At 55.6% G+C, this 57,123-nt stretch carries 50 protein-coding genes, 5 tRNA genes, 1 pseudogene and 1 riboswitch (2 of these 57 only partly in view); of the genes and pseudogenes, 33 read left to right on the forward strand and 23 right to left on the reverse strand.

What is annotated here, in order from left to right; genetic code table 11:
* Positions 1–585: the 3' portion of a GlxA family transcriptional regulator gene (locus ACMGGH_RS06325; RefSeq protein ID WP_232949094.1), read on the forward strand. It extends 336 nt beyond the left edge of the window; only the last 585 of its 921 coding nucleotides appear in the window; its start codon lies off the left edge, out of view; it ends in the stop codon at positions 583–585.
* Here the strand turns inward: ACMGGH_RS06325 and ACMGGH_RS06330 are convergent.
* Positions 578–1,573 carry an acyltransferase gene (locus ACMGGH_RS06330; RefSeq protein WP_232949093.1) on the reverse strand — a complete coding sequence of 332 codons (996 nt, stop codon included), beginning with the start codon at positions 1,571–1,573 and terminating at the stop codon, positions 578–580. The two genes, ACMGGH_RS06325 and ACMGGH_RS06330, sit on opposite strands and share 8 nt — an antisense overlap.
* Before the next feature lie 182 nt (positions 1,574–1,755).
* On the opposite strand from ACMGGH_RS06330, the gene ACMGGH_RS06335 reads away from it, so the two are divergent.
* From ACMGGH_RS06335 to glyS, 3 genes are all read left to right on the forward strand, one after another.
* Positions 1,756–2,061, forward strand: coding sequence for a YsaB family lipoprotein (locus ACMGGH_RS06335; protein ID WP_028015074.1), 306 nt, complete (start codon positions 1,756–1,758; stop codon positions 2,059–2,061).
* Between the two features lie 160 nt (positions 2,062–2,221).
* The gene (glyQ, locus tag ACMGGH_RS06340; protein WP_003860141.1) at positions 2,222–3,133 is read left to right on the forward strand and encodes a glycine--tRNA ligase subunit alpha; all 912 of its coding nucleotides are present in this window, start codon (positions 2,222–2,224) and stop codon (positions 3,131–3,133) included.
* 9 nt (positions 3,134–3,142) lie between these two features.
* Entirely contained in the window at positions 3,143–5,212 is a 2,070-nt protein-coding gene (gene glyS / locus ACMGGH_RS06345) for a glycine--tRNA ligase subunit beta (RefSeq protein WP_232949092.1), read from the forward strand.
* Positions 5,213–5,305: 93 nt separating this feature from the next.
* On the opposite strand, the gene ACMGGH_RS06350 is transcribed toward glyS, so the two are convergent.
* Both ACMGGH_RS06350 and ACMGGH_RS06355 read right to left on the reverse strand, forming a co-directional pair.
* A complete protein-coding gene (locus tag ACMGGH_RS06350) occupies positions 5,306–5,716 on the reverse strand; it encodes a hypothetical protein (protein WP_305043626.1) in 411 nt (136 codons plus the stop codon).
* Positions 5,644–5,820: pseudogene (locus tag ACMGGH_RS06355) on the reverse strand (hypothetical protein); the annotation flags it as partial. The gene ACMGGH_RS06350 and the pseudogene ACMGGH_RS06355, both read right to left, overlap by 73 nt.
* A gap of 686 nt (positions 5,821–6,506) precedes the next feature.
* Between ACMGGH_RS06355 and ACMGGH_RS06360 the strand changes: the two are divergent.
* Together ACMGGH_RS06360 and ACMGGH_RS06365 are read left to right on the forward strand one after the other, a co-directional pair.
* A complete protein-coding gene (locus ACMGGH_RS06360; RefSeq protein WP_420299056.1) occupies positions 6,507–7,649 on the forward strand; it encodes an IS481 family transposase in 1,143 nt (380 codons plus the stop codon).
* Positions 7,650–7,953: 304 nt separating this feature from the next.
* On the forward strand, positions 7,954–9,573 hold the full coding sequence (locus ACMGGH_RS06365; protein WP_232949174.1) for an ABC-F family ATP-binding cassette domain-containing protein: 1,620 nt from the start codon (positions 7,954–7,956) through the stop codon (positions 9,571–9,573).
* A gap of 38 nt (positions 9,574–9,611) precedes the next feature.
* On the opposite strand, the gene ACMGGH_RS06370 is transcribed toward ACMGGH_RS06365, so the two are convergent.
* Positions 9,612–9,899 carry an HTH-type transcriptional regulator gene (locus tag ACMGGH_RS06370; protein ID WP_028015078.1) on the reverse strand — a complete coding sequence of 96 codons (288 nt, stop codon included), beginning with the start codon at positions 9,897–9,899 and terminating at the stop codon, positions 9,612–9,614.
* 331 nt (positions 9,900–10,230) lie between these two features.
* Between ACMGGH_RS06370 and ACMGGH_RS06375 the strand changes: the two genes are divergently transcribed.
* Positions 10,231–10,941, forward strand: a complete 711-nt coding sequence (locus ACMGGH_RS06375; protein ID WP_045260020.1) for a DUF3053 domain-containing protein — start codon at positions 10,231–10,233, stop codon at positions 10,939–10,941.
* 247 nt (positions 10,942–11,188) lie between these two features.
* Positions 11,189–11,401 carry an RNA chaperone/antiterminator CspA gene (gene cspE, locus ACMGGH_RS06380; RefSeq protein ID WP_003860775.1) on the forward strand — a complete coding sequence of 71 codons (213 nt, stop codon included), beginning with the start codon at positions 11,189–11,191 and terminating at the stop codon, positions 11,399–11,401.
* 58 nt (positions 11,402–11,459) lie between these two features.
* Here the strand turns inward: cspE and ghrB are convergent, their stop codons facing one another.
* The 6 genes from ghrB to ACMGGH_RS06410 form a co-directional block, all read right to left on the reverse strand.
* Entirely contained in the window at positions 11,460–12,434 is a 975-nt protein-coding gene (gene ghrB, locus ACMGGH_RS06385) for a glyoxylate/hydroxypyruvate reductase GhrB (protein ID WP_047366950.1), read from the reverse strand.
* Between the two features lie 26 nt (positions 12,435–12,460).
* A complete protein-coding gene (locus ACMGGH_RS06390) occupies positions 12,461–13,741 on the reverse strand; it encodes an MFS transporter (protein ID WP_028015081.1) in 1,281 nt (426 codons plus the stop codon).
* Positions 13,742–13,858: 117 nt separating this feature from the next.
* Positions 13,859–14,797 carry a sugar kinase gene (locus ACMGGH_RS06395; protein ID WP_232949175.1) on the reverse strand — a complete coding sequence of 313 codons (939 nt, stop codon included), beginning with the start codon at positions 14,795–14,797 and terminating at the stop codon, positions 13,859–13,861.
* 3 nt (positions 14,798–14,800) lie between these two features.
* Positions 14,801–15,550 carry a sugar phosphate isomerase/epimerase family protein gene (locus ACMGGH_RS06400; RefSeq protein ID WP_045260017.1) on the reverse strand — a complete coding sequence of 250 codons (750 nt, stop codon included), beginning with the start codon at positions 15,548–15,550 and terminating at the stop codon, positions 14,801–14,803.
* A 103-nt stretch (positions 15,551–15,653) separates the two neighbouring features.
* Positions 15,654–16,670: a LacI family DNA-binding transcriptional regulator gene (locus ACMGGH_RS06405; RefSeq protein ID WP_028015084.1), complete on the reverse strand. Its 1,017-nt coding sequence runs from the start codon at positions 16,668–16,670 to the stop codon at positions 15,654–15,656.
* 114 nt (positions 16,671–16,784) lie between these two features.
* A complete protein-coding gene (locus tag ACMGGH_RS06410; protein ID WP_008502762.1) occupies positions 16,785–17,447 on the reverse strand; it encodes an OmpA family lipoprotein in 663 nt (220 codons plus the stop codon).
* A gap of 211 nt (positions 17,448–17,658) precedes the next feature.
* Here ACMGGH_RS06410 and ACMGGH_RS06415 point away from each other — a divergent pair, with 211 nt between their 5' ends.
* Positions 17,659–19,938 (forward strand): molybdopterin guanine dinucleotide-containing S/N-oxide reductase, encoded by a 2,280-nt coding sequence (locus ACMGGH_RS06415; protein ID WP_232949178.1) that lies wholly within the window; start codon positions 17,659–17,661, stop codon positions 19,936–19,938.
* On the opposite strand, the gene ACMGGH_RS06420 is transcribed toward ACMGGH_RS06415, so the two are convergent.
* Positions 19,901–20,347 carry an N-acetyltransferase gene (locus ACMGGH_RS06420; RefSeq protein ID WP_028015086.1) on the reverse strand — a complete coding sequence of 149 codons (447 nt, stop codon included), beginning with the start codon at positions 20,345–20,347 and terminating at the stop codon, positions 19,901–19,903. The two genes, ACMGGH_RS06415 and ACMGGH_RS06420, sit on opposite strands and share 38 nt — an antisense overlap.
* Positions 20,325–20,906, reverse strand: coding sequence for a DNA-3-methyladenine glycosylase I (tag, locus tag ACMGGH_RS06425; RefSeq protein WP_232949176.1), 582 nt, complete (start codon positions 20,904–20,906; stop codon positions 20,325–20,327). Before tag ends, ACMGGH_RS06420 begins: the two co-directional genes overlap by 23 nt.
* A gap of 160 nt (positions 20,907–21,066) precedes the next feature.
* Here tag and ACMGGH_RS06430 point away from each other — a divergent pair, with 160 nt between their 5' ends.
* From ACMGGH_RS06430 to dppF, 9 genes are all read left to right on the forward strand, one after another.
* Positions 21,067–21,609: a lipase gene (locus ACMGGH_RS06430; protein ID WP_420299083.1), complete on the forward strand. Its 543-nt coding sequence runs from the start codon at positions 21,067–21,069 to the stop codon at positions 21,607–21,609.
* A gap of 236 nt (positions 21,610–21,845) precedes the next feature.
* Positions 21,846–23,048, forward strand: coding sequence for an MFS transporter (locus ACMGGH_RS06435; protein ID WP_028015089.1), 1,203 nt, complete (start codon positions 21,846–21,848; stop codon positions 23,046–23,048).
* A gap of 238 nt (positions 23,049–23,286) precedes the next feature.
* Positions 23,287–24,981 carry a kdo(2)-lipid A phosphoethanolamine 7''-transferase gene (gene eptB / locus ACMGGH_RS06440; RefSeq protein WP_028015090.1) on the forward strand — a complete coding sequence of 565 codons (1,695 nt, stop codon included), beginning with the start codon at positions 23,287–23,289 and terminating at the stop codon, positions 24,979–24,981.
* Between the two features lie 91 nt (positions 24,982–25,072).
* A tRNA-Pro gene (locus ACMGGH_RS06445) sits at positions 25,073–25,149 on the forward strand.
* A 620-nt stretch (positions 25,150–25,769) separates the two neighbouring features.
* Positions 25,770–27,377, forward strand: coding sequence for a dipeptide ABC transporter periplasmic-binding protein DppA (gene dppA, locus ACMGGH_RS06450; RefSeq protein ID WP_028015091.1), 1,608 nt, complete (start codon positions 25,770–25,772; stop codon positions 27,375–27,377).
* A 161-nt stretch (positions 27,378–27,538) separates the two neighbouring features.
* The gene (gene dppB, locus ACMGGH_RS06455) at positions 27,539–28,558 is read left to right on the forward strand and encodes a dipeptide ABC transporter permease DppB (protein ID WP_028015092.1); all 1,020 of its coding nucleotides are present in this window, start codon (positions 27,539–27,541) and stop codon (positions 28,556–28,558) included.
* Between the two features lie 9 nt (positions 28,559–28,567).
* The gene (dppC, locus tag ACMGGH_RS06460; RefSeq protein WP_028015093.1) at positions 28,568–29,470 is read left to right on the forward strand and encodes a dipeptide ABC transporter permease DppC; all 903 of its coding nucleotides are present in this window, start codon (positions 28,568–28,570) and stop codon (positions 29,468–29,470) included.
* Between the two features lie 10 nt (positions 29,471–29,480).
* Complete coding sequence (gene dppD / locus ACMGGH_RS06465; RefSeq protein WP_047366955.1) at positions 29,481–30,464, forward strand: dipeptide ABC transporter ATP-binding protein; 984 nt, start codon at positions 29,481–29,483, stop codon at positions 30,462–30,464.
* Positions 30,461–31,474 carry a dipeptide ABC transporter ATP-binding subunit DppF gene (gene dppF, locus ACMGGH_RS06470; RefSeq protein ID WP_232949177.1) on the forward strand — a complete coding sequence of 338 codons (1,014 nt, stop codon included), beginning with the start codon at positions 30,461–30,463 and terminating at the stop codon, positions 31,472–31,474. Before dppD ends, dppF begins: the two co-directional genes overlap by 4 nt.
* A 44-nt stretch (positions 31,475–31,518) precedes the next feature.
* On the opposite strand, the gene coaA is transcribed toward dppF, so the two are convergent.
* Positions 31,519–32,469: a type I pantothenate kinase gene (coaA, locus tag ACMGGH_RS06475; protein WP_032644951.1), complete on the reverse strand. Its 951-nt coding sequence runs from the start codon at positions 32,467–32,469 to the stop codon at positions 31,519–31,521.
* Positions 32,470–32,786: 317 nt separating this feature from the next.
* Between coaA and ACMGGH_RS06480 the strand changes: the two genes are divergently transcribed.
* From ACMGGH_RS06480 to rpoC, 13 genes are all read left to right on the forward strand, one after another.
* Positions 32,787–32,862, forward strand: a tRNA-Thr gene (locus ACMGGH_RS06480).
* A gap of 8 nt (positions 32,863–32,870) precedes the next feature.
* Positions 32,871–32,955, forward strand: a tRNA-Tyr gene (locus tag ACMGGH_RS06485).
* 117 nt (positions 32,956–33,072) lie between these two features.
* Positions 33,073–33,147, forward strand: a tRNA-Gly gene (locus tag ACMGGH_RS06490).
* A gap of 6 nt (positions 33,148–33,153) precedes the next feature.
* A tRNA-Thr gene (locus tag ACMGGH_RS06495) sits at positions 33,154–33,229 on the forward strand.
* A gap of 118 nt (positions 33,230–33,347) precedes the next feature.
* Positions 33,348–34,532, forward strand: a complete 1,185-nt coding sequence (gene tuf, locus ACMGGH_RS06500) for an elongation factor Tu (protein WP_023309456.1) — start codon at positions 33,348–33,350, stop codon at positions 34,530–34,532.
* 227 nt (positions 34,533–34,759) lie between these two features.
* Positions 34,760–35,143, forward strand: a complete 384-nt coding sequence (gene secE, locus ACMGGH_RS06505) for a preprotein translocase subunit SecE (RefSeq protein ID WP_003862342.1) — start codon at positions 34,760–34,762, stop codon at positions 35,141–35,143.
* A gap of 1 nt (position 35,144) precedes the next feature.
* Complete coding sequence (gene nusG / locus ACMGGH_RS06510; protein ID WP_003862341.1) at positions 35,145–35,690, forward strand: transcription termination/antitermination protein NusG; 546 nt, start codon at positions 35,145–35,147, stop codon at positions 35,688–35,690.
* A gap of 156 nt (positions 35,691–35,846) precedes the next feature.
* Positions 35,847–36,275: a 50S ribosomal protein L11 gene (gene rplK, locus ACMGGH_RS06515; protein ID WP_008503452.1), complete on the forward strand. Its 429-nt coding sequence runs from the start codon at positions 35,847–35,849 to the stop codon at positions 36,273–36,275.
* Positions 36,276–36,278: 3 nt separating this feature from the next.
* On the forward strand, positions 36,279–36,983 hold the full coding sequence (gene rplA / locus ACMGGH_RS06520; RefSeq protein ID WP_006810530.1) for a 50S ribosomal protein L1: 705 nt from the start codon (positions 36,279–36,281) through the stop codon (positions 36,981–36,983).
* A gap of 289 nt (positions 36,984–37,272) precedes the next feature.
* Entirely contained in the window at positions 37,273–37,770 is a 498-nt protein-coding gene (gene rplJ, locus ACMGGH_RS06525) for a 50S ribosomal protein L10 (protein WP_003862338.1), read from the forward strand.
* A gap of 66 nt (positions 37,771–37,836) precedes the next feature.
* On the forward strand, positions 37,837–38,202 hold the full coding sequence (rplL, locus tag ACMGGH_RS06530; RefSeq protein WP_002445276.1) for a 50S ribosomal protein L7/L12: 366 nt from the start codon (positions 37,837–37,839) through the stop codon (positions 38,200–38,202).
* Between the two features lie 319 nt (positions 38,203–38,521).
* Positions 38,522–42,550, forward strand: coding sequence for a DNA-directed RNA polymerase subunit beta (gene rpoB / locus ACMGGH_RS06535; protein ID WP_015569976.1), 4,029 nt, complete (start codon positions 38,522–38,524; stop codon positions 42,548–42,550).
* Between the two features lie 76 nt (positions 42,551–42,626).
* On the forward strand, positions 42,627–46,850 hold the full coding sequence (rpoC, locus tag ACMGGH_RS06540; RefSeq protein WP_028015097.1) for a DNA-directed RNA polymerase subunit beta': 4,224 nt from the start codon (positions 42,627–42,629) through the stop codon (positions 46,848–46,850).
* 58 nt (positions 46,851–46,908) lie between these two features.
* Here rpoC and ACMGGH_RS06545 read toward each other — a convergent pair whose 3' ends face one another.
* The 10 genes from ACMGGH_RS06545 to ACMGGH_RS06590 form a co-directional block, all read right to left on the reverse strand.
* Entirely contained in the window at positions 46,909–47,226 is a 318-nt protein-coding gene (locus ACMGGH_RS06545) for a PTS lactose/cellobiose transporter subunit IIA (protein ID WP_008503455.1), read from the reverse strand.
* Positions 47,226–47,534, reverse strand: coding sequence for a PTS sugar transporter subunit IIB (locus tag ACMGGH_RS06550; RefSeq protein ID WP_010425948.1), 309 nt, complete (start codon positions 47,532–47,534; stop codon positions 47,226–47,228). Before ACMGGH_RS06550 ends, ACMGGH_RS06545 begins: the two co-directional genes overlap by 1 nt.
* Before the next feature lie 146 nt (positions 47,535–47,680).
* Entirely contained in the window at positions 47,681–49,222 is a 1,542-nt protein-coding gene (locus ACMGGH_RS06555; RefSeq protein WP_232949165.1) for a sensor domain-containing diguanylate cyclase, read from the reverse strand.
* A gap of 337 nt (positions 49,223–49,559) precedes the next feature.
* Positions 49,560–50,687, reverse strand: coding sequence for a 2-iminoacetate synthase ThiH (thiH, locus tag ACMGGH_RS06560; protein ID WP_232949166.1), 1,128 nt, complete (start codon positions 50,685–50,687; stop codon positions 49,560–49,562).
* Complete coding sequence (gene thiG, locus ACMGGH_RS06565) at positions 50,684–51,454, reverse strand: thiazole synthase (protein WP_232949167.1); 771 nt, start codon at positions 51,452–51,454, stop codon at positions 50,684–50,686. Before thiG ends, thiH begins: the two co-directional genes overlap by 4 nt.
* 1 nt (position 51,455) lies before the next feature.
* Positions 51,456–51,656, reverse strand: coding sequence for a sulfur carrier protein ThiS (thiS, locus tag ACMGGH_RS06570; RefSeq protein ID WP_232949168.1), 201 nt, complete (start codon positions 51,654–51,656; stop codon positions 51,456–51,458).
* Positions 51,640–52,395 (reverse strand): HesA/MoeB/ThiF family protein, encoded by a 756-nt coding sequence (locus tag ACMGGH_RS06575; protein WP_028015102.1) that lies wholly within the window; start codon positions 52,393–52,395, stop codon positions 51,640–51,642. Before ACMGGH_RS06575 ends, thiS begins: the two co-directional genes overlap by 17 nt.
* Positions 52,388–53,023 (reverse strand): thiamine phosphate synthase, encoded by a 636-nt coding sequence (thiE, locus tag ACMGGH_RS06580; RefSeq protein WP_059357737.1) that lies wholly within the window; start codon positions 53,021–53,023, stop codon positions 52,388–52,390. The genes ACMGGH_RS06575 and thiE overlap by 8 nt, the downstream gene beginning before the upstream one ends.
* Positions 53,023–54,918 (reverse strand): phosphomethylpyrimidine synthase ThiC, encoded by a 1,896-nt coding sequence (gene thiC, locus ACMGGH_RS06585; protein WP_232949169.1) that lies wholly within the window; start codon positions 54,916–54,918, stop codon positions 53,023–53,025. Before thiC ends, thiE begins: the two co-directional genes overlap by 1 nt.
* 79 nt (positions 54,919–54,997) lie before the next feature.
* Positions 54,998–55,107, reverse strand: a riboswitch (TPP riboswitch).
* A 54-nt stretch (positions 55,108–55,161) separates the two neighbouring features.
* Entirely contained in the window at positions 55,162–55,659 is a 498-nt protein-coding gene (locus ACMGGH_RS06590; protein ID WP_028015105.1) for an Rsd/AlgQ family anti-sigma factor, read from the reverse strand.
* 95 nt (positions 55,660–55,754) lie between these two features.
* On the opposite strand from ACMGGH_RS06590, the gene nudC reads away from it, so the two are divergent.
* Together nudC and hemE are read left to right on the forward strand one after the other, a co-directional pair.
* The gene (nudC, locus tag ACMGGH_RS06595; protein ID WP_045630297.1) at positions 55,755–56,528 is read left to right on the forward strand and encodes an NAD(+) diphosphatase; all 774 of its coding nucleotides are present in this window, start codon (positions 55,755–55,757) and stop codon (positions 56,526–56,528) included.
* A gap of 38 nt (positions 56,529–56,566) precedes the next feature.
* Positions 56,567–57,123, forward strand: partial view of a uroporphyrinogen decarboxylase gene (gene hemE / locus ACMGGH_RS06600; RefSeq protein ID WP_010425930.1) — the 5' portion only. Its footprint extends 508 nt past the window's final position; the window shows 557 of its 1,065 coding nt (coding positions 1–557); its start codon is at positions 56,567–56,569; its stop codon lies beyond the right edge, outside the window.

The raw sequence follows: 57,123 nt of genomic DNA on the forward strand, positions 1-57,123 counted from the left end.
CTGCTGGCGGCGAAATCGGGCCTGCTGAATAACAAACAGTGCACAACCCACCATGACGTTATCAGCCGTTTACGCACTGTGGCTCCCACGGCGACGATTAAAGAAAACCGCATCTTTGTACAGGACGAGAATATCTGGACCAGCGCGGGGATCACGTCGGGCATCGATCTGGCGCTGCATATGATTAACCGCCTGTGCGGTCCCGAAAAGGCGCTGGCCGTGGCGCGCGAGATGGTGGTCTGGTTCCGCCGTTCCGGTGACGATCCCCAGCTTTCACCGTGGCTGCGCTACCGCAATCATCTTCATCCGGCGATCCATCGGGCGCAGGATGCGCTCACCGCCGAGCCGCAAAAAACGTGGAGCTTGCCTGATATCGCCGCACTGGCGCACGTCAGCCCGCGCCATCTCACCCGGCTTTTCCAGACGCATTTAGGGATTAGCGTCCGCGATTATCTGGAGCAGCTGCGTCTGGCGGTGGCGGAGCAGTGGCTGATTCAGGGGCGCGGCGTGGAACAGGCCTCGCTGGCGGCAGGGTTTTCCTCCCCGCGCCAGTACCACCGCGCCCGGCAGCGCAGCGTTAGCTGACGAAGCGGCGCGTGTCGATTTTTTGCAGCAGTATCGACAGCAGCAGGCTGATAACCAGCGTAGCGGCAAAAATCCAGACGATATCCAGCACCGGCCAGCTTTTGAGCTCAACGCCCCTCGTTCGCAGGGCGTGGATCACCAGCGCGTGAAAACCGTAAATTCCCAGCGAGTGCCGCGAGATAAAGCCCAGCACGGGAAGGGGACGCGCGTTCAAGGTGTTTTTAACGAGCGTGAGCAGCGATACGGCACAGATAAAGACCATCGGCCCGCAATACAGATACCAGGTATCGGCAAAATTGCCGCGCCACTGAAGCTCATGTAGCGTCCCGCGTGAAATCACCGCCACGCCGGCGATAAACAGCGCTCCGCAGAGCCAGTTCAGACCGCGCTTTTGCGTGTCCATCATCCCGATGGCGCGCCCCAGCATGCCGTAAAGCACGTAGTAGAAGGTGTCGCCGTTGATATAGAGGTTTACCGGCAACCATTCGAAACCGTCGATTTTCTGCGAGATCGTGTTCGGGTTGGCGACGATGCCAATCACCACCATCAGGGCCAGAAGCATTTTCCCGCTGACGTTTTTCACCTGAATGAGCGGAGAGACCAGATAGATAACGATGATGGCGAAGAAGAACCACAGGTGGTAGAAAACCGGTTTTTGCAGCAAATATTTGAGGGATAACCCGGCGTTAATGGAGGTAAACAGGGTGATATAGAGCAGGGCAACGGCGCTGTAGAACCCCAGACAGGCCGCGATGCGGATGAAGTGCCTCGGCTGCGCGCTACGCTCGCCAAAAAAGAGAAAGCCGGAAATCATAAAAAACAGCGGCACGCTGACGCGCGACGCGGAGTTGAGGATATTGGCAATATCCCAGTTAACGGGGCTGATGCTGTGGGCATTCGTGACATACCAGGTCGTCGTGTGGATCATGACCACCATCAGACACGCTATTCCTCGCAGGTTATCAATCCAGTTAATTTTTGACGGCATCAGTTCCTCGTATTCCCTGTAAAGTGAGTGGGACTCCCATTGTCCAAAAGTCTTCGTTTGGAAAATTCTGAGTTTTATGCGCAGGCTTGCCGGGAGACCGCGAGATTCGCAGAATGGCAGACCTTAATCTATAAAAGTGTTGATACTAAAAATAACAGCCGCTGACCAGGACGGTAATAAAAATGATGATGAAGCGTGTGGCATCACTCTTTCTGCTGTTGATGCTGGCAGGATGCAGTGCGCCACAGGAAGTCCCCGTGCAAAAAGCGCAGCAGGGAAAAATAAGCCCGGAGCGTTCGCTGAATATGGAAGCGCTCTGTAAAGAGCGGGCTGCTCGGCGCTATAACTCGGACGTTCAGAAAATTAACGTCATCGGATTCGAGCGCTTTCAGGGCAGCTATGAGCTCAGAGGGTATACGGCGCGTAAAGAGGGCTTTGTCTGCTCGTTTGATGCGGACGGTCAGTTTTTACATCTCTCCATGCGCTAGCCTGCTCGCATAATCAACAACCAGACGCCGCCAGCGTTCTGGCCGGAAGGCTTATTTCCCAATTTTCCCTAAACAACCCCGTTTCGTACTGTATATCTTGCAGCCAGCGGGTATACTGGTCCCTTCCATTTAAAACCACACGTATCCAGCACGAAATACTATGCAAAAGTTTGATACCAAGACCTTCCAGGGCCTGATCCTGACCTTACAGGATTACTGGGCTCGTCAGGGCTGTACCATTGTTCAACCTTTGGACATGGAAGTCGGCGCCGGCACTTCACACCCGATGACCAGCCTGCGCGCGTTGGGGCCAGAGCCAATGGCGACCGCGTATGTGCAGCCTTCCCGTCGTCCGACCGATGGTCGTTACGGTGAAAACCCGAACCGTCTGCAGCATTACTATCAGTTCCAGGTGGTGATTAAGCCATCACCCGACAACATTCAGGAACTGTATCTCGGGTCGCTGAAAGAGCTGGGTATGGATCCAACCATTCACGACATCCGTTTCGTGGAAGACAACTGGGAAAACCCAACGCTGGGTGCCTGGGGTCTCGGTTGGGAAGTGTGGCTGAACGGCATGGAAGTGACCCAGTTCACCTACTTCCAGCAGGTCGGCGGTCTGGAATGTAAGCCGATCACCGGAGAGATCACCTACGGTCTGGAACGTCTGGCCATGTACATTCAGGGCGTAGACAGCGTTTACGACCTGGTCTGGAGCGACGGCCCGCTGGGTAAAACCACCTACGGCGACGTGTTCCATCAGAACGAAGTGGAGCAATCCACCTATAACTTCGAATACGCGGACGTGGACTTCCTGTTCACCTGCTTCGAGCAGTACGAGAAAGAGGCACAGCAGCTGCTGGCGCTGGAAACTCCGCTGCCGCTGCCTGCTTACGAGCGTATTCTGAAGGCCGCCCACAGCTTCAACCTGCTGGACGCCCGCAAAGCGATCTCCGTGACTGAACGTCAGCGCTACATTCTGCGTATTCGTACCCTGACCAAAGCCGTTGCAGAAGCTTACTACGCGTCCCGTGAAGCCCTTGGCTTCCCGATGTGCAACCGAAACAAATAAGAGGCGGCCATGTCTGAGAAAACTTTCCTGGTGGAAATCGGCACCGAAGAGCTGCCACCAAAAGCCCTGCGCAGCCTGGCTGAATCTTTTGCTGCGAACGTGACCGCCGAGCTGGATAACGCTGGCCTGGCGCACGGTAAAATTGAGTGGTTTGCTGCACCGCGTCGTCTGGCGCTGAAAGTGGCAAATCTGGCGGCGTCTCAGCCGGATCGTGAAGTTGAAAAACGTGGCCCGGCGATTGCCCAGGCGTTTGACGCGGAAGGCAAGCCAAGCAAGGCTGCCGAAGGCTGGGCGCGCGGCTGCGGCATCACCGTCGATCAGGCTGAACGTCTGACCACCGATAAAGGCGAATGGCTGCTGTATCGTGCCCACGTGAAAGGCGAAAGCGCGGAAGCGCTGCTGCCAAACATGATCGCCACTTCTCTGGCGAAGCTGCCGATTCCTAAGCTGATGCGCTGGGGCGCGTCTGACGTACACTTCGTGCGTCCGGTACACACCGTGACCCTGCTGCTGGGCGACACCGTTATCCCGGCGACCATTCTGGGCGTGGCGTCCGATCGCGTGATCCGCGGCCACCGCTTTATGGGCGAGCCAGAGTTCACCATCGACAATGCCGACCAGTACCCGCAGATCCTGCTGGAGCGCGGTAAAGTGATTGCCGACTACGAACAGCGTAAAGCCAAAATTAAAGCGGACGCGGAAGAAGCGGCGCGTAAGATTGGCGGTAATGCCGACCTGAGCGACAGCCTGCTGGAAGAGGTCACTTCTCTGGTGGAATGGCCGGTTGTGCTGACCGCGAAATTCGAAGAGAAATTCCTGGCCGTTCCGGCAGAAGCGCTGGTTTACACCATGAAGGGTGACCAGAAGTACTTCCCGGTTTACGCCAACGACGGCAAGCTGCTGCCAAACTTCATCTTCGTGGCGAACATCGAATCGAAAGATCCAAGCCAGATTATCTCCGGTAACGAGAAAGTGGTGCGCCCGCGTCTGGCGGATGCCGAGTTCTTCTTCAATACCGACCGTAAAAAGCGTCTGGAAGATAACCTGCCGCGCCTGCAGACCGTGCTGTTCCAGCAGCAGTTGGGTACGCTGCGCGACAAAACCGACCGTATCGCGGAGCTGTCCGGCTGGATCGCCCGTGAAATCGGTGCCGACGTTAACCACGCGACCCGCGCGGGCCTGCTCTCCAAATGCGACCTGATGACCAACATGGTGTTCGAATTCACCGACACCCAGGGCGTAATGGGCATGCACTACGCGCGTCACGATGGCGAAGCGGAAGACGTGGCCGTAGCTCTGAACGAGCAGTATCAGCCGCGCTTTGCGGGCGACGATCTGCCGTCCAACCCGGTTGCCTGCGCTGTAGCGATTGCCGATAAGATGGACACCCTGGCGGGTATCTTCGGCATCGGCCAGCATCCGAAAGGCGATAAAGACCCGTTTGCGCTGCGTCGTGCCGCGCTGGGCGTGCTGCGCATCATCGTTGAGAAGAACCTGAACCTTGATCTGCAGATCCTGACCGAAGAAGCGGTGCGTCTGTACGGCGACAAGCTGACCAACGCGAACGTTGTGGATGACGTGATCGACTTTATGCTCGGCCGTTTCCGCGCGTGGTATCAAGACGAAGGTTACACTGTCGACACCATTCAGGCGGTGCTGGCGCGTCGTCCAACCCGTCCGGCTGATTTCGATGCGCGTATGAAGGCGGTTTCCCACTTCCGTACGCTGGAAGCGGCATCTGCCCTGGCGGCGGCCAACAAGCGTGTATCCAACATCCTCGCGAAATCCGACGAGACGCTGAACGAGCGCGTAAACGCCGCGACGCTGAAAGAGCCGGAAGAGATCGCCCTGGCGATGCAGGTTGTGGTGCTGCGCGACAAGCTCGAGCCGTACTTCGCGGAAGGTCGCTACCAGGAAGCGCTGGTGGAGCTGGCGGAGCTGCGTGACGTGATCGACGCCTTCTTCGAGAAAGTGATGGTGAACGTAGAAGATAAAGAACTGCGTATTAACCGTCTCTCCATGCTCGAAAAACTGCGCGAGCTGTTCCTGCGCGTGGCGGATATTTCGCTGTTGCAGTAATGTGCCCGTTGTAACAAATGCTAAAAACCCGCTTCGGCGGGTTTTTTTATGGGTCTTTTGTAGACCGGATAAGCGCAGCGCCATCCGGCAGGTTTAGCCGATCGCGATTGTGCCTTCGTCTGTCTGCAGCCAGCGCGGTGCCTTCAGCGTATCAGCAAAGTAGCTGACCAGCTCGCACAGCAAATCTTCCATCACGATTTCAGATTGTCGCGACAGTGAGCCGTTCATCAGCATCTGCGTAAGCTCCTGACAGTAGCGCCCCAGCTGATCGCATTCGGGTTCGAAAGCCGGAACGCGTGACGGGAGTTCCTTCACGGTCAGGCTGGCTTTTAAAGCGTCCGGAACAGGTTCCAGAAGCGTGGGTTGCAGAAGATTCAGACAGGCATAAAGTCTGCCGTAAAGCGCCATTTTTGGGGCGGGTTCTTCGCAATCTACCAGTGCGTCGGTAAAACGTTCGCAGTTATCCGCCTGTTCGGTGAAGTCGGTGGCGTGGTTGAAGGGCAGGGTGAATAAAGAATGAGCTTGGGTTGGGGTAGTAGCCATATTGGCAGCCTCCGATAAGTGATAAAGCTTCCACCACCGGAAATGCTAACTTCGCTGGTGGTGGACTGAACAGAGTTAGCATTACCGGCCTTATCGGATACCGGCGCATCTTTCGATGCCCCTGCTCAGCCCACCATTGAGATGTAGCAAAGCATGCTGCACATAATGTGCCGCCGATAAGATAAGCCAGGATGCTAAACCCGGCACCTGATTTTGCAGGTGCAAAGAGAACTTACTGCTCATCAAAACAGGCGGCAATAGATTTGAGCTATGCCACTGAGGATATTACCATTTCTGGAAAGAGACTCGCAAAATTACCGCAATGAAAAGCATACTGCGGGCAGAGGTCTTACAGCGACGCTATGGTCCGGCTGTAAATCGCTGAGGCGTTTCCTGCAGGCCGGGGCGAGGCGCATGGATGCGCCGAGAGGGCGGGCTTTACAGGGATGTTACCTCCGCCCGTCCCCGATAAGCCGGAAGGAATAAGCCGAAGGTACCGCGTAGCGGCGATTTACCGCCGGGAGCCCGGGTAGCCAGGGTGGTGGCGACTGAGCCACCCTGGCACGTTCACGGGTATTGTCGTTACAGAGTAGCAAGGAACATAAAGTGAACGGAATGACCACCAGAGTCGTATGCTTCCCCTCACCCCAGCCCTCTCCCTCTGTACGGTCCGGGGACATAGTGAACACTTGTTCGGGGACATGGTAGACACTTACAACTGAGGCATAAGAACCCGTTTATGGAGTCACTTATGCCCTGGGATGCGAGAGATACCATGTCATTACGTACCGAGTTTGTACTGTTCGCCTCGCAGGACGGGGCGAACATCCGTTTCCTCTGCCGTCAGTTCGGCATTTCTCCTGCCACCGGCTACAAGTGGCTTCAGCGCTGGGCTGAGGAAGGTGCCTCCGGTCTTCAGGACCGCTCCCGCGCACCTCATCATTCCCCGAACCGCTCATCTGACGACATCACGGCCCTGCTGCGCATGGCGCATGACCGTCATCAACGCTGGGGCGCCCGCAAGATTAAGCGCTGGCTTGAAGACCAGGGGCACCGTATGCCCGCCTTCAGCACCGTCCATAATCTGATGGCCCGTCACGGTCTGCTGCCGGGCGCATCACCGGGCGTTCCGGCTACGGGACGCTTCGAACATGACGCGCCGAACCGGCTCTGGCAGATGGATTTTAAGGGCCACTTTCCCTTTGGCGGTGGCCGCTGCCATCCGCTCACCCTGCTGGACGACCACTCCCGTTTTTCCCTGTGCCTGGCGCACTGTACCGATGAACGGCGCGAGACCGTGCAGCAGCAGCTGGTCAGCGCGTTTGAACGCTACGGCCTGCCGGACAGGATGACGATGGACAACGGCTCACCGTGGGGCGACACCACCGGCACCTGGACGGCGCTGGAGCTGTGGCTGATGCGCCACGGTATCCGGGTGGGGCACTCCCGGCCTTATCATCCGCAGACGCAGGGCAAGCTGGAGCGTTTTCACCGCAGCCTGAAGGCGGAAGTGCTGCAGGGAAAATGGTTCGCGGACAGCGGAGAGCTGCAGCGCGCTTTCGATCACTGGCGCACGGTGTACAACCTTGAACGCCCGCACGAGGCGCTGGATATGGCGGTACCGGCCTCGCGTTATCAGCCGTCTGCCCGGAAGTACAGCGGCAGCGTAACGCCACCTGAATACGATGAAGGGGTGAAGGTCAGGAAAGTGGATGTCAGCGGAAAGCTGAGCATACAGGGTGTCAGTCTGAGCGCAGGCAAGGCGTTCAGGGGAGAACGGGTCGGGCTGAGGGAGACGCAGGATGACGGCTGCTATGAAGTGTGGTGGTACAGCACGAAAGTGGGGGTGATCGACCTGAAGAAAAAGTCGATCACCATGGGTAAAGGATGTTAAAAAGTGTTCACCATGTCCCCGAACACCTGTCTACCATGTCCCCGGACTGTACACCCTCAAGGGAGAGGGGGCCGTCTGTGCAAGCAATATTTGGTGGGGATCCCTCAGCCCAAAGGGAGAGGGAGTACAAATCGTCCAAAATTTAACCTTGAAATGGTCAACCCATTACCGCTATCCTTATCTCCGTTAAATTTCTCGCTCTGGAGCGCCCCCCAAAAATGAACAAACACGACTGATGAATTTCGATCCTTGCTAAACGCCACAGCGTGGGCAGGGGATGTTTTGATTTCATTCAGGAGTGCTTATGGCTCATTTTGCGCAGTCCCCTTCTTTTATTTTGCATCAGGTCACCTGTCAGTTTGCGACGGGCGATATCCTTTTTGGTCCACTGAGTTTTTCTCTGGAGCCGTCTCTGTGCGCTCTGGTTGGCCGTAACGGCAGCGGGAAAACGCGTCTGCTGCGTCTGCTGGCGGGGCTTGATGAGCCTGCAAGCGGGCATATTGAACGTACCGGAACACATGTCTATGTGGCTCAGCAGCAGGACATTTTGCCGCACACGACGCTGGCTGAGCTGCTCGGGTACGAGGCCATCTTCGCGGCGCGAGCGCGTATCGACAGCGGCGATTACCAGCCTGACGATCTGGAAATGCTTGATGGATTCTGGGATTTAGCTGAACGTCTTGGCGAGGCGTTTGTCCGGGCGAAACTTCCGCCGTTTGATCCAGATAAGCCAGCCGGTGAGCTCAGCGGCGGCGAGCGTATTCGCGCGCTGCTGTGCGGGGCGTTTACGGCTGAAGCGGATTTCCTGCTGCTGGACGAACCGACTAACCATCTGGATCGACAAGGACGGGCGTGGTTCTACGACCAGCTTGCCCGTTATCAGGGCGGCGTGCTCGTCGCCTCCCATGACCGTGAGCTGCTGGCGCAGGTGCCGCGTATTCTTGAGCTGAGCAGCGGTGGCCTGCGCAGCTACGGCGGGAATTATGCGGATTATCAAACCCAGCGCGATGCCGAACAGCAGGCGGCCCGCGCGGCGCTGGAACATGCGGCCACGGAGCGCAAACGCACCCGCGCTCGTATGCAAAAAGAGCATGACGACAGCCAGCGGCGCTCGGCAAAAACATTACGCACCGTCGATACCCTGAATATCGCGTCGTTTGAACGCGTCAAATACAAAGGCGCGGCAAAGGAACGTATCGGCGCCTGGAAAAAACAGCACAGCGAGCAAAATGAAGCCCTGAATGCCGCGGTAAACAAGGCGCGTGAGCGGGTTGAAGAAAATAACCCGGTGATGTTTACCCTGCCGGGGAGTCAGATCCCGGAAGGTAAACAGGTGCTGGTGCTGGAAGATCTGGTGCTGCCGCATGTGCCTGTTCCTCCGCTTAGCTGGCGGATGGATGGGCCAATGCGGGTGGCGCTAAAAGGTCCGAACGGCTGCGGGAAATCGACGCTGTTGAAAGCCATCCTCGGCGACATTAGTCCACGCTCAGGAACCTGTAAGGTGTCGGTCAGCTGTGCTTATCTCGATCAGCATCTTTCCCGGCTCGATCTGTCGCAGTCGGTCATGACGCACCTCAACCTGGGCAATACGCCCCTGGAAGAGGGTATGTTACGCACCCGTTTAGCCCAGCTTCAGCTGGGGGCCGACAAAGTCTCGCTCCCGCTGGCGGAACTGAGCGGTGGTGAGCGTTTGAAGGCTGCGCTGGCCTGCGTGCTTTGGCGCGGGGAGGCCACGCAGCTCCTGTTGCTGGATGAACCGACCAACCATCTGGATCTGGCCTCAGTGCAGGCTATTGAAGCGGCGCTGGCTGGTTTCCCCGGCGCGCTGCTGGTGGTGTCACACGATGATGCGTTTTTAAAAGGGTTAACGTTGACGCACGAGATGGTGTGGGAAGAGACGGGCTGGCGTTTCGAGAGCCTTTAAACACAAGCCCCCGCAGAGGCGGGGGCGTTCAAACTTTACTACGCTATCTGTTTGCTGAGTGCAGGGTTGGCCTGAATCAGGCGCATCAGCTTTAACTCGGTTGGGGTGGGTTTCTCTCGTTTTGACTCCCACTCCAGCACCATAGCCACGCTGACACCCATCGCTCTGGCGAATTCTTCAGTTTTCAGTCCTGTCCCTTTGCGCAATTGCTCATATTCTGTAAAGGGATTGGATTTTTGTTGCAGGGTAATGGCCTGCGGTACATCTTTAAAAACGATCTGTTCCAGACTGCTCAGCAGCTCAAACTCAGGATCTTTATATTCCATTGAGAACTCCTCTTAAATCTCACATCGTGATCAAGAACATCAGAGAGCCAATTAAGAATAGTCCCTAATACAAACCAAGGATCGTCACGGCTGTGATTAATCGTGCGGTAACGATCGCTTTACGCGATTCAGCTATCCGGATAGTTATGCTAATTCCCTGATTAACCATATGTCGGCTTCGCCAGGTATTTTTTTGTAAATAGTAAGAAATAAATCGGCAATAGTCGTTTTACATGAAAAGAGTATCTTGCAAGGCTGACCTGGACTATCCTTGTCAGCGTCGGGCACGCGTGTGCCGGTGTGCGCTTTTTTGGGTGAAAGGAGTAATAAAATGGCGACAGGAAAGTCCTGCTCTCGCTGGTTTGCGCCTATTGCGGCGTTGTTGATGGTTGTTAGCCTGAGTGGGTGTTTTGATAAAGAAGGCGATCAGCGCAAAGCGTTTATCGATTTTCTGCAGAATACAGTGATGCGCAGCGGCGAGCGGTTGCCGACGCTGACTGCGGATCAGAAAAAACAGTTTGGCCCCTTTGTGTCCGATTACGCCATTCTTTATGGGTATTCACAGCAGGTGAGCCAGGCGATGGACTCCGGTATCCGCCCGGTAGTGGATAGCGTGAACGCCATCCGTGTTCCCCAGGATTATATGACTCAGCGCGAGCCGCTGCGCCAGTCCAATGGTGCGCTCGGCGTGCTGAGCCAGCAGCTGCAAAATGCGAAAATGCAGGCTGACGCGTCACGTTCTGCGCTGAAGCAGGGCGAGGATCTCAAACCGGTCTTCGATAAAGTGTATGAGAAAGTAGTGACGAAACCGTCTGAAGCGATACAACCGCTGATTCCGGCCGCGCAGGTCTTCACTCAGCAGCTGGTTCAGGTCGGGGATTTCATCTCGCAGCAGGGGACACAGGTGAGCTTTGTTGCCAACGGCATTCAGTTCCCAACCTCGCAGCAGGCAAGTCAGTACAATACGCTGATTGGGCCGCTGGCCGCCCAGCACCAGGCCTTTAGCCAGGCGTGGGGCGCAGCAGTCGCTGCCACAGAATAAACCGAAAAACCCCGCCTCAGGCGGGGTTTTTTTTCGGCATTCAGAAAATAACGCTTGTCATTCCTCTACCACATCGGTATAACTGTTCGCGTCGGTTTGTTACACAGACCTAAAGCAGTTTAGTAAAGCAGTCCAGATTGTTATCCATAGATACCCTTCGTAGTGACCCTTCCTTCATCGCTTAAAAATCTGTAACGCAATCCATCAAGCCGGAAGGCACAATATATTTGTTAATAAGGTAATTTCTATGTCTGCTAAAATGACTGGTCTGGTTAAATGGTTCAACGCTGATAAAGGTTTCGGCTTCATCACTCCTGACGATGGCTCTAAAGACGTGTTCGTACACTTCTCTGCTATCCAGAACGATGGCTACAAATCTCTGGACGAAGGTCAGAAAGTTTCCTTCACCATCGAAAGCGGCGCTAAAGGCCCAGCAGCTGGTAACGTTGTAAGCCTGTAAGCTTCCAACCCAGTAGCACAAAATTCAAAAACCCGCCTTCTGGCGGGTTTTTTCGTTTCTACTGTTGGATCTGCGGGTTAACGCAGTTCCTGTCTACTTTTCCAGCAAGCGCGGCTATCAGGTTATCTACTGCCGTCGCCGCCATATTGTAGCGCGTCTCGTGGGTAGCAGAGCCGATGTGTGGCAGGGCGACGACGTTTGGCATGCTCAGCAGTGGGGAATCCACCGGAAGCGGCTCCTGCTCAAACACGTCCAGACCCGCGGCGTGGATCTCGCCGTTTTGCAGCGCTTCAATCAGCGCCTGCTCATCCACCACCGGGCCGCGACCCGCGTTGATGAAGATGGCGGACTTCTTCATTTTTTCAAACGCGGATTTGCCAATCAGATGGCGCGTTTCATCCGTCAGCGGCAGGATCAGGCAAACAAAATCGGCTTCCTGCAGCAGCGTATCCAGCTCGCAGTAACGCGCGTTGAAGCGTTCTTCTGCTTCACTGTGATGACGGCGCGCGTTATACAGAATCGGCATGTTGAAGCCGAAATGCGCGCGCTGCGCCAGCGCCAGCCCGATACGCCCCATACCCACGATGCCCAGCGTTTTGCCATGCACATCCACGCCGAACCAGTCCGGCCCAATGCTTTTCGTCCATTCGCCGGCTTTCACACGCTCGGCCACTTCCACCACGCGACGGGCCGTGCTGAGCACCAGCGCCATCAGCGTATCTGCCACGGTTTCCGTCAGGGCATGTGGCGTGTGCATCAGCAGGATTTTACGGGCGTTCAGAGCATCCACGTCGAAATTGTCATAACCCACGGAAACGGTTGAGGTAGCACGAAGCTTCGGCATTTTCTCCAGCAGGGCGACATCCACTTTTTCGCTTGAACCCAGCAGGCCTTCGGCGCTGGCGAACGCATCGGCATGCTGCGCCACGGTCTCCGGGCTCAGGTTCTTCACCTGCGTAACGGTGAAGTGTTCTTCCAGGCGTTTCTGCAGATCTTCCGGCAGAGCTTTATACAAAATGACGGACGGCTTCATGCTAATCTCCGTTGATTTTTAAGGATTCAGGCGTGGCGTGCGCCGACGAGGTGCTGTTGATTATTAGCAGGCTTAACAATCAAAGTAAGCCACACGGAGGCGAAAAGCGCTACCCCCATAAAGATGTACGACGCGGATGGGCTGCCGGTCACACCGTTCAGATAGCCGACGAACCAGGATCCGCAGAACGACCCCAGCGCGCCCATACTGTTAATCAATGCCATTGCACCGCCCGCGACGTTACGCGGCAGCATTTCCGGGATGATGGCAAAAAACGGACCGTACGGGGCGTACATGGCGGCACCGGCAATCACCAGCAGGGTATAAGAGGCCCAGAAGTGATTCGCGCCCACCGCCCACGAGCCGATGAAGGCGAAAGCGGCAATCAGCAGCAGCGGCCAGACGAACAGCTTGCGGTTTTGCAGCTTGTCCGACGCCCAGGAGACAACGATCATCGCGATGGTCGCTGCGAGATACGGTACGGAAGAGAGCCAGCCCACTTCCACCATGCCGAGGTTCTCGCCGCCGCTGCGGATAATCGACGGCAGCCACAGCACAAACCCGTACACGCCGATACTCCAGGTAAAGTACTGCGCGCAGAGCAGGATAACGTTGCGGGAGCGGAACGCTTCGCCGTAGTTGCGTACCGCCTTCAGCCCCTGCTGCTCTTTATCCAGTTGCGCCTGCAGCGCGGCTTTTTCATCTTCGGAAAGCCACTTCGCCTGGGCAGGCTTATCTTTTACCAGCACCCACCAGCAGAATGCCCAGATAATTGCGGGTACCCCTTCGATGATAAACATCTCGCGCCAGCCGAAGGACTGGATCAGGTAGCCGGAGACTACCGACATCCATAGTACGGTGACCGGGTTACCGAGGATCAGGAAGGTATTCGCGCGTGAACGTTCAGATTTGGTAAACCAGTTGCTTATGTAAATCAGCATCGCCGGCATGACCGCTGCCTCAACGACGCCGAGGATAAAGCGAATGGCCGCCAGAGCAGGAATATTGTTCACCACGCCGGTCAGTGACGCGCAGGCGCCCCACAGGATCAGACAGATGAAGATCAGCTTACGCACGCTGCGGCGTTCCGCGTAAATCGCGCCGGGGATCTGGAAGAAGAAGTAGCCCAGGAAGAAAAGGGCACCCAGCAGGGATGAAATACCTTTGGTGATGCCGAGGTCTTCGGTGATCCCCGCCGCGGACGCGAAGCTGAAGTTGGCACGATCGAGGTACGCCAGGCTGTACGTGATAAACACGATTGGCATGATGTACCACCAGCGTTTTACTGCATTGGTCGAACTGTTCATAGGCTTGCCTCTGTTGTTGAGGTTGTTACCGCCGTTGACTGTAGGGTACACGGTGGCTTAATTATTTGGTGTGGCATGCTGCCCTCACCCTGGCCCTCTCCCACAGGGAGAGGGAATTTAAACGCCGAGCTCTGCTCGCGTTGGCAATCCTTCGCTGTCGCCCTGCACCTGAATCGCCAGCGAGCCAATCTTATTGCCCCGCGCGACGGCCTGCTGCAGCGGTTTGCCTTCCAGCAGGGCGCTAATGACGCCTACGGCAAAGCCATCGCCCGCGCCGACGGTGTCGACAACGTTCTCAACCTTCACCGCCGCGACCGCGCCCTGTTCGCCGTCTGCCGTTTTGAACCATGCACCATCGGCACCGGTCTTCAGCACCACCGCTTTTACCCCTTGACTCAGATAGAAATCAGCAATGCCTTCCGGCGTATTTTCACCCGTCAGAATCATCCCCTCCTTCAGGCCCGGCAGAACCCAGTCCGCCTGGAACGCAAGGCGGTTCAGCTTCTCGACCATTTCCGCTTCGCTTTTCCACAGCACCGGGCGCAAATTCGGATCGAAAGAGATCGTTTTGCCCAGCGACTTCATGGTCGTTGCCGCATGGTCCAGCAGTTCATAGGAACTGTCAGAGAGCGCCGCCGCCACGCCGCTCAGGTGCAGATGGCGCGCGGAGGCAAAATAGCCGGCGTGGTAATCTTCCGTTGAGAGATGGCTTGCCGCCGAACCTTTGCGGAAATACTCCACGATGGGATCGGTTCCATTCTCGACTTTAGATTTAAGCTGAAAGCCGGTAGGAAAGCGTCCGTCCAGGGTGACGCCTGCGGCGTCAATATTCTCTTTTTTCAGCGAGTCGAGAACGAAATGGCCAAAGCTGTCATCCCCCACGCGGCTGACCCAGCCGACGTTCAGACCGAGACGCACCAGGCCGGTCGCGACATTCAGCTCTGCGCCCGCTACGCGTTTGATAAAGTGCTCAACCGTGCTCAGTTCGCCCGTTTCGGTCGCGACAAACATCGCCATAGCCTCGCCGATCGTGATGGCATCCAGCGTTTTGTGCATGATTTACTCCTCGCGCAGCAGGTTGACGTAATGACGGGTAACGGCGGTTAAATCCGCCCCTTCCAGCGGGAACTCAATACCGCGCGGAGCATCTGCAGGCAGCTGGCCGAGCAGATCCAGCCAGCGCGCGTCTGCGCGGTCCGGCGCCACGGCGCGGAAGTTATCTTTATGCGGAACGGCGGCTTTAACGTGGATATAGCTCACCGCAGGGGCCAGGTGACGCGCGGCCTCTTCGGGGGAGTCGCCGACCCACAGCCAGTTGCCCATGTCGAAGGTCAGCGTGACGGGCAACGCCATTTCCCGACAGGCGGCCTGGAAGCGCCGCATGGGCGCGAGCTGCCCGCAGTCGGTCTGATCGTTCTCCACAACAAGCGCCATACCGCTGGCATTCAGCAGGGCGCGCAGGGCGTCGAGAGGCTGTGTGTCGCTGAAATGGCCGAGAGAAACCTTCAGCCACAGGGCGTTAAGGGTGTTGGCCTCAGAGAGATAGCGGGGCAGGTCCGGGTTAAGGGTGCCGTCGGGCATAAACAGGGCGGCGGGCGCGGAGTAGCACGCCAGCAGACCCATTAGCTCGATGGATTCGCTCAGTGCAGGCAGCGCCAGCAGCTCTTCGCTGTTAAACAGTTCGCGGCGGATCTCCACGCCGTCTGCCCCTGCGCCTGCAATAACGGGGAGCATCGCCCGCTGACCGCCTGCCTGTCGCACCTGTTCCGCGCCATACGCGGCGGTGACCACCATGATTTTCCTGCCCATCTTCGGACTCCATCGCAACATATCAATACTATTACGCTAGATGGAACCGGTTCCAAAGAAAAGATCAGGATGTCGAATTTATGATCGCTATCACAAGGGGGAATTAACGGGCGGTGGAGCCGCGAACGATCAGCTCGCCGGAGAAGACCTGCTCGCGTACGGCATCGCGGGTGCCTTCAATACGACGAATCACTTGTTCTACAGCGGCATAGCCAATCTGCCAGGTGGGTTGTTTAAGGGTCGTAATACCCACGCCAGCGAGCTCCGCCCACTCCAGCTCATCAAAGCCCAGCAGACCGATATCGCTGCCCCAGTGCAGGCCAATGCGCTTGAGCGAGCGGGCGACCTGAAGCGTCAGCGCCCCGTTGGCGGAAATAACGGCTTTGCGCATCCCGCGATGGCGGGTATGGAACTGGCGCAGGGTGTTGTCGATCTGGTCGGCTTCGTGAAGCGGTGTTTCGGCATTTTCGGCGATCGCTCCGGGATAACGCGCAAGCGTGGCGCGAAATGCCGCCAGGCGGTCGCGTCGGGTATTTACCATGCCCAGGGGTTCGCTCAGGAAAAGAATCGCTTCGAAGCCCTGTTCGATCAGGTGCTCGGTCGCGGTTGTGGCTGCCTGGGTGTTATCCAGCCCGACGACATCGCAGGCGAATTCCGGGATTTTACGGTCGATGAGGACCATGGGCAGGGAGGACTGCTGCAGGCGGTTCAGGCCCTCTTCACGCATGCCTACTGCGTTAACCACAATCCCTTCCACCTGGTAGCTGCGCAGCAGATCGAGGTAGTGCAGCTCCTGGTCGACTTCGTTGTTGGTATTACAGACCAGCGGCGTGAAGCCCTTCTCGCGGCAGGCGGCCTCGATACCGCTGAGGACGTTGACGGAGTAGGGGTTGGTGATATCGGCGATAATAAGGCCGATCAAACGGGTGCGACCGCGTTTGAGCCCGCGCGCCATCAGGCTGGGACGATAGTCGAGATCGGCAATGGCCTGTTCAATACGCGCCAGCAATGCGTCGGACAGCAGATGTTTCTCGCCGTTAAGGTAGCGCGAAATGCTGGTTTTACCGGTTTTGGCGGCTTTCGCCACGTCGCTGATGGTGGCCCGGGCTGGTTTGCTCATCGCTGATTTCCCTGAATTTAGTGAGAATACCTTAGCGGGAAAATCAACGATGGCAAGTGGTTCATGCCGGGGTGTGCGGTCTGTTGCCCTCACCCAGGCCCTCTCCCTCGGGGATTACTGAATCGGGCTCAACGTAATCTCTACGCGACGGTTTTGCGCTTTACCTTCCGCCGTGCTGTTGCTGGCGATAGGATTGGCAGGGCCCATGCCGCTGGTGCGGATGCGGTTTGCTTCAACGCCCTGGGTTATCAGGGAGCTGGCCACGGAATCGGCACGCTGCTGAGACAGACGCATGTTCAGATCCTGGCTGCCGGTGCTGTCGGTGTAGCCAATCACGTTCACGGCGGTCTTGTTGTACTCTTTCAGCACCATCGCCACGCCGGTCAGGGTGTTCGCGCCCGCAGGTTTCAGCGTGGCGCTGCTGCTGTCAAAGGTCACGTTGTTCGGCATGTTCAGGATGATGTTATCGCCGCTGCGGGTGACACTCACGCCGGTTCCCTTCATTTTGTCGCGCAGTTTCGCTTCCTGCACGTCCATGTAATAACCGACGCCGCCGCCCAGCGCCGCACCTGCCGCTGCGCCAATCAGCGCACCTTTGCCGCGGTCTTTCTTGGAGGAGGAGAGTGCCCCAACGCCTGCGCCGACCAGCGAGCCGATACCTGCGCCAATGCCGGATTTACCCGCTTCGCGCTCACCGGTGTAAGGGTTGGTTGTGCAGCCTGAAACAGCCAGTGCACCGCTCACCAGAGCGGCAATAACGAGTACGCGTTTTTTCATCTTCTTTCCTTAATCCTTTTTATTCTTTGCCACGGCGAGCGTGGCAGTTGATTATGACGTCCAGATACGGAGAAAATTCCGGGTATAACTCTGAAATTTGTGACAAACCATAAACGGCCTCAACGAGAAGGCCGTAAACCTGCACGCAACCAGGAGCGCACGCTTGAGCACCTCAACAAAAACCATTCTGACCGCCGCCCACTGGGGGCCGATGCTGGTCGAAACCGATGGCGAAAATGTTCTGTCGTCCCGTGGGGCACTGCCAACACAACATCCCAATTCGTTACAGACCGTCGTACGCGATCAGGTGCACAGCAAAACGCGCGTGCGCTGGCCGATGGTGCGCAAAGGTTTTCTGGCCTCGCCGGATAAGCCGCAGGGGATCCGTGGTCAGGATGAGTTTGTTCGCGTGAGCTGGGACGATGCGCTGGCGCTGATCCATACGCAGCATAAGCGCATTCGCGACAGCTATGGCCCATCGTCCATTTTTGCCGGCTCCTATGGCTGGCGCTCGAACGGCGTGCTGCACAAGGCCTCGACCCTGCTGCAGCGCTACATGAGCCTGGCCGGGGGCTATACCGGTCATCTGGGAGACTATTCGACCGGCGCGGCGCAGGCGATCATGCCGTACGTCGTGGGAGGAAACGAAGTGTACCAGCAGCAGACCAGCTGGCCGCTGGTGCTGCAGCACACCGACGTGGTGGTGCTGTGGAGCGCCAACCCGCTGAACACGCTGAAAATTGCCTGGAATGCCAGCGACGAGCAGGGGATTGGGTATTTCGACGCGCTGCGCAAAAGCGGCAAACGCATCATCTGCATTGATCCGATGCGTTCTGAAACCATGGATTTCTTCGGCGACAGCGCCGAGTGGATTGCTCCTCATATGGGCACCGACGTGGCGATGATGCTGGGTATCGCCCATACGCTGGTGGAGAACGGCTGGCACGACCGCGATTTCCTCGCCCGGTGTACATCCGGCTTCAACAAATTCACCGACTACCTGACGGGCGAATCTGATGGGGTAGTGAAAACGGCAGAGTGGGCCGCGGAAATTTGTGGCGTTCCAGCCGCTAAAATCCGCGAACTGGCGGCACTGTTCCATAAAAATACCACGATGTTAATGTCCGGCTGGGGGATGCAGCGCCAGCAGTTCGGCGAGCAGAAACACTGGATGCTGGTGACGCTTGCCGCGATGCTAGGACAGATTGGTACGCCGGGCGGCGGTTTTGGTCTTTCCTACCACTTTGCGAACGGCGGTAACCCAACGCGTAAAGCGGCGGTGCTGGCGTCCCTGCAAGGCTCGGTGCAGGGCGGCGTGGATGCCGTGGATAAAATCCCGGTGGCACGAATCGTTGAAGCTCTGGAAAACCCGGGCGGTTTTTATCAGCATAACGGTCTGGACCGCCACTTCCCGGACATTAAGTTTGTCTGGTGGGCGGGCGGGGCAAACTTCACGCACCATCAGGATACCAATCGCCTGATCCGCGCCTGGCAAAAGCCGGAGCTAGTGGTGATTTCCGAGTGCTTCTGGACCGCCTCGGCCAAACATGCCGATATCGTACTGCCCGCGACCACGTCGTTTGAGCGTAACGATCTCACCATGACCGGCGATTACAGCAACCAGCATATGGTGCCGATGAAGCGCGTGGTGGCCCCGCGTGATGAAGCGCGTGATGATTTTGACGTGTTTGCTGAACTGAGCGAGCTCTGGGAAGCGGGTGGTCGCGAACGCTTTACCGAAGGGAAAAATGACCTGCAGTGGCTGGAGAGTTTCTACCAGATCGCCGGACAGCGTGGTGCGGCGCAGGGCGTGACGCTTCCGCCATTTGCTGAATTCTGGGAGGCGAACCAGATTCTCGAAATGCCGGAAAGCGAACAGAACGCCCGATTTGTCCGTTTCGCCGATTTCCGTCGCGACCCGGAAAACCATCCGCTGAAAACCGAGAGCGGCAAGATTGTGATCTACAGCGAGCGCATCGCCAGCTTTGGATATGCCGATTGTCCGCCACACCCTTCGTGGCTGGAGCCGGACGAGTGGCACGGCAACGCTCAGCCGGAGCAGCTGCAGGTGCTGTCTGCCCATCCGGCGCATCGTCTGCACAGTCAGCTTAATTACACCTCTCTGCGCGAGCAGTATGCGGTCGCCGGGCGGGAGCCAATTACGCTCAATACTTTAGACGCCAAAGCGCGTGGGATTGCGGACGGTGACGTGGTGCGCGTCTGGAACCAGCGTGGACAGGTGCTGGCAGGGGCGGTGGTCAGCGACGGGATTAAGCCAGGCGTGATCTGTATTCATCAGGGAGCCTGGCCCGACCTTGAGCCCACCGAAGGTGGGATCTGTAAAAACGGGGCGGTTAACGTGCTGACCAAAGATCTCCCCAGCTCGAAGCTGGGGAATGGTTGCGCAGGGAACACGGCGCTGGCCTGGGTCGAGAAATATCAGGGCCCGGCGCTTACCTTAACGGCGTTTGATCCGCCTGCCAGCTCATGATCCACGTCGGGTGCTGGGTATCATCCTGCCAGGCGCTGTCTTCAATGCGAAAGCCCTGAGCATGGTAGAAATTCACCGCCCGGACGTTTTTCTGATACACCTCCAGGGTTAAGTGCGGGAAGCGCTGTTGAACATGGTTCAGCAGCGCGCGCCCGATGCCTTTTCCGATATACGCTGGCGTAACGAACAGCGCCCCTACAAACTGCGACTGTATGACGCTGATAAAACCGCGCGGCGTGCCGTTCTCCTCCCAGACCCAGGTTTCGGCGGCGGGAAGGTATTCATCCCGCACCAGCGCTTCGTTCGCTTTCCAGTAGTCGGCGTCGATAAACGGATGCGCCTCGGTGGTGCTCTCAAGCCACAGTCTCAGGAGCTGAGCGGTATTCTCACTGTGCCATTTGCGGATCATGGTTGCCCTCCGGGTGGCAGATGCAGCCCGTAATATGATCATTGACCAGCCCGCAGGCTTGCATAAAGGAGTAACAGATGGTGGTGCCCACAAACTTGAAGCCGCGTTTTTTCAGCGCTTTCGACAGGGCATCCGAGGCAGGGGTCGAGGTTGGGATCTCTGCAAGCGTGGCGGCCCGCGTCACCTTCGGCTCGTTATCCACAAACGACCAGACAAATGCTGAGAAGGGTTCGCCGTTTTGCTCCATCGCCAGATAAGCCCGCGCGTTACCGATAATGGCCTGAATTTTACCGCGATGGCGGATGATACCGGGATTCAGAACCAGCCTTTCCACGTCGTCGTCGGTCATGGCGGCTACCGCAGTCGGATTGAACTGGTGGAAGGCATTGCGGTAGTTCTCACGCTTTTTCAGAACGGTGATCCACGACAGACCGGCCTGCTGGCCTTCAAGGCAAATCATTTCAAACAGTTTTTCACCGTCGGTCTCCGGTACGCCCCATTCCTTGTCGTGATAATCGATATAAAGCTGATCCTGGCTTACCCAACCGCAACGTTGCATAGGTCATCTCCCTTCCTGATACGATAAACGCAAAAATTTCAATCTGCCCGGCTTGACGTGTCTGCTAAAGAGACAATAGTTAATACAGGGCTATATGCCCCAATACCTCTTCGAACAATGACATATATCGCCGAACTCGGCTCTTTCTGGAGTCGCTTTGATGATGATAAAAAAAATCAGTGGTCGCCATGCTGCTTCTGGCCTGGTGGGCGTTTCAGCCTGCCTGCTTATATGTAACACCGCTTTTGCGTGGAAACAGGAATATATCGTTTCAGATGCACAAAGTAATACGACAGAACGCTATACATGGGACGCCGATCACCAACCTCGTTATGAAGATATTCTCGCGGAGCGTATTAACCATTCGCAGAATGCTGCGGGCTTTGCGCTGAACGACCCATCCGGTTCGGATGCGGAAACCGTTCTGAGCGTTGGCTGGAATTTTCCCGTGGCGGGGCATATCACAACCGGGCCGGTCATGGCGTGGCGCACAGATGGCACTCCACCCTCAACGGTAAATACGTTTAGTGATACAACCACCGCGCAGTCGCTTACCGAACCCCTCTGGCATGCCAGCGTGAACTCGCTGGGGTGGCGTGTTGATACCCAGTACGGCGATTTACACCCCTGGGCGAAGATCAGCTACAACCAGCAGTCGGAAGAAGAATATTTGTATACCCTGGGCTTAAGCGCCAAATTTTAGGGTTGTTACTTTTTTAAACGCTGCGGTAACATATTTAATACAATAACGGCGAGGGTTGTGGTGATAGTGGTCACTCACCTTTAAACGTTTTCTTCTCCGGCAAGGTCGTTCATTCCCGCTTCCAGGCATTTCATTCCGTTTCTCCTGCATTTCATGCCGTTTTACCCCTGGCGTTTTGGGGTTTTGTTTATCGTGTCCTCAGCGAATTTCCTTAATTTCTCTTGCAGGATACTGCCATGAACACCTCAACCTATAACCGCACGCGCTGGCTGACGCTATTCGGCACCATCATCACCCAGTTCGCACTGGGTTCGGTCTATACCTGGAGTCTGTTTAACAGCGCCTTGTCTGATAAGCTCGGCGCGCCGATAAGCCAGGTGGCATTCTCCTTCGGCTTACTGAGTCTTGGATTAGCGATTTCCTCTTCCGTGGCGGGCAAACTTCAGGAACGCTTCGGCGTGAAGCGCGTGACCATGGCCTCCGGCATTCTGCTGGGCCTGGGCTTTTTCCTGACGGCGCATTCCAGCAACCTGATGATGCTGTGGCTGAGCGCCGGCGTGCTGGTGGGGCTGGCGGACGGCGCAGGTTACCTGCTGACGCTGTCGAACTGCGTGAAGTGGTTCCCGGAGCGTAAAGGCTTAATCTCCGCGTTTGCTATCGGCTCCTATGGCCTGGGCAGCCTTGGCTTTAAATTTATCGACTCTCAACTGCTGGCGTCCGTTGGCCTCGAAAAAACGTTCATGATCTGGGGGGCTATTGTCCTGGTGATGATTCTGTTTGGCGCCACGCTGATGAAAGATGCCCCGCAGCAGGAAGTGAAATCCGTTAACGGCGTGGTGGAGAACGATTTCACCCTCGCGCAGTCCATGCGTAAACCGCAGTACTGGATGCTGGCGGTGATGTTCCTGACGGCCTGCATGAGCGGTCTGTATGTTATTGGCGTGGCGAAAGATATCGCGCAGGGGATGGTAAAACTGGATGCGGCGACGGCGGCGAATGCGGTGACGGTCATCTCCATTGCTAACCTCTCGGGTCGTCTGGTGCTCGGTATCCTGTCTGACAAAATCGCCCGCATCCGCGTGATTACGCTGGGGCAGGTCATCTCTCTGGTGGGCATGGCGGCGCTGCTGTTTGCACCGCTGAACGAGGCGACCTTCTTTGCGGCGATTGCCTGCGTCGCCTTTAACTTCGGCGGCACCATTACCGTTTTCCCGTCGCTGGTAAGCGAGTTCTTCGGCCTCAACAATCTGGCGAAAAACTACGGCGTCATTTATCTCGGCTTCGGTATCGGCAGTATCTGCGGGTCGCTGATTGCCTCGCTGTTCGGTGGCTTCTACGTAACCTTCTGCGTGATATTTGCCTTGCTGATTATCTCGCTGGCGCTGTCCACAACGATTCGTCAGCCGCAGCGCGAGGTGTATAAAGAAGCGCATGCATGATTCGATGAAAAGGGGCCTCAGGGCCTCTTTTTTTTATCTCAACATCACTTCCGGACTTGTTATTTTGTAAAAAATTTCCTCGATCACATTCTCTGCTGCCACTTTTCTTTCCCGCTGTGGTCTACTTATCGCGCTTGTAGACGTTTCTGATAACGGTTTCGCTCGCATCTACTTACTCTGTCAGCTTTCTCACTGAGATTCGGCGGGTCTTTATACCCCTTCCCCCAGGGTTGTTTGCATGAAATATATTAGGTCTCTTACCCAGCAAAGATTGTGTCTGATGCTGGCTGTCTATATCGGTTTGTTTCTGAATGGCGCGGTACTGTTCAGACGTGTGGAAGGTTATTTCGAACACCTCAGCGTAAGAAATGGAATTTTTGCCGTCATTGAAGTGTTTGGCTCTATCCTGGCAACCTTCTTCCTGTTACGCCTGCTCTCACTTTTTGGCCGACGTACATGGCAAATTCTGGCCTCGCTGGTGGTGATTATCTCTGCCGCCGCAAGCTATTACATGACATTCATGAACGTGGTCATTGGCTACGGTATTGTCGCCTCGGTGATGACCACGGACATCGACCTCTCGAAAGAGGTGGTGGGTCAAGGGTTCATCATATGGACGATTTTGACCTGCCTGATCCCGCTCTTCTTTATCTGGAGTAATACCTGCCGTTATACCCTGTTACGCCAGCTGCGTACCCGGGGACAGCGTATCCGCAACGTCGCCGTCGTTCTGCTGGCGGGCCTGCTGGTGTGGGCGCCGATTCGCCTGATGGAAAAACAGCAAAAACGGATCGAAAAAGCGACGGGCGTGGATATGCCGAGCTATGGCGGCGTGGTGGCTAACTCGTATCTGCCGTCCAACTGGCTGTCCGCGTTAGGTCTTTACGCCTGGGCACAGGCGGACGAATCCAGCGATGTGAAATCGCTGATTAACCCGACCAAAAAGTTCACCTACCAGGCGCCGGCTGACGGGCTGGATGATACTTACGTAGTCTTTGTCATCGGTGAAACGACGCGCTGGGATCATATGGGTATCCTCGGTTATGACCGCGATACCACGCCGAAACTGGCGCAGGAGAAGAATCTGGTGGCTTACCGCGGCTATTCCTGCGATACCGCCACGAAGCTCTCGTTGCGCTGTATGTTTGTGCGTGAAGGCGGGGCGAGCGATAACCCGCAACGTACGCTGAAAGAACAAAACGTCTTTGCCGTGCTGAAGCAGCTTGGATTTAGCTCCGATCTGTTCGCCATGCAAAGTGAGATGTGGTTCTACACCAACACGCTGGCAGATAACATCGCGTATCGTGAGCAGATAGGTGCCGAGCCTCGCAACCGCGGGAAAAACGTGGACGACATGCTGCTGCTTGAGGAGATGTCCCAGTCTCTGAAGAATCACCCGCAGGGCAAACATCTCGTCATTCTGCATACCAAAGGGTCGCATTACAGTTATTACCAGCGTTACACGCGCGATTTCGCGAAATGGCAGCCTGAGTGCGTAGGCATTAATAAAGACTGCAGCAAGCAGGAGCTGATCAACGCCTACGATAACTCCGTTCTGTATGTGGATACGTTCCTGAGCCGCGTGATTGACCAGTTGCGTGATAAAAAAGCGATTGTTATCTACGCCGCAGACCACGGTGAGTCCATTAATGAGAAAGAGCACCTGCACGGTACGCCGCGCAAGCTGGCACCGCCGGAGCAGTTCCGCGTGCCGATGATCATGTGGATGTCGGATAAGTATCTTGAAAATCCGGAGAAAGCGAAGATGTTTGCTCAGCTTAAGAAAGAGGCGGAAATGAAGGTGCCGCGCCGTCACGTTGAGCTGTACGACACCATTATGGGTTGCCTCGGCTATACCTCACCGAACGGTGGGATTAACGAAAACAACAACTGGTGTAAACTCCCTGATAACACCGCAAAAGCCGCGCAGTAGCTGCTCTGGCGAGAATATCGCCAGTTGAATGGCTTTTTGAAAATAAGGGATTGACGGGGGCGCACCTCAGCAGTAAGATGCGCTCCGCATTCGGCGAGTAGCGCAGCTTGGTAGCGCAACTGGTTTGGGACCAGTGGGTCGGAGGTTCGAATCCTCTCTCGCCGACCACATTCTGAAAAGGGCTAACCGCAAGGTTAGCCCTTTTTGCATTAACGGCTTACTCATCCAGATTCAGTAAAATGCCCCTTATCCCCGCTTCTTCCTGCCTGTTAACGATTTTGTGACATAATCCATTGTATTTTTTTATATATAGATTGATCTTTTTTCGCGTTGCTTATGGATAACCTCAGCATTTTTCGCTGTGCGTTTTAACGTTCGCGGTATTTAGTGCTCAGATAATCACCATTCTGCAAGAAAATTTACCCATTCTGAATAAAAGTTAATCACTGATTGTTGCGAAATATGAAGATATTTGTGCTGCAAGTTGGCGAGTAGCATAAATTTCCCTGCTGAAAACTGGCGTTCAGGGTTTTTTTAATCTTTGTTTGCGGTTTCTCACACTCGGCGCAAATCCCCGTCACCTGTATTGACGTTTTCACATTCTGTTGACAGATTGTAGGGCATGAGGGGCATTTCAGGGACGATCTGCGCTGCAACTCAAACGCTCTTCTGAAAGGATTCTCCATCCCTTTAACGCCTTCGGGCACCTCCGACCGGACCGGGTAAAAAATAAATAAAGGTCTGGCGGCGTAACACAACAAAGCAAAACATCACATTGGAGCAGAATAATGAGTATTTCCTTGAAGAAGTCAGGGATGCTGAAGCTTGGTCTGAGCCTGGTGGCTATGACCGTGGCAGCAAGCGTACAGGCAAAAACCCTGGTTTACTGTTCTGAAGGCTCGCCGGAAGGCTTTAACCCACAGCTCTTTACCTCTGGTACAACTTACGACGCAAGCTCTGTACCGATCTATAACCGTCTGGTTGAATTCAAAACCGGCACCACGGAAGTGATTCCGGGTCTGGCCGAGAAGTGGGATATCAGCGAAGACGGCAAAACCTATACCTTCCACCTGCGCCAGGGCGTGAAGTGGCAGGACAGCAAAGAATTCAAACCAACGCGCGACTTTAACGCCGACGACGTTGTGTTCTCCTTCGACCGTCAGAAAAACGCCCAGAACCCGTACCACAAAGTGTCTGGCGGCAGCTACGAATACTTCGAAGGGATGGGTCTGCCGGACCTGATCGCCGAAGTGAAAAAAGTAGACGATAAAACCGTTCAGTTCGTGCTGACCCGTCCGGAAGCGCCATTCCTGGCTGACCTGGCCATGGACTTCGCCTCTATTCTCTCTAAAGAGTATGCGGACAACATGCTGAAAGCCGGCACGCCGGAAAAAGTGGACCTGAACCCAATCGGTACCGGCCCGTTCCAGCTGCTGCAGTACCAGAAAGACTCCCGTATTCTGTATAAAGCCTTCCCGGGCTACTGGGGCACCAAGCCGCAGATCGACCGTCTGGTCTTCTCCATCACGCCTGACGCATCCGTGCGTTACGCTAAACTGCAGAAAAACGAATGCCAGGTGATGCCGTACCCGAACCCGGCAGACATCGCGCGCATGAAGCAGGACAAGAACATCAACCTGATGGAGCAGGCGGGCCTGAACGTGGGCTATCTCTCCTTCAACACCGAGAAGAAACCGTTTGATGACGTGAAAGTACGTCAGGCGCTGACCTACGCGGTGAACAAAGAAGCGATCATCAAGGCCGTTTACCAGGGCGCGGGCGTTGCTGCCAAGAACCTGATCCCACCAACCATGTGGGGCTATAACGACGACGTTAAGGACTACAGTTACGATCCTGAGAAAGCGAAAGCGCTGCTGAAAGAAGCGGGCCAGGACAAAGGCTTTACCGTCGAGCTGTGGGCGATGCCGGTACAGCGTCCGTACAACCCGAACGCACGCCGTATGGCGGAAATGGTCCAGGCTGACTGGGCGAAAATTGGCGTTCAGGCCAAGATTGTGACCTACGAGTGGGGCGAGTATCTGAAGCGCGCCAAAGCGGGTGAGCACCAGGCGGTAATGATGGGCTGGACCGGTGACAACGGGGATCCGGACAACTTCTTCGCCACCCTGTTCAGCTGTGCGGCAGCGAAAGACGGCTCTAACTACTCTCGCTGGTGCTACAAGCCGTTTGAAGACCTGATCCAGCCGGCGCGTGCGACTGACGATCACAACAAACGTATTGAACTCTACAAGCAGGCTCAGGTTGTTATGCACGATCAGGCTCCGGCACTGATTGTTGCTCACTCCACCGTGTATGAGCCAGTGCGTAAAGAAGTGAAGGGCTACGTGGTTGATCCACTGGGCAAACACCACTTCGAAAACGTATCGGTTGAATAATAAGTAGGGTGTTCTCCCTCTCCCTGTGGGAGAGGGCAGGGGTGAGGGTCGTGCATGCATCCCCTCACCCTAACCCTCTCCCACAGGGAGAGGGAATTTACATTTGTGAGCAATACAGACGTCACGCCACTGGCCGTGCGTCATCAGAGAGAATCCGGGTTATGTTGCAGTTCATCCTCCGACGTCTGGGACTTGTTATCCCGACGTTTATCGGTATCACCCTTCTCACTTTTGCCTTCGTCCATATGATCCCCGGCGACCCGGTAATGATTATGGCGGGCGAGCGTGGTATCTCCCCTGAACGTCATGCGCAGCTGCTGGCTGAACTCGGCCTCGATAAGCCGATGTGGCAGCAGTACCTCCACTATATCTGGGGCGTGATGCACGGTGACTTAGGGATTTCGTTAAAAAGCCGTCTTCCGGTGTGGGACGAGTTCGTGCCGCGTTTTAAAGCGACGCTGGAGCTTGGCATCTGCGCCATGATTTTCGCCACTGCGGTGGGTATTCCTGTTGGGGTACTGGCTGCCGTTAAGCGTGGCTCTATTTTCGACCATACCGCCGTGGGTCTGGCGCTGACCGGTTACTCCATGCCTATCTTCTGGTGGGGCATGATGTTGATCATGCTGGTCTCGGTGCAATTGAACCTGACGCCGGTCTCCGGACGCGTCAGCGATATGGTCTTCCTTGATGATACCAATCCGTTAACCGGCTTTATGCTGATCGACACGGCCATCTGGGGCGAGGAGGGCAACTTCATTGATGCCGTTGCGCACATGATCCTGCCTGCTATGGTGCTGGGCACCATTCCTCTTGCGGTGATCGTGCGTATGACCCGTTCCTCCATGCTGGAAGTGCTGGGTGAAGATTACATCCGTACCGCGCGCGCCAAAGGTTTAACCCGCATGCGCGTCATCATCGTCCACGCGCTGCGTAACGCCATGCTGCCGGTGGTGACCGTTATCGGCCTCCAGGTGGGTACGCTGCTGGCGGGGGCGATCCTGACGGAAACCATCTTCTCCTGGCCGGGCCTCGGACGCTGGCTGATTGATGCGCTGCAACGCCGTGACTATCCGGTGGTGCAGGGTGGGGTGCTGCTGGTCGCGACGATGATTATCCTCGTCAACCTGCTGGTCGATTTGCTGTACGGCGTGGTGAACCCGCGTATTCGTCATAAGAAGTAAGGGGCCATCATGTCACAGGTTTCTGAAAACAAAGCTGTTGCTGCACCGGTTCCAATGACGCCGCTGCAGGAGTTCTGGCACTACTTCAAGCGCAATAAAGGCGCGGTAGTCGGGCTGGTGTATGTCGCTATCATGATCCTGATTGCGGTGTTTGCGAACTTTCTGGCGCCATATAACCCGGCGGATCAGTTCCGCGATGCGCTGCTGGCACCTCCTGCCTGGCAGGACGGCGGTAGTCTGGCGCACCTGCTGGGTACCGATGATGTGGGCCGCGATGTGCTGTCGCGTCTGATGTACGGCGCGCGTTTGTCGCTGCTGGTTGGCTGTCTGGTGGTGGTGCTCTCCCTGATTATGGGGATCATCCTCGGCCTGGTTGCCGGTTACTTCGGCGGCATCGTTGATAACATCATTATGCGTATCGTCGACATCATGCTGGCGCTGCCAAGCCTGCTGCTGGCTCTGGTGCTGGTGGCGATCTTCGGCCCGTCGATCGGTAACGCCGCCCTGGCGCTGACCTTCGTGGCGCTTCCTCACTACGTGCGTTTAACCCGTGCGGCGGTGCTGGTGGAAGTGAACCGCGACTACGTCACCGCCTCTCGCGTGGCGGGTGCCGGTGCGATGCGCCAGATGTTCGTTAATATCTTCCCTAACTGCCTTGCGCCGCTGATCGTTCAGGCGTCGCTCGGTTTCTCTAACGCCATTCTTGATATGGCCGCTCTTGGCTTCCTGGGCATGGGTGCTCAGCCGCCAACACCGGAGTGGGGCACCATGCTCTCCGACGTGTTGCAGTTCGCACAAAGCGCCTGGTGGGTTGTCACCTTCCCGGGTCTGGCAATCCTGCTGACGGTGCTGGCATTTAACCTGATGGGTGATGGCCTGCGTGATGCGCTTGATCCCAAACTGAAGCAGTAAGAGGCACGAGATGGCGTTATTAAATGTAGATAAATTATCGGTGCACTTCGGCGACGAAGGCACCCCGTTTCGCGCCGTGGACCGCATCAGCTACAGCGTCAATCAGGGCGAAGTGGTTGGTATCGTCGGGGAGTCCGGTTCCGGTAAGTCGGTGAGTTCACTGGCAATCATGGGGCTGATTGATTACCCGGGCCGCGTGATGGCGGAAAACCTGCAGTTCAACGGTCAGGACCTGAAGCGCATTTCTGAGAAACAGCGCCGCCAGCTGGTGGGCGCCGAAGTGGCGATGATTTTCCAGGACCCGATGACCAGCCTGAATCCGTGCTACACGGTCGGCTTCCAGATTATGGAAGCGATTAAGGTGCACCAGGGTGGTAACAAGAAAACCCGTCGCCAGCGCGCGATCGACCTGCTGAACCAGGTGGGTATTCCTGATCCGGCATCGCGGCTGGACGTATACCCGCACCAGCTTTCCGGTGGGATGAGCCAGCGCGTGATGATCGCCATGGCGATTGCCTGTCGACCAAAGCTGCTGATTGCGGATGAGCCGACAACGGCGCTGGATGTGACCATTCAGGCGCAAATCATCGAGCTGCTGCTGGAGTTGCAGCAGAAAGAGAACATGGCGCTGGTGCTGATTACGCACGATCTGGCGCTGGTGGCCGAAGCGGCACACAAGATCATCGTGATGTACGCGGGCCAGGTGGTTGAGACCGGAAATTCGCACGATATCTTCCGCGCGCCACGTCACCCTTATACCCAGGCACTGCTGCGCGCGCTGCCGGAGTTTGCTCAGGACAAAGCGCGTCTGGCGTCGCTGCCGGGCGTGGTTCCGGGCAAATACGACCGTCCGCAGGGCTGTCTGCTTAATCCGCGCTGCCCGTATGCCACGGACAAATGCCGCGTTGAGGAGCCAGAGCTGAATCAGCTGGCCGACGGTCGACAGTCAAAATGCCACTACCCACTCGATGATGCCGGGAGGCCAACACTATGAGTACGCAACAGGCCACCACGCAACAACCGCTGTTGCAGGCCATCGACCTGAAAAAACACTACCCGGTGAAAAAGGGGATTTTTGCCCCTGAGCGCCTGGTGAAAGCGCTGGACGGCGTCTCCTTTAACCTCGAACGCGGTAAAACGCTGGCGGTGGTGGGGGAGTCAGGCTGCGGGAAATCGACGCTGGGCCGTCTGCTGACGATGATTGAAGTCCCGACCGGCGGTGAGCTTTATTATCAGGGCCAGGATCTGCTCAAGCACGATCCGCAGGCGCAGAAGCTGCGCCGCCAGAAAATCCAGATTGTGTTCCAGAATCCGTACGGTTCTTTGAACCCGCGTAAAAAAGTGGGACAGATCCTGGAAGAGCCCCTGCTGATTAACAGCAATCTGAGCAAAGAGCAGCGCCGTGAAAAAGCGCTGGCGATGATGGCGAAGGTCGGCCTCAAAACCGAGCATTACGACCGCTACCCGCATATGTTCTCCGGCGGCCAGCGTCAGCGTATCGCCATCGCCCGCGGGCTGATGCTCGATCCGGATGTGGTGATTGCCGATGAGCCGGTGTCGGCGCTCGACGTGTCCGTGCGCGCGCAGGTGCTGAACCTGATGATGGATCTCCAGCAGGATCTGGGGCTGTCTTATGTGTTCATCTCTCACGACCTGTCGGTGGTAGAGCATATTGCCGATGAAGTGATGGTGATGTATCTGGGGCGCTGCGTGGAGAAGGGGACCAAAGAGCAGATCTTTAGTAATCCTCGTCATCCGTACACCCAGGCGCTGCTGTCTGCGACGCCGCGTCTGAACCCGGACGATCGTCGCGAGCGCATTAAGCTGATGGGTGAACTGCCAAGTCCGCTGAATCCGCCGCCGGGGTGTGCCTTCAACGCGCGCTGCAGCCGCCGCTTTGGCCCGTGCACCCAGCTTCAGCCGCAGCTGAAGGATTATGGCGGTCAGCTGGTCGCCTGCTTTGCGGTCGATCAGGATGAAAATGGCGAGAAGCCGCACGCATAACGAAAAAAAACCGGCGCTAAGCCGGTTTTTTTATGTCTGCCTGACTATTTTCGCAGGCGAATCTGGTCGACGGCGTGCTTCTCGCTCTTGGTGAGGATCAGGCTCGCACGCTCGCGCGTCGGGAGGATGTTCTCTTTGAGGTTCACGTAGTTGATCTCATTCCACAGCCCTCTGGCCACATTAATCGCCTCTTCTTCAGAAAGCTGGGCGTAGTGGTGGAAATAGGAGTCCGGGTCGGTGAATGCCCCTTCGCGGAACTTCAGGAAGCGGTTGATATACCAGTTCTGCAGCAGATCTTCCGGCGCATCAACATAAATAGAGAAATCGACGAAATCCGAAACGAACACATGATGCGGGTCATGAGGATAGTCCATGCCGCTTTGCAGCACGTTCAAACCTTCAAGGATCAGAATATCCGGCTGGACTACCGTTTTATCCCCATCCGGGATGCGGTCGTAAATCAGGTGTGAATAGACCGGCGCCGTGACGTGCGGCACGCCAGATTTCAGGTCAGAGACAAATTTTACCAGACGGTGCATATCATAAGAGAGCGGGAAGCCCTTCTTCTTCATCAGCCCGCGTTCTTTTAAGACCTCGTTCGGGTGCAGGAAGCCGTCGGTGGTGATCAACTCAACGCTGCGGTGTTCCGGCCAGCGGCTCAGCAGCGCCTGCAGCACGCGTGCGGTAGTGCTTTTACCCACGGCCACGCTGCCCGCAATACTAATGATATAAGGAATGCGCTGACCATTGGTTCCGAGGAACTGCTCCAGCACCGCCTGACGGCGCAGGTTGGAGCTGATATAGAAGTTAAGCAAGCGAGAGAGGGGGAGATAAATTTCTGCCACCTCTTCCAGGGACAGATCTTCGTTTATCCCTTTTAACCGTGCGATTTCACCTTCCGTCAGCGTCATAGGGACGGAATCACGCAGGGCAGCCCACTGGCTGCGGTTAAAGTGAAGATAAGGCGTCATTAACGTTTGCTCTTTTTTGCTCATAGGCATGCTTCAGTGAGCCAGCGCTATGCTGCCGGGACGTGGCTCATCACACAGTTAATTTTGGACAATGGGCAGGAGGTTAACACCAGATGGCGGGAATAATAAGAAAAAAGATGGAAAGCGCTGCGTTACGCGGAAGCCGTCACGCTACGGTGTATGCGATGTAAATCATGCCTGTATGTTGATTATTTGACCCGGAATGGCTACTTTTACATCGCTTAGCGCTGCGTTCGCATAAAATGTGAGCGAAAGAACGTTTTATGCAAATTTTTAGTTGCATGACCGCGCAGGTATCCATAGAATGCGCGCTACTTGATGCCGACTTAGCTCAGTAGGTAGAGCAACTGACTTGTAATCAGTAGGTCACCAGTTCGATTCCGGTAGTCGGCACCATCAAGTCCGGTGGGGTTCCCGAGCGGCCAAAGGGAGCAGACTGTAAATCTGCCGTCACAGACTTCGAAGGTTCGAATCCTTCCCCCACCACCACTTTCTGGCAGCGTAAATGCCGCCGGAGCTGGTTGGAAAAATTAGCCAGCTCAAACTGAAAAAGAGAGAAATCTCTTTTTTTGTTACAGAAAGAACTGGGTAGCCGAGTTTCAGGATGCGGGCATCGTATAATGGCTATTACCTCAGCCTTCCAAGCTGATGATGCGGGTTCGATTCCCGCTGCCCGCTCCAATACGTGCTGATATGGCTCAGTTGGTAGAGCGCACCCTTGGTAAGGGTGAGGTCCCCAGTTCGACTCTGGGTATCAGCACCACTTCACTTCTCCTTCCCGTTTCTCTCTGTTTCAATTTTACTGTATTCAACAATTCAGGCATTTCGCCTGGTTGATGTGGTGATATCACCGATTTATCCGTGTCTTAGAGGGACAATCGATGTCTAAAGAAAAGTTTGAACGTACAAAACCGCACGTTAACGTCGGTACTATCGGCCACGTTGACCATGGTAAAACAACGCTGACCGCTGCAATCACTACCGTTCTGGCTAAAACCTACGGTGGTTCTGCTCGTGCTTTCGACCAGATCGATAACGCACCAGAAGAAAAAGCTCGTGGTATCACCATCAACACCTCTCACGTTGAGTACGACACCCCGACTCGCCACTACGCACACGTAGACTGCCCAGGCCACGCCGACTATGTTAAAAACATGATCACCGGTGCTGCGCAGATGGACGGCGCGATCCTGGTTGTTGCTGCGACTGACGGCCCAATGCCTCAGACTCGTGAGCACATCCTGCTGGGTCGTCAGGTAGGCGTTCCTTTCATCATCGTGTTCCTGAACAAATGCGACATGGTTGATGACGAAGAGCTGCTGGAACTGGTAGAGATGGAAGTTCGTGAACTGCTGTCTCAGTACGATTTCCCGGGCGACGACACTCCAATCGTTCGTGGTTCCGCGCTGAAAGCGCTGGAAGGCGACGCTGAGTGGGAAGCGAAAATCATCGAACTGGCTGGCTTCCTGGATTCTTACATCCCAGAACCAGAGCGTGCGATTGACAAGCCATTCCTGCTGCCAATCGAAGACGTATTCTCCATCTCCGGTCGTGGTACCGTTGTTACCGGTCGTGTAGAGCGCGGTATCATCAAAGTTGGTGAAGAAGTTGAAATCGTTGGTATCAAAGAGACTGCGAAGTCTACCTGTACTGGCGTTGAAATGTTCCGCAAACTGCTGGACGAAGGCCGTGCTGGTGAGAACGTTGGTGTTCTGCTGCGTGGTATCAAACGTGAAGAAATCGAACGTGGTCAGGTTCTGGCGAAGCCAGGCTCAATCAAGCCACACACCAAGTTCGAATCTGAAGTGTACATTCTGTCCAAAGACGAAGGCGGCCGTCATACTCCGTTCTTCAAAGGCTACCGTCCACAGTTCTACTTCCGTACAACTGACGTGACCGGTACCATCGAACTGCCAGAAGGCGTAGAGATGGTAATGCCAGGCGACAACATCAAGATGGTTGTGACTCTGATCCACCCAATCGCGATGGACGACGGTCTGCGTTTCGCAATCCGTGAAGGCGGCCGTACCGTTGGCGCGGGCGTTGTTGCTAAAGTTCTCGGCTAATCGCTGATAACATTTGACGCAATGCGCAATAAAAGGGCATCATTTGATGCCCTTTTTGCACGCTTTCACATCAGAACCTGGCTCATCAGTGATTAATTTTGTCATAATCATTGCTGAGACAGGCTCTGCGGAGAGCGTATAATACGAAAAGCGAATAGCATTTCGATTGGTTTGCCTCGCACTCGCGGGGTGAAAATGTTTGTAGAATACTTCTGACAGGTTGGTTTATGAGTGCGAATACCGAAGCTCAAGGGAGCGGGCGCGGCCTGGAAGCGATGAAATGGGTAGTTGTAGCCGTGCTGCTGATTGTGGCGATTGTCGGCAACTATCTTTATCGTGACATGATGCTGCCGCTACGCGCGCTTGCAGTGGTAATTCTGATTGCTGCGGCGGGTGGTGTCGCGCTGTTGACGACAAAAGGCAAAGCGACCGTTGCGTTTGCCCGCGAAGCGCGTACCGAAGTCCGCAAGGTCATTTGGCCGACTCGCCAGGAAACATTGCACACCACGCTGATCGTAGCGGCGGTTACCGCTGTAATGTCACTGATCCTGTGGGGACTGGATGGTATTCTGGTTCGCCTGGTATCCTTTATCACTGGCCTGAGGTTCTGAGATGTCTGAAGCCCCTAAAAAGCGCTGGTACGTCGTTCAGGCGTTTTCCGGTTTTGAAGGCCGCGTAGCAACGTCGCTGCGTGAGCATATCAAATTACACAACATGGAAGAGTTGTTTGGCGAAGTTATGGTTCCGACCGAAGAAGTGGTTGAGATCCGTGGCGGCCAGCGTCGCAAAAGCGAGCGCAAATTCTTCCCGGGTTACGTGCTGGTTCAGATGGTTATGAACGACGCGAGCTGGCACCTGGTGCGCAGCGTGCCGCGTGTGATGGGCTTTATCGGCGGCACGTCTGACCGTCCGGCGCCAATCAGCGACAAAGAAGTTGATGCGATTATGAACCGCCTGCAGCAGGTGGGTGATAAGCCGCGTCCGAAAACGCTGTTTGAACCGGGTGAAATGGTTCGTGTTAATGACGGTCCGTTTGCTGACTTTAATGGCGTGGTTGAAGAAGTGGACTATGAGAAGTCCCGCCTGAAAGTTTCTGTTTCTATCTTCGGTCGTGCGACCCCGGTAGAGCTGGACTTTGCCCAGGTAGAAAAAGCCTAAGCAGCGATCAAAAAAGCGACGATTTAATCGTTGCACAAGGCGCGGGATTGGAATACAATTTCGCGCCTTTTGTTTTTATGGGTCCCGGCCCGTAAAACGAATTTTATTCACGGGGAGCCTCCCTGAGGCGCTATTACCCAATCAGAGGATTTTAGAATGGCTAAGAAAGTACAAGCCTACGTCAAGCTGCAGGTTGCAGCTGGTATGGCGAACCCAAGTCCACCAGTTGGTCCAGCTCTGGGTCAGCAGGGTGTGAACATCATGGAATTCTGTAAAGCGTTCAACGCAAAAACTGAATCCCTGGAAAAAGGTCTGCCAATCCCAGTCGTAATCACTGTTTACGCTGACCGTTCTTTCACTTTCGTTACCAAAACCCCTCCAGCAGCAGTTCTGCTGAAGAAAGCGGCTGGTATCAAGTCTGGTTCCGGTAAACCGAACAAAGACAAAGTGGGTAAAATTTCCCGCGCTCAGCTGCAGGAAATCGCGCAGACCAAAGCTGCCGACATGACTGGTGCCGACATTGAAGCGATGACTCGCTCCATCGAAGGTACTGCACGTTCCATGGGCCTGGTAGTGGAGGACTAAGAAATGGCTAAACTGACCAAGCGCATGTCCGTGATCCGTGACAAAGTTGATGCGACCAAACAGTACGACATCAACGAAGCTATTGCTCTGCTGAAAGAACTGGCGACTGCTAAGTTCGTTGAAAGCGTTGACGTTGCCGTTAACCTGGGCATCGATGCTCGTAAATCCGATCAGAACGTTCGTGGCGCAACTGTACTGCCACACGGTACTGGCCGTTCCGTTCGCGTAGCTGTATTTGCTCAGGGTGCAAACGCTGAAGCTGCTAAAGCTGCCGGCGCTGAACTGGTAGGTATGGAAGATCTGGCTGATCAGATCAAGAAAGGCGAAATGAACTTTGACGTTGTTATTGCTTCTCCAGATGCAATGCGCGTTGTTGGCCAGCTGGGCCAGGTTCTGGGTCCACGCGGCCTGATGCCAAACCCGAAAGTGGGTACTGTAACTCCTAACGTTGCTGAAGCGGTTAAGAACGCTAAAGCAGGTCAGGTTCGTTACCGTAACGACAAAAACGGCATCATCCACACCACCATCGGTAAAGTGGACTTTGACGCTGACAAACTGAAAGAAAACCTGGAAGCTCTGCTGGTTGCGCTGAAAAAAGCTAAACCAACTCAGGCGAAAGGCGTGTACATCAAGAAAGTTAGCATCTCCACCACCATGGGTGCAGGTGTTGCAGTTGACCAGGCTGGCCTGAGCGCTGCTGCAAACTAATGCCTTTACGTGGGCGGTGATTTTGTCTACAATCTTACCCCCACGTTTGCTAACGAAAGTTAGCGGCTAAAAGATTTGTTCGTTGGAGCCTGGCCTATCCAGGCCTCCGTCGAAGACCGCAGGTGTTTCGCAAGAAACTTAATCCCCTGCGTAGACGGTGACAGAACGCTAAGATTATTTTTAATACTCTGGCTTGTTTCTGCTCACCGTATTAAGACGCTCTTCCCGTTGGGTTGAGTGAAGTGAGTTCCGGAACATGAGTTCCGGCAAACATCCAGGAGCAAAGCTAATGGCTTTAAATCTTCAAGACAAACAAGCGATTGTTGCTGAAGTCAGCGAAGTAGCCAAAGGCGCGCTGTCTGCAGTAGTTGCGGATTCCCGTGGCGTTACTGTAGACAAAATGACTGAACTGCGTAAAGCAGGTCGTGAAGCTGGCGTATACATGCGTGTTGTTCGTAACACCCTGCTGCGTCGCGTAGTTGAAGGTACTCAGTTCGAGTGCCTGAAAGACACGTTTGTTGGTCCGACCCTGATTGCATACTCTATGGAACACCCGGGCGCTGCTGCTCGTCTGTTCAAAGAGTTCGCGAAAGCGAATGCAAAATTTGAGGTCAAAGCTGCAGCCTTTGAAGGTGAGTTGATCCCGGCATCGCAAATCGATCGCCTGGCAACCCTGCCGACCTACGAAGAAGCAATTGCACGCCTGATGGCAACCATGAAAGAAGCTGCGGCTGGCAAACTGGTTCGCACTCTGGCTGCTGTACGCGATGCGAAAGAAGCTGCTTAATCGCAGTTATCTTTATAAAGCATTTGCTTACGTATAAACTTATTCTGATTTTCAGGAACAATTTAAATGTCTATCACTAAAGATCAAATCATTGAAGCAGTTGCAGCTATGTCCGTAATGGACGTTGTAGAGCTGGTATCTGCAATGGAAGAAAAATTCGGTGTTTCTGCTGCTGCTGCTGTAGCTGTAGCTGCTGGCCCGGCTGAAGCTGCTGAAGAAAAAACTGAATTCGACGTAATTCTGAAAGCTGCTGGCGCGAACAAAGTTGCTGTTATCAAAGCAGTACGTGGCGCAACTGGCCTGGGTCTGAAAGAAGCTAAAGACCTGGTAGAATCTGCTCCAGCTGCGCTGAAAGAAGGCGTGAGCAAAGACGACGCAGAAGCACTGAAAAAATCTCTGGAAGAAGCTGGCGCTGAAGTTGAAGTTAAATAAGCCAACTTTTCTGGTTGCAGCCTAAGCAATTAGGCTGATGGCTGGTGACTTTTTAGTCACCAGCCTTTTTGCGCTGTAAGGCATCAGTAGCATTTCACACTGTTTGACTGCTGATTGTCCTGACAATGCTTGTTTCTATCGACGACTTAATATACTGCGACAGGGTGCTCGCTCTGTGTAAATCGCAATGAAATGGTTTAAGCGTGATAGCAACAGGTATTGCGGAAAGTATTCAATTTTCCGGTCCACAAAATGGTGTTGCACAAACTGTCCCTTCGTCGGACAGATGGGTCGACTTGTCAGCGAGCTGAGGAACCCTATGGTTTACTCCTATACCGAGAAAAAACGTATTCGTAAGGATTTTGGTAAACGTCCACAAGTTCTGGACATTCCATATCTCCTTTCTATCCAGCTTGACTCGTTCCAGAAGTTTATCGAGCAAGATCCTGAAGGGCAGTACGGTCTGGAAGCAGCCTTCCGTTCCGTGTTCCCGATTCAGAGCTACAGCGGTAACTCCGAGCTGCAGTACGTCAGCTACCGCCTTGGCGAACCGGTGTTTGACGTTCAGGAATGTCAGATCCGTGGCGTGACCTATTCCGCACCGCTGCGCGTAAAACTGCGTCTGGTGATCTACGAGCGCGAAGCGCCGGAAGGCACCGTAAAAGACATTAAAGAACAAGAAGTCTACATGGGTGAGATTCCACTCATGACGGACAACGGTACTTTCGTTATCAACGGTACTGAGCGTGTTATCGTTTCCCAGCTGCATCGTAGCCCGGGCGTCTTCTTCGACAGCGATAAAGGTAAAACACACTCTTCCGGTAAAGTACTGTATAACGCACGCATCATTCCTTACCGTGGTTCATGGCTGGACTTCGAGTTCGATCCAAAAGACAACCTGTTTGTCCGTATCGACCGTCGTCGTAAACTGCCTGCAACCATCATTCTGCGTGCACTGAACTATACCACTGAGCAGATCCTGGACCTGTTCTTTGAGAAAGTGATCTTTGAAATCCGCGACAACAAGCTGCAGATGGAGCTGGTGCCGGAACGTCTGCGTGGTGAGACCGCGTCGTTCGACATCGAGGCCGACGGCAAAGTGTATGTGGAAAAAGGTCGCCGTATCACCGCGCGCCACATCCGCCAGCTGGAAAAAGATGATATCAAACACATCGAAGTTCCGGTTGAATACATTGCAGGAAAAGTAGCCGCGAAAGATTACGTTGATGAATCAACTGGCGAGCTGATCTGCCCGGCGAACATGGAGCTGAGCCTGGATCTGCTGGCTAAGCTGAGCCAGTCTGGCCACAAACGTATCGAAACGCTGTTCACTAACGATCTGGACCACGGTCCGTACATCTCTGAGACTGTACGCGTCGACCCAACCAACGATCGTCTGAGCGCGCTGGTAGAAATCTACCGCATGATGCGTCCTGGTGAGCCACCAACTCGCGAAGCGGCTGAAAGCCTGTTCGAGAACCTGTTCTTCTCCGAAGACCGCTACGATCTGTCCGCGGTAGGTCGTATGAAGTTCAACCGTTCTCTGCTGCGCGACGAAATCGAAGGTTCCGGTATCCTGAGCAAAGACGACATCATCGAAGTGATGAAGAAGCTCATCGATATCCGTAACGGTAAAGGCGAAGTGGACGATATCGACCACCTCGGCAACCGTCGTATCCGTTCCGTTGGCGAAATGGCGGAAAACCAGTTCCGCGTTGGCCTGGTACGTGTAGAGCGTGCGGTGAAAGAGCGTCTGTCTCTGGGCGATCTGGATACCCTGATGCCTCAGGATATGATCAACGCCAAGCCGATTTCTGCAGCAGTGAAAGAGTTCTTTGGTTCCAGCCAGCTGTCTCAGTTCATGGACCAGAACAACCCGCTGTCTGAGATCACGCACAAACGTCGTATCTCTGCACTCGGCCCAGGCGGTCTGACCCGTGAACGTGCAGGCTTTGAAGTTCGAGACGTACACCCGACTCACTACGGTCGCGTATGTCCAATCGAAACGCCTGAAGGTCCAAACATCGGTCTGATCAACTCCCTGTCCGTGTACGCACAGACAAACGAATACGGTTTCCTTGAGACCCCGTATCGTAAAGTGACCGACGGTGTGGTTACCGACGAAATTCATTACCTGTCTGCTATCGAAGAAGGCAACTACGTTATCGCTCAGGCGAACTCCAACCTGGATGACGAAGGCCACTTTGTAGAAGATCTGGTTACCTGCCGTAGCAAAGGCGAATCCAGCTTGTTCAGCCGCGACCAGGTTGACTACATGGACGTATCCACCCAGCAGGTGGTATCCGTCGGTGCGTCCCTGATCCCGTTCCTGGAACACGATGACGCCAACCGTGCATTGATGGGTGCGAACATGCAACGTCAGGCCGTTCCAACTCTGCGTGCTGATAAGCCGCTGGTTGGTACCGGTATGGAACGTGCTGTTGCCGTTGACTCCGGTGTTACTGCAGTTGCTAAGCGTGGCGGTACCGTTCAGTACGTTGACGCATCCCGTATCGTTATCAAAGTTAACGAAGACGAGATGTATCCGGGCGAAGCGGGTATCGACATCTACAACCTGACCAAATACACCCGTTCTAACCAGAACACCTGTATCAACCAGATGCCTTGCGTATCTCTGGGTGAGCCAGTTGAGCGCGGCGACGTGCTGGCAGACGGTCCGTCCACCGACCTCGGTGAACTGGCGCTCGGTCAGAACATGCGTGTAGCGTTCATGCCGTGGAACGGTTACAACTTCGAAGACTCCATCCTCGTCTCCGAGCGTGTGGTTCAGGAAGATCGTTTCACCACCATCCACATTCAGGAACTGGCCTGTGTGTCCCGTGACACCAAGCTGGGGCCAGAAGAGATCACTGCCGACATCCCTAACGTGGGTGAAGCTGCGCTCTCCAAGCTGGATGAATCCGGTATTGTTTACATCGGTGCGGAAGTGACCGGCGGCGACATTCTGGTAGGTAAGGTGACGCCGAAAGGTGAAACCCAGCTGACCCCAGAAGAGAAACTGTTGCGTGCTATCTTCGGTGAGAAAGCGTCTGACGTTAAAGACTCTTCTCTGCGCGTACCAAACGGTGTTTCCGGTACGGTTATCGACGTTCAGGTCTTCACTCGTGATGGCGTTGAGAAAGATAAGCGTGCGCTGGAAATCGAAGAGATGCAGCTCAAACAGGCTAAGAAAGACCTGTCTGAAGAACTGCAGATCCTCGAAGCAGGTCTGTTCAGCCGTATCTATGCGGTGCTGGTTGCCGGTGGCGTTGAAGCTGAGAAGCTCGACAAACTGCCACGCGATCGCTGGCTGGAACTCGGCCTGACCGACGAAGAGAAACAAAATCAGCTGGAACAGCTGGCTGAGCAGTATGACGAACTGAAACACGAGTTCGAGAAAAAACTCGAAGCGAAACGCCGCAAAATCACTCAGGGCGACGATCTGGCACCAGGCGTGCTGAAGATTGTTAAGGTGTATCTGGCTGTTAAACGTCAGATCCAGCCTGGTGATAAGATGGCAGGTCGTCACGGTAACAAGGGTGTTATCTCTAAGATCAACCCGATCGAAGATATGCCGCACGATGCTAACGGTACGCCGGTAGATATCGTACTGAACCCACTGGGCGTACCGTCTCGTATGAACATTGGTCAGATCCTGGAAACCCACCTGGGTATGGCTGCGAAAGGTATCGGCGACAAGATCAACGCCATGCTGAAACAGCAGCAGGAAGTCGCGAAACTGCGCGAATTCATCCAGCGTGCCTACGATCTGGGTACCGACGTGCGTCAGAAAGTCGACCTGAACACCTTCAGCGATGAAGAAGTACTGCGTCTGGCAGAGAACCTGCGCAAAGGTATGCCAATTGCAACGCCGGTATTCGACGGTGCAAAAGAAGCTGAAATCAAAGAGCTGCTGCAACTGGGTGGTCTGCCAACGTCTGGTCAGATTACGCTGTTTGACGGCCGTACCGGTGAACAGTTTGAGCGTCCAGTAACCGTAGGTTACATGTACATGCTGAAACTGAACCACCTGGTCGACGACAAGATGCACGCTCGTTCTACCGGTTCTTACAGCCTGGTTACTCAGCAGCCGCTGGGTGGTAAGGCACAGTTCGGTGGTCAGCGCTTCGGGGAGATGGAAGTGTGGGCGCTGGAAGCATACGGCGCGGCATACACCCTGCAGGAAATGCTCACCGTTAAGTCTGATGACGTGAACGGTCGTACCAAGATGTATAAAAACATCGTGGACGGCAACCATCAGATGGAACCAGGCATGCCAGAATCCTTCAACGTACTGTTGAAAGAGATTCGTTCGCTGGGTATCAACATCGAACTGGAAGACGAGTAATTCTCGCTCAAACAGGTCACTGGTGCCGGGTTAACCCCCGGCACCGGATTGTGCTAACTCCGACGGGAGCAAATCCGTGAAAGATTTATTAAAGTTTCTGAAAGCGCAGACTAAAACCGAAGAGTTTGATGCGATCAAAATTGCTCTGGCTTCGCCAGACATGATCCGTTCATGGTCTTTCGGTGAAGTTAAAAAGCCGGAAACCATCAACTACCGTACGTTCAAACCTGAGCGTGACGGCCTTTTCTGTGCGCGTATTTTCGGGCCAGTAAAAGACTACGAGTGCCTGTGCGGTAAGTACAAGCGCCTGAAACACCGCGGTGTGATCTGTGAGAAGTGCGGCGTTGAAGTGACCCAGACTAAAGTACGCCGTGAGCGTATGGGCCACATCGAGCTGGCGTCTCCAACTGCTCACATCTGGTTCCTGAAATCTCTGCCGTCCCGTATCGGTCTGCTGCTGGATATGCCGCTGCGCGATATCGAACGTGTACTGTACTTCGAATCTTATGTAGTTATCGAAGGCGGGATGACGAACCTGGAACGTCACCAGATCCTGACTGAAGAGCAGTATCTGGACGCGCTGGAAGAGTTCGGTGACGAATTCGACGCGAAGATGGGTGCGGAAGCTATTCAGGCCCTGCTGAAGAGCATGGATCTGGAGCAAGAGTGCGAGCAGCTGCGTGAAGAGCTGAACGAAACCAACTCCGAAACCAAGCGTAAAAAGCTGACCAAGCGTATCAAACTGCTGGAAGCGTTCGTTCAGTCTGGTAACAAACCAGAGTGGATGATCCTGACCGTTCTGCCGGTTCTGCCGCCAGATCTGCGTCCGCTGGTTCCGCTGGATGGTGGTCGTTTCGCAACGTCCGATCTGAACGATCTGTATCGTCGCGTTATCAACCGTAACAACCGTCTGAAACGTCTGCTGGATCTGGCTGCGCCGGACATCATCGTACGCAACGAAAAACGTATGCTGCAGGAAGCGGTAGATGCCCTGCTGGATAACGGTCGTCGCGGTCGTGCGATCACCGGTTCTAACAAGCGTCCTCTGAAATCTTTGGCCGACATGATCAAAGGTAAGCAGGGTCGTTTCCGTCAGAACCTGCTCGGTAAGCGTGTTGACTACTCCGGTCGTTCTGTAATCACCGTAGGTCCATACCTGCGTCTGCATCAGTGCGGTCTGCCGAAGAAAATGGCACTGGAGCTGTTCAAACCGTTCATCTACGGCAAGCTGGAGCTGCGTGGCCTGGCCACCACCATCAAAGCCGCTAAGAAAATGGTTGAGCGTGAAGAAGCTGTCGTTTGGGATATCCTGGACGAAGTTATCCGCGAACACCCGGTACTGCTGAACCGTGCACCAACCCTGCACCGTCTGGGTATCCAGGCATTTGAGCCAGTCCTGATCGAAGGTAAAGCTATCCAGCTGCACCCGCTGGTTTGTGCGGCCTATAACGCCGACTTCGATGGTGACCAGATGGCTGTTCACGTACCGCTGACGCTGGAAGCCCAGCTTGAAGCGCGTGCGCTGATGATGTCTACCAACAACATCCTGTCTCCAGCGAACGGTGAACCAATTATCGTTCCTTCTCAGGACGTTGTATTGGGTCTGTACTACATGACCCGTGACTGTGTTAACGCCAAAGGCGAAGGCATGGTGCTGACTGGCCCGAAAGAAGCTGAGCGTATTTATCGCGCTGGCCTGGCCTCTCTGCATGCGCGCGTTAAAGTGCGTATCACCGAATACGAAAAAGATGCAAACGGCGAATTCGTTGCGAAGACCAGCCTGAAAGACACGACCATTGGCCGTGCCATTCTGTGGATGATCGTACCGAAAGGTCTGCCTTTCTCCATCGTCAACCAGGCGCTGGGCAAGAAAGCGATCTCCAAAATGCTGAACACCTGTTACCGCATTCTGGGTCTGAAGCCGACCGTTATCTTCGCTGACCAGACAATGTATACCGGCTTTGCTTATGCAGCGCGTTCAGGTGCATCTGTTGGTATCGATGACATGGTCATCCCAGAGAAGAAACACGAGATCATCTCTGAAGCGGAAGCTGAAGTTGCTGAGATCCAGGAGCAGTTCCAGTCTGGTCTGGTAACCGCGGGCGAACGCTACAACAAAGTTATCGATATCTGGGCAGCGGCGAACGATCGTGTATCCAAAGCGATGATGGATAACCTGCAAACCGAAACCGTGATTAACCGTGACGGCGTCGAAGAGCAGCAGGTTTCCTTCAACAGCATCTACATGATGGCCGACTCCGGTGCGCGTGGTTCTGCAGCACAGATTCGTCAGCTGGCAGGTATGCGTGGTCTGATGGCGAAGCCAGATGGCTCCATCATCGAAACGCCAATCACCGCGAACTTCCGTGAAGGTCTGAACGTACTCCAGTACTTCATCTCCACGCACGGTGCGCGTAAAGGTCTGGCGGATACCGCACTGAAGACAGCGAACTCCGGTTATCTGACGCGTCGTCTGGTTGACGTTGCGCAGGATCTGGTTGTGACTGAAGACGATTGTGGCACCCTCGAAGGTATCACCATGACCCCGGTTATCGAGGGTGGTGATGTTAAAGAGCCGCTGCGCGATCGCGTACTGGGTCGTGTGACCGCGGAAGACATTCTGAAGCCGGGCACCGCAGACATTCTGGTTCCACGCAACACCCTGCTGCACGAACAGTGGTGTGACCTGCTGGAAGCGAACTCTGTTGACTCCGTGAAGGTACGTTCCGTTGTATCCTGTGACACCGACTTTGGTGTGTGTGCGCACTGCTACGGTCGTGACCTGGCGCGTGGCCACATCATCAACAAAGGTGAAGCCATCGGCGTTATCGCGGCACAGTCCATCGGTGAGCCGGGTACACAGCTGACGATGCGTACGTTCCACATCGGTGGTGCGGCATCTCGTGCGGCTGCTGAATCCAGCATTCAGGTGAAAAACAAAGGTAGCATCAAGCTCAGCAACGCGAAGTCTGTTGTTAACTCCGCAGGCAAGCTGGTTGTGACCTCTCGTAACACCGAGCTGAAGCTGATCGACGAATTCGGTCGTACCAAAGAGAGCTATAAAGTGCCTTACGGTGCGGTTATGGCGAAAGGTGATGGCGAGCAGGTTGCCGGCGGTGAAACCGTTGCAAACTGGGATCCACACACCATGCCGGTAATCACCGAAGTAAGTGGTTTCATCCGCTTTACTGACATGATCGACGGCCAGACCATTACTCGTCAGACCGACGAGCTGACCGGTCTGTCTTCTCTGGTGGTTCTGGATTCTGCTGAACGTACTACCGGCGGTAAAGATCTGCGTCCTGCACTGAAAATCGTTGATGCTCAGGGTAACGACGTTCTGATCCCGGGTACCGATATGCCTGCGCAGTACTTCCTGCCGGGTAAAGCGATTGTACAGCTGGAAGATGGCGTACAGATCAGCTCTGGTGACACTCTGGCGCGTATTCCTCAGGAATCCGGCGGTACCAAGGACATCACCGGTGGTCTGCCACGCGTTGCGGACCTGTTCGAAGCTCGTCGTCCGAAAGAGCCTGCAATCCTGGCTGAAATCAGCGGGATCATCTCCTTCGGTAAAGAGACTAAAGGTAAGCGCCGTCTGGTTATCACACCAGTAGATGGCAGCGAGCCGTACGAAGAGATGATTCCTAAGTGGCGTCAGCTCAACGTGTTCGAAGGCGAACGTGTAGAACGTGGTGACGTAGTTTCCGACGGTCCAGAAGCGCCGCACGACATCCTGCGTCTGCGTGGTGTGCATGCTGTTACTCGTTACATTGTTAACGAAGTACAGGACGTATACCGCCTGCAGGGCGTTAAGATTAACGATAAGCACATCGAAGTTATCGTTCGTCAGATGCTGCGTAAAGCAACCATCGAAAACGCGGGCAGCTCCGACTTCCTGGAAGGCGAGCAGGTTGAATACTCACGCGTTAAGATCGCTAACCGCGATCTGGAAGCGAACGGCAAAATCGGTGCGACCTTCGCACGCGATCTGCTGGGTATCACCAAAGCGTCTCTGGCAACCGAGTCCTTCATCTCCGCAGCATCGTTCCAGGAAACGACTCGTGTCCTGACCGAAGCCGCTGTTGCAGGTAAACGTGATGAACTGCGCGGTCTGAAAGAGAACGTCATCGTGGGTCGTCTGATCCCTGCCGGTACCGGTTATGCGTACCATCAGGATCGTATGCGTCGTCGCGCAGCGGGCGAACTGCCAGCTGCACCGCAGGTTACTGCTGAAGATGCATCCGCGAGCCTGGCAGAACTGCTGAACGCAGGTCTGGGCGGTTCCGACAACGAGTAATCGTTGATGCCGTAAATAAAAAACCCGCCTCGGCGGGTTTTTTTATATCTGCATTTCTTCAATTCACTAGCGGGATGCGTCGATAAAGCTCAATCATGTCGCCCGCCAGATCCTGGATAACCATCGCGTTCATCAGGTGGTCCTGAGAATGAACGGTGATCAGATTAACCGGCAGTTTCCCGGTCCCTTCGTCAAGTCCAATAAGCTGCGTCTGGATCGTATGCGCGTGCTTCACATATTCGCGGGATTCTTCCATCGCTTTTTCAGCTTCGTCAAACTCACCTTTACGCGCCATCTGCAGAGCCGTCAGGGCCGCACTGCGGGCCGCACCGGCGTTGACCAGCAGTTCCATGATTGTGGTTTCTAAGTCTTCCATTATGACTCCAGCAGTTTAAGCGCTTTTTCCAGTACGGCATCGCCTTTCATCATGCCGTAATCCATCATGTCGATCACCGCGACCTTTTTGCCCAGCGGGTCGGCCTGTGCCTGCAGTTTAGCCTGCTCGTATTTGACCTGTGGCCCCAGTAATACGATGTCGGCCGTCGCGATATTGTCTTTAAACTCCGCAACCGGAACGGCTTTAATGGTGACTTCAACCCCTTTTTTCTGCGCGGCATCTTTCATACGTTGAACCAGCATGCTGGTTGACATTCCCGCTGCACAGCATAAAACGATGTTCTTCATAATCAGCCTCGATCTACATGTGTTTATTGATAATTATCCTGCGCAGAGAGCTTCAACAACCGCTTTACCGCGATTGTGTGTCAGGCATCACAAAGAAAGCGGCATTTTTCTGAAACCGGTTACAATTCTTCGAGTAAGAGAGAAAGTCAGCCGACGGCAGTGCGAACAATACGGTTTTTTCCCTGCTTTTTAGCACTGTAGAGCGCGTTATCAACGCTACCTACAAATTGTTCCAGCGGTTCGAAGTGCCATTCACCCAGACCCGCGCTGAACGTGACGTGCAGATTTTCTTCCCGCCATGCGCGTCTTTCAACGGCGGTGCGCCATGCGTCAAGCAATGAAAATGCGGCAGCGATCTGCTCGGCCTGGAAAATTACCGCGAACTCTTCACCACCGTAGCGATAGACCGAGACGTGGTGGGGCTGCATTATCTGGATCCCCTCGCGCGCCACGTTACGCAGGACAATGTCGCCGCTCAGGTGTCCCCACGTGTCGTTAATTGACTTGAAGTTATCAATATCAACCAGCGCCATCGCGAAAGGGTGGTGGGCATTTAATAATTTCTCCACATCGTTATCGAACGCACGGCGGTTTTTGCAGCCGGTCAGCGCATCGTGAGTGGCCTGACGAACATACGCCATCTCACGCTCTTTATTGGACTGAATGGTGCGGCTCAGCATCGCTTCCAGACGCGGCGCCTGGCTCACATCGCCCGTTTTGATCGCATTGATAATGGTCATCAACACGGTACGCGAGGCATGACGCAGATAGAGGCCGAAGAGAATGATAATGATGGCCGCCAGCGCGAAACCCCAGCCTACGATTGTCGTTTCGTGTCGGGTGATATCGGTAAGCGTTGCGCCAGAGACCCTGTAAATGACAAACCAGTCCGGATTGGTAAATGAGTAGTAGTAATACCAGGCGTCGGTTTTCTTATCGTAAAGGTGGCCTTCGCCGCTGGTCATTTTATCCATCAGCGCTTCGCTGACGTACTGTTTGAAAAGCACGCCCGTATCAGGGTGCAGCACGACGGCGCCATCGCGTTCGACGACGAAGAATTCCCCCTGAACAGGGGCGACCATCTGACGCAGGGTATAGCCCATTGACGTTAAGTCGAGATGAAACGCAATCGTACCTTTAAGTCGACCTTCTGGTGAAATCAACGGTTTATAGAGTGTGACCGTCGGATGACCGTTGAAATAGTCCATATAGGGACGGGTGTAGTGGCTGAATATACTGGCTTCAGCATGGGCGACAAACCACGGACGCGTCCGGGGATCGAAGGTTTTACTCTTTTCCGTCTGGAGCACTTCCGGCGCGCGCAGATAATGTCCCTGCGTGTCTGCCAGCGAGATGGATGACACGGTCGGCATCAGGTTTTGCAAATGCATCATCATCTGCAGCCCTTGCGTCGGGTTGACGTTGAGGGTCTCGTTTAGCCTGTCATCGCGTGCAAAATACATCGCGGAGCGGCCCAGGATATAGTCGTTTTCACGCAGGATTGACTCGGTGTAGTTCACCGCAAGGTTATGGGTGAAATTGCCATTAATCTTATGATAGTCCTCAAGGAAATCCTTTCGTTGTGAAAGAGTTACCACGACCGCGATCAGCGCAAAACTGCACAGAATCCCCGCGAAGCTGAGCATAATGGGTCGGGTGAAAGAGAGCTTTTTGCTGTGAAGTGCCATGAGTTGTACATCGATCCTGATGGTGAATATTTTTCGTCTGCCGATATCCTCTCAGCATAGTCGCTGTCCTGCGGTTAGCGGTGAATTATACGGAACACGATTTCAGGCGAGATGATTTATCTTAAGAATCACTAAGAAATTCCTTATCCATACTTTTGCGCCCCTCTTATGCACGGAATCGAAGGCAGGGCGAAACGAGGAAGAAGCTTTTCGCCCTGGTCAGCATCCGTTGCTGACCTGATGACAATAAAAAACCGGACGATCGCTGACAATCATCCGGTTTTACCTTTCCGTAACGCCTCGATAATTTTCTACCGTGTTGCAGTGCGTTACATCGTCATTGCGAGGCTCTTCCCAGCCAGCTGTCCCAGTCTTTCCAGACAGGCTGTAAACCCTGTACCGTCAGGGCGGTGGCAACGGCTTCCGGACGCCGTCCGTCATGCGGTGCAAACTGCTCAAGCTCCGGATGGTCGTCTGCATATCCGCCCGGCTGCGTTTTGGAAAACGCGCTGACGTTGTTAATCGCCAGCGGGATGACGCGATCGCGAAACGCCGGGGATTCACGCGTTGAGAGCGATAACTCCACTTCCGGGGCGAGCAGGCGAAACGCGCAGATGGTCTGCACCAGCTGGCGTTCATCCATCAGCGAAGCCGGTTCAATGCCGCCTGCGCAGGGGCGCAGGCGTGGGAAGGAGATGGAGTATCGGGTCTGCCAGTAGTGCTGTTGCAGCCACAGCAGATGTTCTGCCACCATGTAGCAATCTACCCGCCAGCTGTCGGAAAGCCCAATTAGCGCACCCAGCCCGATTTTGTCGATCCCGGCGCGGCCCAGCCTGTCCGGCGTTTCCAGCCGGAAGAAAAAATCCTGCTTCTTCCCTTTCAAGTGATGCCGCGCGTACGTCGCCTCGTGGTAGGTTTCCTGATAGACCATAACGCCGTCCAGCCCGAGCGTTTTTAACTCCGCATACTCGTCCTGCGACAGGGGCTGAACCTCCATCTGCAACGACGCAAACTCCCGACGTATCGCAGGCAGATGCTGGCGGAAATAGTCCATTCCCACTTTCCCCTGATGCTCGCCCGTGACCAGCAGAAGATGGTCGAACCCCATTTCACGAATAGCAGCACACTCGCGGGCGATCTCATGCTCATCGAGCGTTTTCCGCTTGATGCGGTTGCTCATGGAAAAACCACAGTAGGTACAGTCGTTGGCGCACAGGTTCGAAAGATAGAGCGGGACGTAGAAGCTCACCGTATTGCCAAACCGCTGCCGGGTGAGGCGCTGGGCGCGCTGCGCCATTGGTTCAAGATAGGCGCTGGCCGCCGGGGAGAGCAGGGCCATCAGATCCTCGCGGGTCAGCTGACGGGCATTCAGCGCGCGCTCCACGTCAACAGTCGTTTTGCTGTTAATGCGCAGGGCAATATCGTCCCAGTTAAGCTCGCGCCAGCGCTCGGTAAACGTGCTCATGAGAGTGCCTCCAGAAAGCCGGTCAGCGGGCTGGTGGCCTGTGCCTGAAAACTGCGCGAGCCGGGGCCGGACTCTCTGGCCAGTACGCCAGCCTCCACGGCGAGACGAAACGCACGCGCCATCATGACCGGGTCGTCGGCCACCGCAATGGCGGTATTCACCAGCACCGCGTCGGCACCCATTTCCAGCGCCTGCGCGGCATGGCTGGGCACGCCGATCCCCGCATCCACCACCACCGGCACGGTCGCCTGCTCGATGATGATCTCCAGCATCGCGCGGGTCTCCAGCCCCTGATTGGAGCCAATGGGCGCCCCCAGCGGCATGACGGCGGCGCAGCCGACCTCTTCCAGACGCTTACACAGCACGGGATCCGCGCCGCAGTAAGGCAGAACGGTAAACCCCTGCTGCACCAGCTTTTCTGCGGCTTTCAGGGTCTCGATCGGGTCGGGCAGCAGCCAGCGGGCATCCGGGTGAATTTCCAGCTTCAGCCAGCAGGTGCCGAGCGCTTCCCGCGCCAGCTGTGCGGCGAAAATTGCCTCCTCGGCCGTTTTCGCGCCGGAGGTGTTGGGCAGCAGCGTCACGCCTGCCTCCAGGAGCGGCGCAAGTATGGCATCGTTGTGCTGGCGCAGATCCACGCGCTTCATCGCCAGCGTCACCAGCTGGCTGCCGCTTTCACGAATAGCATCCACCATCAGCTGCGGCGAGGCGAATTTGCCGGTTCCGGTAAACAGATGTGAATCAAAGACTTTATCAGCAATACGTAACATCTCAGCCCCCTGCGATAACCTGAAACAGCAGGATCTGGTCGCCTTCATTGACCTGCTGAAGTTCCCACTGCTCGCGCGGCAGGATCTGTTGATTGAGCGCCAGCGCCGTTCCCGGCTTGAGCTGGCGCAATTTGTCGAGCAGGACGGCAACGGTGAGACCGTCGTCGCACGTCAACGGCTCATCGTTAAACAGAATGCGCATCGTGGCCTCCGCATACCGGGCAGTGGCTGGCGCGGTGTAGTGCCAGATGGCGCCAGCCGCTGGAGCGGGCGTCGAACAGCCGGAGCGTGTTGCGTTCCGTCTCCATGCCGCTGAGCAGCTTGATAGCCTCCAGTGCCTGAAGGGTACCCATCACGCCCACCACCGGGCCAAGAATGCCTGCCGTGCGGCAGTTACGCTCCGGTTCAGCCTCGTCCGGCCACAGGCAGCGGTAACAGCCCTGCGCCCACGGCGGCGTAAGCACCATTATCTGCCCGCCGAAACCGACCGCGCTGGCGGTGATCAGCGGCGTGTTCTGTGCAACACAGGCCGCGTTGATGGCCTGACGCGTCGCCATGTTGTCCGTGCAGTCCAGCACCGCGTCGGCAAGGGCAACTTCACGTTGCAGCTCGTCTCCGCTAAGCCGCGTCTGGAGCGCAATCAGTTCGATATCCGGATTAAGCTGGTTAAGCCGCTGCCGGGTGATCTGCGCTTTAGGCTGGTTAACATCTTCAGTCGTGAAGAGGATTTGCCGTTGCAGGTTGCTGAGGTGCACCTCGTCGTCATCGGCCAGCACCAGCGTGCCCACGCCCGCACCGGCCAGATACAGCGCGGCGGGCGCGCCTAATCCGCCCAGGCCGACAATCAGTACCCGGCTGGCGAGCAGCTTTTGCTGCCCGTCAATGGCGATATCCTCCAGCAGGATCTGGCGGCTGTAGCGCATAAAATCGCGGTCATTCATCGCCTGCTCCTGCCAGCTGTAAAAGCTGCGCGGTGGCGGACCGCCAGTCTGCCGCCTGGGTGATAGCGCTGACGACGGCGATACTGCCGACGCCGGTCTCCAGCACCGCCGGGGCGCGTTCAAGGCTGATTCCACCGATGGCGACGGTCGGATAATCGGCAAGGCGCTTAACGTGGCTCGCCAGCTGCGTCAGACCCTGCGGGGCAGAAGGCATCTGCTTGGTTTGCGTCGGGAAAACGTGACCGAGGGCGATGTAGGAGGGGCGGGCCGCCAGCGCCACGTCGATTTCCATATCATCGTGTGTTGAAACGCCAAGGCGCAGGCCAGCCTGGCGAATGGCGTTCAGATCGGTGGTTTCCAGATCCTCCTGGCCCAAATGCACGCCGTACGCCCGGTGCTTAACGGCCAGCCGCCAGTAGTCGTTGATAAACAGGCGAGCAGTGTAGCGATGCCCCAGCGCGATGGCGGCGGCGACGTCGGCCTCCACCTCTTCATCACGCTTATCTTTGATGCGCAGCTGGAGGGTGCGAACGCCGGCCTCCAGCAGGCGTTCGATCCACTCCACGCTGTCCACCACCGGGTAAAGCCCTAAGCGAAAGGGCACGGAGGGGAAATCGGGCTTGTACATTACGCCTCCTCTTTTTTGAGGTAAATTTCGCCGCCTCTGGCGCGGAAGGTTTCCGACATGTCCGCCATACCGACTTCAATGGTCTGTGCGGCGGCGTAATCCCGCACCTCCTGGCTGATTTTCATCGAGCAGAATTTTGGCCCGCACATGGAACAGAAGTGCGCCACCTTGCCCGACTCCTGGGGCAGGGTTTCGTCGTGATAGGCGCGGGCGGTGAACGGATCCAGCGCCAGGTTGAACTGGTCTTCCCAGCGGAATTCAAAGCGCGCTTTGGACATTGCGTTATCGCGGATTTGCGCGCCCGGATGGCCTTTCGCCAGATCCGCCGCGTGGGCGGCAATTTTATAGGTAATCAGTCCCTGCTTTACGTCCTCTTTGTTGGGCAGGCCGAGATGCTCTTTCGGCGTCACGTAGCAGAGCATGGCGCAGCCAAACCAGCCGATCATCGCCGCGCCAATCCCGGAGGTGAAGTGGTCGTAGCCCGGTGCGATGTCCGTGGTCAATGGCCCCAGAGTGTAGAACGGCGCTTCGTGGCAGTGCTCCAGCTCCTCGGTCATGTTGCGGCGTATCATCTGCATCGGCACGTGGCCCGGGCCTTCAATCATCACCTGCACGTCATACTCCCAGGCGATTTTGGTCAGCTCGCCCAGGGTGTGCAGCTCGGCAAACTGCGCTTCGTCGTTGGCATCGCGGATGGAGCCCGGACGCAGGCCGTCGCCCAGCGACAGGGAGACGTCGTACGCGGCGCAGATTTCGCAGATCTCGCGGAAGTGCTCGTAGAGGAAGTTTTCCTGATGATGGGACAGGCACCACTTCGCCATGATGGAGCCACCCCGCGAGACGATGCCGGTCAGACGTTTCGCCGTCATCGGCACGTAGCGCAGCAGCACGCCCGCGTGAATGGTGAAGTAGTCCACGCCCTGTTCCGCCTGCTCCAGCAGCGTGTCGCGAAACGCTTCCCAGGTGAGGTTTTCGGCGATGCCGTTGACCTTCTCCAGCGCCTGATAAATCGGGACGGTGCCAATCGGCACCGGGCTGTTACGCAAGATCCACTCGCGGGTTTCGTGGATGTAGCGGCCAGTGGAGAGGTCCATCACCGTGTCCGCGCCCCAGCGTGTGGACCAGACCAGCTTTTCCACCTCTTCTTCGATGGATGACGTCACCGCCGAGTTGCCGATGTTGGCGTTGACCTTCACCAGGAAGTTGCGGCCGATAATCATCGGCTCCGATTCCGGGTGGTTGATGTTGGCGGGGATAATCGCGCGCCCGGCGGCCACTTCGTCACGCACAAACTCCGGCGTGATGTTCTCCGGCAGGCGAGCGCCAAAGCCTTCACCCGGATGCTGGTGGCGCAATATTTCGCTGCGGATGCGCTCGCGGCCCATGTTTTCGCGGATGGCGATGAACTCCATCTCCGGCGTGACGATACCCTGGCGCGCGTAGTGCAGCTGGGTTACGCACTTGCCCGCTCTGGCGCGTTTTGGCGTCAGCAGGCCGGTAAAGCGCAGCTCGTCCAGACCGTCGTCGGCCAGGCGTTCTTTGGTGTACGCAGAGCTGCGCACGCTCAGCTCTTCGCAGTCGTTACGCGCGTCAATCCACGGCTGGCGCAGCTTTGCCAGACCCTGCTGCACGTTGATGGCGACAGAAGGATCACCGTACGGGCCGGAGGTGTCGTATACCGGCACGGCTTCGTTGTCTTCATACTGGGGGTTTTCTTTGCTGCCGCCGATAAGCGTCGGGCTGAGCTGGATTTCGCGCATCGGGACGCGGATATCGGCCTGTGAACCGGTGATGTAGATGCGTTTCGAGTTCGGGAAAGCGGTGCCTTCCAGGGTGTCGATGAAGTGTTGGGCCTGTGCACGCTGTTCGCGGCGGGTCAGTTTTGTTGTAGACATAGCTCATTCCAGAAGTGAAGGACATGGCTTGTCAGACGACGGATGAAGCAAGAGGAGATCGCCCCAGGGGCGATACAACAGCAGCGTGACTCTTGTTCCCTTCGCAGGTATTAACCTGATCAGGTTCCGCGGATCCCGAATTAACGGTCTCAGCCCGTGCTTACACACTGGGCACTCCGACAAGAAAAATCCCCCTCCGCAGAGGGGCGACTGGTTGTAAATTACTCGTTAACGGTTAAGAACTCAAGCAGGGCGCGCAACGTTATCGCTGCTGCTGATATTCAGGTTGTTATCCAGTACGAGGGCGATGAGCTTATCTTCCAGCGTGAATCGCTCTTCCAGCGCTTCGCCCAGGTCGGACAGCGCCTGCTGGAACTCAAGATAGTTATCGTGATCGATGGCGTTCTCGAGCGTGGAATCGTAATAGTCCATGATCTGCTGGGTATTGGCTTCCAGCTGCGGACAGAGTTTGCTGGCCGCTAAATACGGCGTTGTCCCTTCCATTTCGCGGATAATGCGTTCATAAATGTTGAAATGGCCGTCGGAGAGGTAGTCGACAAGGCTCTGACAAAAATCATCCAGCGCTTTTTCGTTCAGCCGCATAAAGGATTCTTTGCCAGGCTTAAGACCGACCAGATTGTAATACGCCACAAGGAGATGCTTGCGCACATGTAGCCAGCGATCCACCAGGGTGTTACTTCCTCCAACGCGCTCAGTCAGGCTTTCCAGCTGGTTTAACATGGTCGACTCCATAAGGTTTAGAATGGGATCTGCTTATCCAAAATGTAACCACAATGCTAACAACATGTCAGTGAAGCGAAGGTAGTGCAATAGATATGGATCGTATTATTGAAAAATCAGATCTGGGTTGGTGGATCGTCAGCCACGAACAAAAATTATGGCTGCCCTCAGGAGAGTTGCCCTACGGTGCCGCGGAAACGTTCGATCTGGTGGGCCAGCCCGCGCTGAAGATCGGCGAGTGGCAGGGCGATCCCGTGTGGTTGATCCAACAGGCGCGCCGTCAGGATATGGGATCCGTACGTCAGGTGTTAGATCTGGACGTCGGCCTGTTCCAGCTGGCGGGGCGCGGCGTACAGCTGGCGGAGTTTTACCGTTCGCACAAATATTGCGGTTACTGCGGCCACACCATGCACCCAAGCAAAACCGAATGGGCGCTGCTCTGCGGCCACTGCCGTGAACGCTACTACCCCCAAATCGCGCCGTGCATCATCGTCGCCATCCGCCGTGATGATTCCATCCTGCTGGCGCAGCATACCCGTCATCGCAACGGCATTCATACCGTCCTCGCCGGGTTCGTCGAAGTCGGCGAAACGCTGGAGCAGGCGGTGGCGCGCGAGGTGATGGAGGAGAGCAGCATCAAGGTGAAGAACCTGCGCTACGTGACCTCCCAGCCGTGGCCGTTCCCGATGTCTCTGATGACCGCGTTTATGGCGGAATATGACAGCGGCGAGATTGTTATCGACCAGAAAGAGCTGCTGGAGGCGAACTGGTACCGCTACGACAATTTACCGCTGTTACCCCCTCCGGGAACGGTGGCGCGTCGCCTGATAGAAGATACCGTGGCAATGTGTCGGGCCGAGTATGAGTAGTGTTACACTGACGGACTGACGCAATAAGGAACTGCAAAATGACCGAACTGAAGAACGATCGTTATCTGCGTGCGCTGCTGCGCCAGCCCGTTGATGTCACCCCGGTGTGGATGATGCGCCAGGCGGGACGCTATCTGCCAGAGTACAAAGCCACGCGCGCGCAGGCGGGCGATTTTATGTCGCTGTGCAAAAACGCCGAGCTGGCCTGTGAGGTGACGCTCCAGCCGCTGCGCCGCTTCCCGCTGGATGCCGCCATTCTCTTTTCGGACATTCTTACCATTCCGGACGCGATGGGCCTGGGGCTCTATTTCGAAACCGGCGAGGGCCCGCGCTTTACCTCGCCGATCAAAAGCAAAGCCGACGTCGATAAGCTGCCGATCCCCGATCCGGAAGGCGAACTGGGCTACGTGATGAACGCCGTGCGCACCATTCGCCGCGAGCTGAAAGGCGAAGTGCCGCTGATTGGGTTCTCCGGCAGCCCGTGGACGCTGGCCACCTACATGGTTGAAGGCGGCAGCAGCAAAGCCTTCACCATGATTAAAAAGATGATGTACGCCGAACCGCTGGCGCTGCATGCGCTGCTCGACAAGCTGGC

The sequence above is a fragment of the Enterobacter sp. BNK-16 genome, from assembly GCF_048684955.1.
Classification (GTDB): domain Bacteria; phylum Pseudomonadota; class Gammaproteobacteria; order Enterobacterales; family Enterobacteriaceae; genus Enterobacter; species Enterobacter bugandensis.

Coding starts and splice junctions, on each gene's coding strand:
- ACMGGH_RS06330 (WP_232949093.1), bottom strand. CDS start 1,573: ATGCCGTCAAAAATTAACTGGATTGATAACCTGCGAGGAATAGCGTGT.
- ACMGGH_RS06335 (WP_028015074.1), top strand. CDS start 1,756: ATGATGATGAAGCGTGTGGCATCACTCTTTCTGCTGTTGATGCTGGCA.
- glyQ (WP_003860141.1), top strand. CDS start 2,222: ATGCAAAAGTTTGATACCAAGACCTTCCAGGGCCTGATCCTGACCTTA.
- glyS (WP_232949092.1), top strand. CDS start 3,143: ATGTCTGAGAAAACTTTCCTGGTGGAAATCGGCACCGAAGAGCTGCCA.
- ACMGGH_RS06360 (WP_420299056.1), top strand. CDS start 6,507: ATGCCCTGGGATGCGAGAGATACCATGTCATTACGTACCGAGTTTGTA.
- ACMGGH_RS06365 (WP_232949174.1), top strand. CDS start 7,954: ATGGCTCATTTTGCGCAGTCCCCTTCTTTTATTTTGCATCAGGTCACC.
- ACMGGH_RS06370 (WP_028015078.1), bottom strand. CDS start 9,899: ATGGAATATAAAGATCCTGAGTTTGAGCTGCTGAGCAGTCTGGAACAG.
- ACMGGH_RS06375 (WP_045260020.1), top strand. CDS start 10,231: ATGGCGACAGGAAAGTCCTGCTCTCGCTGGTTTGCGCCTATTGCGGCG.
- cspE (WP_003860775.1), top strand. CDS start 11,189: ATGTCTGCTAAAATGACTGGTCTGGTTAAATGGTTCAACGCTGATAAA.
- ghrB (WP_047366950.1), bottom strand. CDS start 12,434: ATGAAGCCGTCCGTCATTTTGTATAAAGCTCTGCCGGAAGATCTGCAG.
- ACMGGH_RS06390 (WP_028015081.1), bottom strand. CDS start 13,741: ATGAACAGTTCGACCAATGCAGTAAAACGCTGGTGGTACATCATGCCA.
- ACMGGH_RS06395 (WP_232949175.1), bottom strand. CDS start 14,797: ATGCACAAAACGCTGGATGCCATCACGATCGGCGAGGCTATGGCGATG.
- ACMGGH_RS06400 (WP_045260017.1), bottom strand. CDS start 15,550: ATGGGCAGGAAAATCATGGTGGTCACCGCCGCGTATGGCGCGGAACAG.
- ACMGGH_RS06405 (WP_028015084.1), bottom strand. CDS start 16,670: ATGAGCAAACCAGCCCGGGCCACCATCAGCGACGTGGCGAAAGCCGCC.
- ACMGGH_RS06410 (WP_008502762.1), bottom strand. CDS start 17,447: ATGAAAAAACGCGTACTCGTTATTGCCGCTCTGGTGAGCGGTGCACTG.
- ACMGGH_RS06415 (WP_232949178.1), top strand. CDS start 17,659: ATGCTGGTCGAAACCGATGGCGAAAATGTTCTGTCGTCCCGTGGGGCA.
- ACMGGH_RS06420 (WP_028015086.1), bottom strand. CDS start 20,347: ATGATCCGCAAATGGCACAGTGAGAATACCGCTCAGCTCCTGAGACTG.
- tag (WP_232949176.1), bottom strand. CDS start 20,906: ATGCAACGTTGCGGTTGGGTAAGCCAGGATCAGCTTTATATCGATTAT.
- ACMGGH_RS06430 (WP_420299083.1), top strand. CDS start 21,067: ATGATGATAAAAAAAATCAGTGGTCGCCATGCTGCTTCTGGCCTGGTG.
- ACMGGH_RS06435 (WP_028015089.1), top strand. CDS start 21,846: ATGAACACCTCAACCTATAACCGCACGCGCTGGCTGACGCTATTCGGC.
- eptB (WP_028015090.1), top strand. CDS start 23,287: ATGAAATATATTAGGTCTCTTACCCAGCAAAGATTGTGTCTGATGCTG.
- dppA (WP_028015091.1), top strand. CDS start 25,770: ATGAGTATTTCCTTGAAGAAGTCAGGGATGCTGAAGCTTGGTCTGAGC.
- dppB (WP_028015092.1), top strand. CDS start 27,539: ATGTTGCAGTTCATCCTCCGACGTCTGGGACTTGTTATCCCGACGTTT.
- dppC (WP_028015093.1), top strand. CDS start 28,568: ATGTCACAGGTTTCTGAAAACAAAGCTGTTGCTGCACCGGTTCCAATG.
- dppD (WP_047366955.1), top strand. CDS start 29,481: ATGGCGTTATTAAATGTAGATAAATTATCGGTGCACTTCGGCGACGAA.
- dppF (WP_232949177.1), top strand. CDS start 30,461: ATGAGTACGCAACAGGCCACCACGCAACAACCGCTGTTGCAGGCCATC.
- coaA (WP_032644951.1), bottom strand. CDS start 32,469: ATGAGCAAAAAAGAGCAAACGTTAATGACGCCTTATCTTCACTTTAAC.
- tuf (WP_023309456.1), top strand. CDS start 33,348: ATGTCTAAAGAAAAGTTTGAACGTACAAAACCGCACGTTAACGTCGGT.
- secE (WP_003862342.1), top strand. CDS start 34,760: ATGAGTGCGAATACCGAAGCTCAAGGGAGCGGGCGCGGCCTGGAAGCG.
- nusG (WP_003862341.1), top strand. CDS start 35,145: ATGTCTGAAGCCCCTAAAAAGCGCTGGTACGTCGTTCAGGCGTTTTCC.
- rplK (WP_008503452.1), top strand. CDS start 35,847: ATGGCTAAGAAAGTACAAGCCTACGTCAAGCTGCAGGTTGCAGCTGGT.
- rplA (WP_006810530.1), top strand. CDS start 36,279: ATGGCTAAACTGACCAAGCGCATGTCCGTGATCCGTGACAAAGTTGAT.
- rplJ (WP_003862338.1), top strand. CDS start 37,273: ATGGCTTTAAATCTTCAAGACAAACAAGCGATTGTTGCTGAAGTCAGC.
- rplL (WP_002445276.1), top strand. CDS start 37,837: ATGTCTATCACTAAAGATCAAATCATTGAAGCAGTTGCAGCTATGTCC.
- rpoB (WP_015569976.1), top strand. CDS start 38,522: ATGGTTTACTCCTATACCGAGAAAAAACGTATTCGTAAGGATTTTGGT.
- ACMGGH_RS06545 (WP_008503455.1), bottom strand. CDS start 47,226: ATGGAAGACTTAGAAACCACAATCATGGAACTGCTGGTCAACGCCGGT.
- ACMGGH_RS06550 (WP_010425948.1), bottom strand. CDS start 47,534: ATGAAGAACATCGTTTTATGCTGTGCAGCGGGAATGTCAACCAGCATG.
- ACMGGH_RS06555 (WP_232949165.1), bottom strand. CDS start 49,222: ATGGCACTTCACAGCAAAAAGCTCTCTTTCACCCGACCCATTATGCTC.
- thiH (WP_232949166.1), bottom strand. CDS start 50,687: ATGAGCACGTTTACCGAGCGCTGGCGCGAGCTTAACTGGGACGATATT.
- thiG (WP_232949167.1), bottom strand. CDS start 51,454: ATGTTACGTATTGCTGATAAAGTCTTTGATTCACATCTGTTTACCGGA.
- thiS (WP_232949168.1), bottom strand. CDS start 51,656: ATGCGCATTCTGTTTAACGATGAGCCGTTGACGTGCGACGACGGTCTC.
- ACMGGH_RS06575 (WP_028015102.1), bottom strand. CDS start 52,395: ATGAATGACCGCGATTTTATGCGCTACAGCCGCCAGATCCTGCTGGAG.
- thiE (WP_059357737.1), bottom strand. CDS start 53,023: ATGTACAAGCCCGATTTCCCCTCCGTGCCCTTTCGCTTAGGGCTTTAC.
- thiC (WP_232949169.1), bottom strand. CDS start 54,918: ATGTCTACAACAAAACTGACCCGCCGCGAACAGCGTGCACAGGCCCAA.
- ACMGGH_RS06590 (WP_028015105.1), bottom strand. CDS start 55,659: ATGTTAAACCAGCTGGAAAGCCTGACTGAGCGCGTTGGAGGAAGTAAC.
- nudC (WP_045630297.1), top strand. CDS start 55,755: ATGGATCGTATTATTGAAAAATCAGATCTGGGTTGGTGGATCGTCAGC.